This window comes from [Micrococcus luteus] ATCC 49442, from assembly GCF_010367585.1.
Taxonomy (GTDB): domain Bacteria; phylum Actinomycetota; class Actinomycetes; order Actinomycetales; family Micrococcaceae; genus Arthrobacter; species Arthrobacter luteus_A.
Map to the genome: position 1 here is coordinate 1773928 of NZ_JAAAXP010000001.1, position 57671 is coordinate 1831598.

General features: G+C 66.2%; 37 protein-coding genes (2 of these 37 only partly in view). 10 read left to right on the top strand and 27 right to left on the bottom strand.

Translation table 11 applies throughout. The features are described 5' to 3' along the window. From gatB to GUV69_RS08040, 4 genes are all read right to left on the bottom strand, one after another. Positions 1-109 carry the 5' portion of an Asp-tRNA(Asn)/Glu-tRNA(Gln) amidotransferase subunit GatB gene (gatB, locus tag GUV69_RS08025; RefSeq protein WP_164201297.1) on the bottom strand. The gene continues 1400 nt to the left of window position 1, outside the view, so the window shows 109 of its 1509 coding nt (coding positions 1-109); the start codon lies at positions 107-109; its stop codon lies off the left edge, out of view. Further along, the gene (gene gatA, locus GUV69_RS08030) at positions 109-1671 is read right to left on the bottom strand and encodes an Asp-tRNA(Asn)/Glu-tRNA(Gln) amidotransferase subunit GatA (RefSeq protein ID WP_164201299.1); all 1563 of its coding nucleotides are present in this window, start codon (positions 1669-1671) and stop codon (positions 109-111) included. Before gatA ends, gatB begins: the two co-directional genes overlap by 1 nt. Positions 1672-1673: 2 nt before the next feature. Then, positions 1674-1970 carry an Asp-tRNA(Asn)/Glu-tRNA(Gln) amidotransferase subunit GatC gene (gatC, locus tag GUV69_RS08035; protein WP_056348187.1) on the bottom strand — a complete coding sequence of 99 codons (297 nt, stop codon included), beginning with the start codon at positions 1968-1970 and terminating at the stop codon, positions 1674-1676. A gap of 145 nt (positions 1971-2115) precedes the next feature. Next, the gene (locus tag GUV69_RS08040; RefSeq protein ID WP_164201301.1) at positions 2116-3615 is read right to left on the bottom strand and encodes a CitMHS family transporter; all 1500 of its coding nucleotides are present in this window, start codon (positions 3613-3615) and stop codon (positions 2116-2118) included. A 209-nt stretch (positions 3616-3824) separates the two neighbouring features. Between GUV69_RS08040 and GUV69_RS08045 the strand changes: the two genes are divergently transcribed. Both GUV69_RS08045 and GUV69_RS08050 read left to right on the top strand, forming a co-directional pair. Then, the gene (locus GUV69_RS08045; RefSeq protein WP_208786611.1) at positions 3825-5618 is read left to right on the top strand and encodes a sensor histidine kinase; all 1794 of its coding nucleotides are present in this window, start codon (positions 3825-3827) and stop codon (positions 5616-5618) included. Then, positions 5611-6273, top strand: coding sequence for a response regulator (locus GUV69_RS08050; protein WP_164201303.1), 663 nt, complete (start codon positions 5611-5613; stop codon positions 6271-6273). Before GUV69_RS08045 ends, GUV69_RS08050 begins: the two co-directional genes overlap by 8 nt. Positions 6274-6277: 4 nt before the next feature. On the opposite strand, the gene GUV69_RS08055 is transcribed toward GUV69_RS08050, so the two are convergent. From GUV69_RS08055 to GUV69_RS08160, 22 genes are all read right to left on the bottom strand, one after another. Continuing rightward, positions 6278-7522 carry an HNH endonuclease signature motif containing protein gene (locus GUV69_RS08055; protein WP_431197104.1) on the bottom strand — a complete coding sequence of 415 codons (1245 nt, stop codon included), beginning with the start codon at positions 7520-7522 and terminating at the stop codon, positions 6278-6280. Positions 7523-7932: 410 nt separating this feature from the next. Beyond that, a complete protein-coding gene (locus GUV69_RS08060; RefSeq protein ID WP_164201305.1) occupies positions 7933-8316 on the bottom strand; it encodes a RidA family protein in 384 nt (127 codons plus the stop codon). A 47-nt stretch (positions 8317-8363) separates the two neighbouring features. Then, positions 8364-8867: a GNAT family N-acetyltransferase gene (locus GUV69_RS08065; protein ID WP_164201307.1), complete on the bottom strand. Its 504-nt coding sequence runs from the start codon at positions 8865-8867 to the stop codon at positions 8364-8366. A gap of 26 nt (positions 8868-8893) precedes the next feature. Continuing rightward, entirely contained in the window at positions 8894-9712 is an 819-nt protein-coding gene (locus GUV69_RS08070) for an inositol monophosphatase family protein (RefSeq protein WP_164201309.1), read from the bottom strand. Then, a complete protein-coding gene (ligA, locus tag GUV69_RS08075) occupies positions 9709-12012 on the bottom strand; it encodes an NAD-dependent DNA ligase LigA (RefSeq protein WP_164201311.1) in 2304 nt (767 codons plus the stop codon). The genes GUV69_RS08070 and ligA overlap by 4 nt, the downstream gene beginning before the upstream one ends. A 141-nt stretch (positions 12013-12153) precedes the next feature. Continuing rightward, positions 12154-12417, bottom strand: a complete 264-nt coding sequence (locus GUV69_RS08080) for a WXG100 family type VII secretion target (RefSeq protein WP_164201313.1) — start codon at positions 12415-12417, stop codon at positions 12154-12156. Between the two features lie 165 nt (positions 12418-12582). Then, positions 12583-13176 (bottom strand): hypothetical protein, encoded by a 594-nt coding sequence (locus GUV69_RS22990; protein WP_208786612.1) that lies wholly within the window; start codon positions 13174-13176, stop codon positions 12583-12585. Positions 13177-13299: 123 nt separating this feature from the next. Next, on the bottom strand, positions 13300-17745 hold the full coding sequence (locus GUV69_RS08090) for a type VII secretion EssC family protein (protein ID WP_164201315.1): 4446 nt from the start codon (positions 17743-17745) through the stop codon (positions 13300-13302). Then, positions 17742-18446, bottom strand: a complete 705-nt coding sequence (locus GUV69_RS08095) for a hypothetical protein (protein WP_164201316.1) — start codon at positions 18444-18446, stop codon at positions 17742-17744. The genes GUV69_RS08090 and GUV69_RS08095 overlap by 4 nt, the downstream gene beginning before the upstream one ends. Before the next feature lie 60 nt (positions 18447-18506). Then, entirely contained in the window at positions 18507-20315 is a 1809-nt protein-coding gene (locus GUV69_RS08100) for a serine/threonine-protein kinase (RefSeq protein ID WP_164201318.1), read from the bottom strand. Then, positions 20312-22123 (bottom strand): FHA domain-containing protein, encoded by a 1812-nt coding sequence (locus GUV69_RS08105; RefSeq protein WP_164201320.1) that lies wholly within the window; start codon positions 22121-22123, stop codon positions 20312-20314. Before GUV69_RS08105 ends, GUV69_RS08100 begins: the two co-directional genes overlap by 4 nt. A gap of 1 nt (position 22124) precedes the next feature. Next, on the bottom strand, positions 22125-23027 hold the full coding sequence (locus GUV69_RS08110; RefSeq protein WP_164201322.1) for a PP2C family protein-serine/threonine phosphatase: 903 nt from the start codon (positions 23025-23027) through the stop codon (positions 22125-22127). Next, positions 23024-24319, bottom strand: coding sequence for an RDD family protein (locus GUV69_RS08115; RefSeq protein WP_164201324.1), 1296 nt, complete (start codon positions 24317-24319; stop codon positions 23024-23026). Before GUV69_RS08115 ends, GUV69_RS08110 begins: the two co-directional genes overlap by 4 nt. A 218-nt stretch (positions 24320-24537) precedes the next feature. After that, complete coding sequence (locus GUV69_RS08120) at positions 24538-27147, bottom strand: transglutaminase TgpA family protein (RefSeq protein ID WP_164201326.1); 2610 nt, start codon at positions 27145-27147, stop codon at positions 24538-24540. Next, positions 27144-28475: a DUF58 domain-containing protein gene (locus GUV69_RS08125; protein ID WP_164201328.1), complete on the bottom strand. Its 1332-nt coding sequence runs from the start codon at positions 28473-28475 to the stop codon at positions 27144-27146. The genes GUV69_RS08120 and GUV69_RS08125 overlap by 4 nt, the downstream gene beginning before the upstream one ends. Positions 28476-28528: 53 nt before the next feature. After that, complete coding sequence (locus GUV69_RS08130; protein ID WP_164201330.1) at positions 28529-29500, bottom strand: AAA family ATPase; 972 nt, start codon at positions 29498-29500, stop codon at positions 28529-28531. 44 nt (positions 29501-29544) lie between these two features. Next, on the bottom strand, positions 29545-35652 hold the full coding sequence (locus GUV69_RS08135) for an Ig-like domain-containing protein (protein ID WP_164201332.1): 6108 nt from the start codon (positions 35650-35652) through the stop codon (positions 29545-29547). Positions 35653-35815: 163 nt separating this feature from the next. Beyond that, on the bottom strand, positions 35816-41956 hold the full coding sequence (locus GUV69_RS08140; RefSeq protein ID WP_164201334.1) for an Ig-like domain-containing protein: 6141 nt from the start codon (positions 41954-41956) through the stop codon (positions 35816-35818). A gap of 278 nt (positions 41957-42234) precedes the next feature. Next, positions 42235-43356: an adenylate/guanylate cyclase domain-containing protein gene (locus tag GUV69_RS08145; protein WP_164201336.1), complete on the bottom strand. Its 1122-nt coding sequence runs from the start codon at positions 43354-43356 to the stop codon at positions 42235-42237. After that, positions 43346-43945: a PH domain-containing protein gene (locus GUV69_RS08150; protein ID WP_164201338.1), complete on the bottom strand. Its 600-nt coding sequence runs from the start codon at positions 43943-43945 to the stop codon at positions 43346-43348. Before GUV69_RS08150 ends, GUV69_RS08145 begins: the two co-directional genes overlap by 11 nt. Next, positions 43938-44846 carry a biotin--[acetyl-CoA-carboxylase] ligase gene (locus GUV69_RS08155; RefSeq protein ID WP_164201341.1) on the bottom strand — a complete coding sequence of 303 codons (909 nt, stop codon included), beginning with the start codon at positions 44844-44846 and terminating at the stop codon, positions 43938-43940. The genes GUV69_RS08150 and GUV69_RS08155 overlap by 8 nt, the downstream gene beginning before the upstream one ends. Before the next feature lie 65 nt (positions 44847-44911). Beyond that, a complete protein-coding gene (locus GUV69_RS08160; protein ID WP_164201343.1) occupies positions 44912-45841 on the bottom strand; it encodes an SDR family oxidoreductase in 930 nt (309 codons plus the stop codon). Between the two features lie 237 nt (positions 45842-46078). On the opposite strand from GUV69_RS08160, the gene GUV69_RS08165 reads away from it, so the two are divergent. From GUV69_RS08165 to GUV69_RS08180, 4 genes are all read left to right on the top strand, one after another. Next, complete coding sequence (locus GUV69_RS08165) at positions 46079-47662, top strand: acyl-CoA carboxylase subunit beta (protein ID WP_164201345.1); 1584 nt, start codon at positions 46079-46081, stop codon at positions 47660-47662. Continuing rightward, entirely contained in the window at positions 47659-47913 is a 255-nt protein-coding gene (locus tag GUV69_RS08170) for an acyl-CoA carboxylase subunit epsilon (protein ID WP_164201347.1), read from the top strand. Before GUV69_RS08165 ends, GUV69_RS08170 begins: the two co-directional genes overlap by 4 nt. Positions 47914-47922: 9 nt before the next feature. Continuing rightward, positions 47923-49608, top strand: a complete 1686-nt coding sequence (locus tag GUV69_RS08175) for a DUF885 domain-containing protein (RefSeq protein WP_164201349.1) — start codon at positions 47923-47925, stop codon at positions 49606-49608. A 154-nt stretch (positions 49609-49762) separates the two neighbouring features. Then, positions 49763-51211: a dicarboxylate/amino acid:cation symporter gene (locus GUV69_RS08180; RefSeq protein WP_164201350.1), complete on the top strand. Its 1449-nt coding sequence runs from the start codon at positions 49763-49765 to the stop codon at positions 51209-51211. Between the two features lie 91 nt (positions 51212-51302). Here the strand turns inward: GUV69_RS08180 and GUV69_RS08185 are convergent, their stop codons facing one another. Next, complete coding sequence (locus GUV69_RS08185) at positions 51303-51875, bottom strand: hypothetical protein (RefSeq protein ID WP_164201351.1); 573 nt, start codon at positions 51873-51875, stop codon at positions 51303-51305. A gap of 159 nt (positions 51876-52034) precedes the next feature. Here GUV69_RS08185 and GUV69_RS08190 point away from each other — a divergent pair, with 159 nt between their 5' ends. From GUV69_RS08190 to GUV69_RS08205, 4 genes are all read left to right on the top strand, one after another. Beyond that, positions 52035-52706: a TetR/AcrR family transcriptional regulator gene (locus tag GUV69_RS08190; RefSeq protein ID WP_164201352.1), complete on the top strand. Its 672-nt coding sequence runs from the start codon at positions 52035-52037 to the stop codon at positions 52704-52706. A gap of 1 nt (position 52707) precedes the next feature. After that, positions 52708-55233: an MMPL family transporter gene (locus tag GUV69_RS08195; protein WP_164201353.1), complete on the top strand. Its 2526-nt coding sequence runs from the start codon at positions 52708-52710 to the stop codon at positions 55231-55233. 9 nt (positions 55234-55242) lie between these two features. Further along, positions 55243-55914, top strand: coding sequence for a Maf family protein (locus GUV69_RS08200; protein WP_164201354.1), 672 nt, complete (start codon positions 55243-55245; stop codon positions 55912-55914). Positions 55915-56043: 129 nt separating this feature from the next. Then, on the top strand, positions 56044-57671 hold the 5' portion of the coding sequence (locus GUV69_RS08205) for an acetyl/propionyl/methylcrotonyl-CoA carboxylase subunit alpha (RefSeq protein ID WP_244292654.1). 190 nt of this gene lie beyond the right edge of the window; 1628 of the gene's 1818 nt are visible here — the first part of the coding sequence; it begins with the start codon at positions 56044-56046; its stop codon lies beyond the right edge, outside the window.

Consider the following 57671-nt stretch of genomic DNA (forward strand, 5'->3'; position numbering starts at 1 on the left):
AGGAGAACATCTTGGTCTTGGTGTTGAGTTCCACGTGGACTTCGAAGCCCAGGACGGGATCGTAGTTCTCCATGGCCTCTTCGAAGCTCAGGATTGTGTCGGTGCTCATTATTTTGCCTCCTGGGTTTCGATAACCGGTGAGCCAGCCAGTTCCGGGGCCTGGGCCAGCAGCGGGCCGCCCCATTTGGCCTCCAGCAGTGATTCCAAAACAGCACCCACCCGGTAGAGGCGGGCGTCCTCGCGGGCCGGTGCCAGGAGCTGGATGCCGACGGGCAGGCCGTCCTCGTCCGCCAGGCCGCCCGGAAGGGTCAGGCCCGGGACACCGGCGAGGTTGGCGGGGATGGTGGCGATGTCGTTCAGGTACATGGCCAGCGGGTCGTTGAGCTTCTCCCCCAGCTTGAAGGCCGTGGTGGGGGCGGTGGGCGAGATCAGGACGTCGGCCACCGTAAACGCGGCGTCGAAGTCGCGCTGCACCAGCGTACGGACCTTCTGGGCCGAGCCGTAGTAGGCGTCGTAGTAGCCCGCGCTCAGGGCGTAGGTGCCCAGGATGATGCGGCGCTTGACTTCGTCGCCGAAACCGGCGGCACGCGTGGCTCCCATCACGCGTTCGATGGTCATGGGCCCGTCCTCGGGAAGGACGCGCAGGCCGTAGCGGACGCCGTCGAACTTAGCCAGGTTGGAGGAGGCCTCCGACGGCATGATCAGGTAGTAGGCGCCGAGGGCGTACTGGAAGTTGGGGCAGGACACCTCAACGATTTCCGCGCCTGCCTCACGGAGCAGGTCCAGCGAGTCGTTGAAACGGTTCTCGACGCCGGCCTGGAAACCCTCGCCGTGCAGTTCCTTGATGATGCCGATCCGCAGCCCCTCGACGTTGCCCACACGGGCAGCCGCCACCAGGTCCTCCAAGGGATCCGGCAGGGAGGTGGAATCGAACGGATCGTGCCCGCCGATGACCTGGTGCAGGAGCGCCGAGTCCAGTACGGTGCGGGAGACCGGACCGATCTGGTCCAGGGAAGAGGCCATGGCGATGGCGCCGTAGCGCGAGACGCTGCCGTAGGTGGGCTTGACGCCAACGGTACCTGTGACGGCGCCGGGCTGGCGGATGGACCCCCCGGTGTCCGTGCCGAGGGCCAGCGGAGCTTCGAAAGCGGCGACGGCGGCGGCCGAACCGCCGCCGGAACCGCCGGGGATCCGGTCCAGGTCCCAGGGGTTGCGGGTGGGGCCGTACGCGGAGTGTTCCGTGGAGGACCCCATGGCGAACTCGTCCAGGTTGGTTTTGCCCAGGATGGGCATCTTGGCGGCACGGAGGCGCTTGACCACCGTGGCGTCGTACGGGCTGTGCCAGCCCTCGAGGATCTTGGAGCCGGCCGTGGTGGGCTGGCCGATGGTGACGATGAGGTCCTTGACCGCGATCGGCACGCCGGCGAGTTCGTGCAGCTCCCCGGCTGCGGCGCCGCCTGCGGCGCGGATGGCGTCCACTTCGGCGGCGACCGCGAGGGCCTCTTCCGAGTTGATGTGCAGGAAGGCGTTCACGCCGCGTTCGCCGCCGTCGACCGCTGCGATCCGGTCAAGGAAAGCCTGCGTGACCTCGACAGAGGTGACCTCCCCGGCACGGAGCTTCGCGGCCAGCTCGGCAGCCGAGAGGCGGATGAGTTCGTTGTTGTCTGTCATGGTTATGCCTCATCCAGGATTGCCGGGACCTTGAAACGGTTTTCATCGGAATCCGGAGCTCCCGAGAGTGCCTGCTCCGCGGTGAAAGTGTGGCCCACAACGTCCTCGCGGAACACGTTGGTCAGCGGGATCGGGTGGGAGGTTGCCGGGACGTCATCACCGGCGGCTTCACTCACGGACTTTACTGAATCCACGATGACGGCGAGTTCGCCGGCCATCCTGTCCAGCTCTTCAGCACTCATCTCGATGTGAGCGAGCTGCGCGAGGTGCGCAACATCGTCACGGTTGATCGCAGCCATGGATCTCCCCTGCAAGTTCGGATTGTTTTCCGAACCAGTCTAGTGGGGAAACGTCAGTGCCCGTCTGACGACCCCCAGCGGGCGTCAGACGGGCACCTCGGTGCCGCGGGCCCGGTCACGGGGACCGGGCACAGGCAGCATAAGACTAACCGATACCGATGGCTCCGGTCAGCATTCCCACTGCCAACATGACGAGGGAAACCACGGCGGCGCGCCACAGGACCTTTTTGTGGTGGTCGCCGAGGTCGACCTTGGCCAGCGACACCAGGAGCAGGATGGCCGGAACCAGGGGGCTCTGCATGTGGAACGGCTGTCCTGTGATGGAGGCACGGGCCATTTCGGCACTGCTGATGCCGTAGTGCGCTGCCGTCTCGCTCAGGACCGGAAGCACACCGAAGTAGAACGCATCGTTGCTCATAAAGAACGTCATGGGGATGCTGAGCACACCGGTGATGACGGCCATAAGCGGGCCCATGCTGGACGGGATGATCTGCACCAGCCACGCGGACATGGCCTCAACCATGCCGGTGCCGGTCAGGACGCCGGTAAGGACTGCGGCGGCCATGACCATGCTGACCACTGCGACGATGGACGGCGCGTGGGCAACAATCTGGGCAGCCTGGTCCTTGACGTGCGGGAAATTCACCAGCAGGGCGATCGCGGAGCCCACCATAAAGACGTACGGCAGGGGCACGAGGTCAGCGATGAGCATGCCCATGACAGCCACAGTCAGGCCCAGGTTGAACCACTGCAGCTTCGGGCGGAGGGTTTTGCGGTTGGGGTCCAGGGCAGTGCCGGCCATCGCGGCGCTGTCATCCACGTGCTCGTCGGGGCGTTCCAGCAGCGCGACGCCAGCCACAGGAGCTGCGCCTCCGACGGCGGGGCCTCCCGTTGCCGGAACAGGTGCGGAACCGCTGCGGCCTGAACCACCGCGGGAGGTGCCGCTGCCGCCTGCGGTGGTGCCGCCGTCGAACGCGTCAGAGGTGAAGGGTTCTGCGGAGGACGGCACGCCCCAGATTTCCGGTTTGGTGGCGCGGAGGCGGTTACGCTCCTGCAGGCCGAGGACCCAGGCGAAGACCAGGACAATGGCGAGGCCGGCGATGAGTGAGGGGATCATGGGGACGAAGACGTCGTTGACGTCGATCTTCAGGGCGCTGGCGGCGCGGGCCGTGGGGCCGCCCCAGGGCACGATGTTCATGGTGCCGTTGGCCAGGCCGGCCACACAGGTGAGGACAACGGGGCTCATCTTCAGCCGAAGGTAGATCGGCAGCATGGCGGCGGTGGTGAGGATGAAGGTGGTGGAACCGTCACCATCGAGGGAGACGGCGGCCGCCAGAAGGGCAGTGCCCAGGACTACCTTGGCGGGGTCATTGCCGAGCTTGCGCAGGATGAACCGGACCAGCGGATCGAACAGCCCGACGTCGATCATCAGGCCGAAGTAGATAATGGCGAACATCAGCAGGGCGGCGGTTGAGGTCATGGACTTCATCGAGTCCATCACCATGTCGCCAATGCCCAGCCCGGCGCCCGCGAAAAGTCCAAAAACTGTGGGGACGATGATCAGCGCCAGCACTGGCGTCAACTTCTTCGTCATGATCAGCACCATGAATACCGCGATCATTGCGAATCCAAGTAATACCAGCACGGCCGGCTCCTTCTTTGTGAACAGCGGCACAGCGGTGTGACGCGTGCTACAGACTGTAGAGTGGCCGCCGTCACGGCCGTGCCTTTGGCTCAATTGATTGGCATACTGCTTATTCGGAGCATTTTGCGCATTGTGCTCACACCGTCGGGTTTGTGAGCCGTGCCGTTCTGAACCACCTGATGAAACCGGACCACCAAGGGAGGAGGACCATGCACCGTCCCGCTCGCACGCTGCCGCTGCGGTTCTCCACCCAGACGCTCTTGCTGCAGCTTGGAGTGGTCCTTCTGGTGGTGCTGCTGAGCACTGCTGTCCACGCCTGGCTGACATACGACAGGGTGGGCCGTGAGGCCGAAAACCAGGCACTGACCCTCGCCCGTGCTGTCGCTGCCGACGCCTCCATCCAGGCCGACGTCCTGGCCATCAGTGAACGGGAAGGCACTCCCCCGCCGTCCGAGCTCCGCACCGGACCCCTCATGGCTGCCGCCGAAGCAACGCGGCTCCGGACGGGGGCTCTTTTTGTGGTGATCACCGACGAAACCGGCCTTCGCCTGGCCCACCCCGATCCTGCGCGGCTTGGGGAAAAAGTCAGCACCGACCCGTCTGAGGCGCTCGCGGGGCAGGAAATCACCACACGGAACACCGGCACGCTTGGTCCGTCGGCCGGCGCCAAGGTGCCGGTTTACGGGCCCGGTACTGACACCGTGGTGGGTGAAGTCAGTGTGGGCTATTCAATGGAAACCGTCGGCCAGAGCCTGGAGCGTGACATCGGGCCGGTCGCCCTGACCGCTGCCGGGGCCCTGCTCGCGGGCGTCCTGGCCTCATTCCTGCTGCGGCGGCGGCTGCAGCGCCTCACGTTGGGCCTGGAGCCGGAGGAAATCAGCACCCTGGTGCACGACCAGGTGGCCGTCCTCCAGGGTGTGGACGACGGCGTCATCGGCGTCAGTGCCGACGGCAGGATCAGCGTGTTCAACGCAGCCGCGCGCCGGCTTTTGGACCTGCCGGACCTCGCCGGGACCTCCTGGGCCTCTGCTCCGGTCCCCGGCCAGCTGAAGGCCCTCACCAGGGCGGACGCCGCGGAGGCCGACGCGATTGAGCTCGTGGCGGGCGGGCGCGTTGTGGTGGCCAGCGCCCGCAAGGCACTGCACCGCCGGGAGGACCTGGGCTGGGTGGTGATGCTCCGGGACCGCACCGAGCTGCAGCAGCTGACCAGGCAGCTCGACGCTGTGGGCACCATGTCCACGGCTCTTCGGGCCCAGCGCCACGAGTTTGCCAACCAGCTGCACACGATCGCCGGCCTGATGAGCATCGGGCAGCACCAGCAGGCCCGCGACTACCTGGCCGGCCTGGCTGCCACGGGCCCGTTGAAATTTCCGGTGGACCAGGCAGAGCTCCTCCAGGATCCCTACCTTCAGGCGTTTGTGGGGGCCAAAGGGGTGGAGGCCGATGAACGCGGTGTCACGCTGCGGATCGGGCCGGAAACATTGATCCGAGGGCAGGTCACGGAGCCGCAGGATGTGACCACCGTGCTGGGCAACCTGATCGACAACGCCGTGAATGCCGCCGTTGCCGGCTCCTCCGCGGACCGGTGGGTGGAGCTGGAGGTGCTGGACGAACCGCACGACGACGGCGGGACACTTCATATCGTCGTCGCAGACTCAGGCGACGGGCTGGCTCCCGGGACGGATGCGGAGGCTGTCTTCGCCGAGGGGTATACGACGGCGGCGCAGCCGGACGGGTTGGATCGAGCTGGTCTGGGCAGTGCTGGTTTGAACGGTGCTGGTTTGGACGGTGCTGCCCTGGACAGGGGTACCCGGCGGAGTGGCGGCCAAGGCCTGGGCCTGGCGCTGGCCCGCCAACTGGCCAGGCGCCGTGGCGGGGAGATCAAAGTTCTGGAAACGGGCACGCAAGGTGGACCCGGTGCCGTGTTTATGGCTTCCCTGCCTCGCACCACGGCCGCAACTGGTGCCCGAGACACCACCGCTGAAAAGGAGAACATTGCCTGAGGATTTCAGGGTGCTGATCGTGGATGACGACTTCCACGTGGCCAAGCTGCACGCCGCCTATGTGGATTCGGTAGCGGGATTCCTGGCGCTGGCGCCGGTGGGTACGGCGTCGCTGGCCCTGCAGACGATCCACAGCCTGCGCCCCGACCTGGTGCTGTTGGACGTCTACCTTCCGGACGCGTCGGGGCTGGACCTGCTGCAGCAGCTGGACGTGGACACCATCATCCTCAGTGCAGCGTCCGACGCAGAGTCGCTGCGCAAAGCCTTCCGTCGCGGGGCCTTGGGGTACCTGCTGAAGCCGTTCACGTCCGAGTCACTTTCGCAGCAGCTGCGTTCCTATGCCCGCTACCGGAGGCTGCTGGCCCAGCCCGGTGTCTTGGACCAAGGCGCAGTGGAGCGGGCCAAGCGGGCGCTGATTCCCGGGGACGTGACGTCGTCGGCCAAGCCCAGGTCCGCCACAGAGGCTGCGGTGTTGGAATCCCTGGTCGCGGGCGAGCAGTACTCGGCGGCCGAGGTGGCCACAAGGGTGGGGGTCTCCCGGGCCACGGCACAGCGGTACCTGTCCTCGCTGGCTGACGACGGCGCCGTCGACATCCAACTCCGGTACGGAACCACCGGGCGCCCCGAACACCGTTACGGTCTGCCCACCCAGTAGTCAGTCAGGTGGGCACCAACGTGTCATCCTTCACGCTGCCCCCGGCGGTCATGATATCTGGCCAGTGGGGTGGTTCCGGGTCGGGTTGTTCGCTTTGGTAGTGGCGGCCGGTGGGTGAGATCCAGCCGGGCGGCTCGTCCTTGGTGGCTTCGGTGGGTTGCCAGGGTCTGGCGTGTTTGAGCCGGTGATGTTTGGGGCAGAGCTGGGCCAGGTTTGAAATCCCGGTGCTCCCGCCGTTGGCCCAGTCCTTCAGGTGGTCCGCTTCGTTGTCCAGGGACTGGTTGGAGCAGCCGGGGAACTGGCATTTGCCGTCCCGGAGCCGGAGCCATTGACGCAGTGCCTTGGGGATCCGGTAGCTTTCCCGGCCGATCTCCAACCGGGCCCCGTCCCGGGGATCGGTCAGGACCCGGCGGAACGACTCGGCACCGTCGGCGACAAGAGCGCGGGCCATGGACGGCGGGATCGGTCCGTACCCATCGAGGACGGCGGGTTCATCGGTCAGACCCATCAGCGCGAACACCGGAACCGTGACGAGGACCTGGGCTGCCGGTGACGGGATTCTCCCGGCAGCCCCGTCCAGAGTGCCGCCCTGAGTGGCGTGCTGGGTGCTGTGCAGGGTGCCGCCGAGGAGCCACGCCGCGACGTTGTCGGCACGGAGCTGGGTGAGGGTCCTGCCCTCGGTTGGGCCTTGCAGGGCCCGGGCTGCTGTGGTGGCCCGGTTCCAGATCCCGGCTGCCTGGTCGGCGGGCAGGTAGGCCGAGAGCCAGGCCATCCCGTCCCGGTCCGGGGAGTACTCAACCCGACGGTCCAAGGCACTCCGGGTGTGGCGTTGTTCGATGCTGACCGGGTGGTGGCGTTCGCGCCAGGTCCTGGCTTTGGCCCGGAACCGGCCCGGGACCATCCCGCCGGCCGCGCCGCGGGCCGGGTTCGGCGCCTCCGGGTCCAGGAAGTGCGCCTCCAGGGCATGGGCGGCGGCTGGCTCGAGGTTGGTGGTTTCGTCGACCATGATCCGGGCGTGCTGCCACGAAATCGCCCCTGCCTCCAGAGCAGCCAGCGTGAGCGGCAGGGAACTACGTAAGCGGTGGGCCTCACCGAGCAGCCCGCCGGCCGTACGTTCACTGACAGTCAGGGCGCAGGCGACCTCAGCCACGATACTCATTTCCTGGGCGGTCTGCTCCTGCGGGGACATGATGGGCCCCGCGATCACTTGGGCGGCTTCGTCGTACCCGCCGGCCGCATGGATCTTCACCGCAGCAACCATCGCCTCCAACCCCGCCGCCCCGGACAACACCGTCAGACACGCCTCAGCCTGCCAACGCAACGAGTCCCAAGCCGGATCTACGGCCGAGGTACCGGCTGCTGACGAGCCAGTGGCTGACGGAACCGTGACTGACGGAGACGTGGCTAACGGAACCGTGGCTAACGGAAACGTAGTTGAGGACGAGCGGCCCGCCGGGCCCGATGGGATGTCATGAGCCATGCCATCGGCCAGACGGGCACCCGGCTCTGCCGTCGTCCCGCGAAGGACACCGGCCAGCTGCAAAGCAGAAGCCACGATGGCCTCCAGTATCTCCGCAGCCGCTGTGCTATCCATACCTCCAGCATCACAGAGCGGTACGGCAACAGCGCGGAGGCATTACCCCTATGTGGATAACCGCTTTAGGCGGCGCTCTTCTGGGCTACAAGCTCGATCTCCACAAGCATCTTCGGGTCCAGGAACGGCAGGACGTGCACCAAGGAGAGTGTGGGGCGGATCCCGCCGAAGACCTCGCCGTGGGCACGGCCGGCCTCTTCCCATTTGCTGATGTCCGTCAGGTACAGCTTGGACTGCACCACGTCCTCGAAGCTGAACCCGGCGTCGGCCAGGACGGTTCCCAGCTTCTGGAGGATGAACCGCGTCTGGGTGTAGAAGTCCTCGCCCACAATGCCGTCTTCACCGCTCGCCGCCGTGGCCGAAATGTAGAGGGTGTTGTCCACCTGGACGGCCCGGGAGTAGCCGAGGGTCTGTTCCCAGACGGAGCCAGTGCCGAATGTTTTGCGCATGGAGGGCCTTTCAGTGCGGAAAATGAGTCGGCACCACTTTAGGGTGGCTAGACGTCGAGCCGATAAACCAGCAGTTTTATGTCTGTGCCCGGGATCAGCCAGTCCCGCTCCGGGGCGCGCCGGAAGCCCGTTTTCCGGTACAGGCCATGGGCGCTCTCCCACGTCCGGCCGGTGGTCAGTGCGACTCCCCTGATCCCGTCGAGGGACCTGGCGTGCTCGATGATGGCCTCCACCATCGCCTGGCCTGCCCCGCTGCGCTGCGCTGCGGGGTCCACCACGAGCATCCGGAACTCCAGCTCATCGTCAAGTGCGATGTCGGCGTAAGGTTCCCCGGCCAGCGCCAGCGTCACGGAGCCCACCACGTGCCCCGCTCGTTCGGCCACCCAAATCGTGGCCTTGGCCGCCCGCGCGGCCACCTCCTGGATCTGCTGCATGTAGGGATGGTCTGCGTTGTCGAAGTGACCCGCTGCGAGGTAGGAATCGACAGTTATCCTGGCGATGGCGGAAAAGTCTGCCTCAACGGCCGGTCGGATGGTTATTTGCGATTGCACTTGTCAATGTTAGTGCCGCATCAGGGTCAGAGCGGAAACTTGCCCGCGAGCTCCAGTGTCCCGGCGCAGGTCCATGCCGCCAACCGGTCCGCATCGGTGGGACCGCCGTCGAGGGGGCTGTCCAGCCGCGGACGACGAACCCAGCAGCCCGCTTCCTCCGCGATGAGTGCCCCGGCCGAGTAGTCGTGTTCGTTGAGGCCTCGTTCGCCAAAAGCGTCGTGGGTTCCGTCAGCCACCAGGCACAGGTCCAGCGCTGCTGAGCCCAGCCGCCTGACGTCCGCAAACCCGTCCATGAGCTCCCCCAGCAGCGCGGCCTGTTCGATGCGCACCGCGGGATCGTAGCTGAAGCCCGTGGCCAGGATCTGGCCGGTGCGTCCCGCCACCGGACCCTGGAGCCGCGTCAGCCGGCCGCCCTCTTCCAGCCACGCGCCCTGGCCGCGGGCGGCGTAGTAGACGCGGCCCAGCGCGGGTGCGTTCACGACGCCGGCCAGCCAGGCGCCGTCGGAATCCGCCACTGCCACGGAGGTGGCGTAGTAGACGATGTTCCGGATGAAGTTGGTGGTCCCATCCAGCGGGTCGATTGACCAGCGGTAGCCACTGGGATCGTCGGGCCGCGTGGTCCCGTGTTCCTCGCCGGTAATGGTGTCCTGCGGCCGGGCGGCGGTGATGGCTTCCCGCACCGCATTTTCGGCGGCGACGTCAAAGGCTGTAACCCAGTCACCGGCGTCGCCCTTGTTGCTGACGTCCAGGGCCTCACCATTGCGTTCTGCCAGTACTGCTGCGCCGGCAGCTGCCGCCTGGCGGGCCACCGCAAGCAACTCCGCTATAAGGTTCGGCTGGTTCATTCTGTTACCTCTTCTGATTCGGCAGCTGCCTGGGATTCAAGGGCGTTTTCGGATTTATCATCGGATGCGCCGGCAGCCTCCGACGCCGCCGCCGGGCCGTTTGCCAGCAGCTCGCGGAAGCCGTCTTCGTCCAGCACAGGAATGCCCAGCTGCTCGGCTTTGTCGAGTTTGGTGCCTGCATTGTCGCCGGCCACCACATAGCTGGTGTTTTTGGAGACTGAGCCCGCCGCCTTGCCTCCCCGGATGAGGATGGCTTCCTTCGCCTCGTCGCGGCTGAAGTCAGGAAGGGAACCGGTAACCACGATGGTCAGCCCTTCCAAAGTCCGTGGCGTGGACTCATCACGTTCATCCTTCATCCGGACGCCGGCCGCAGCCCAGCGGTCGATGATTTCCAGGTGCCAGTCCTCGGCGAACCACTCCTTGAGCGCCGCAGCGATGGTGGGTCCGACGCCATCCACATGGGCGAGGTCTTCCTCTGAAGCGTTCCGGATGCCCTCCATGCTGCCAAAAGCCGTGGCCAGGGCCCGCGACGCCCGGGGACCCACGTGCCGGATCGACAAGGCCACGAGGACCCGCCACAGTGGCTGGGTTTTGGCTTTTTCAAGCTCCTTGAACAGTTTCTCCGTGGTGGCGGTGGGTTTCGACGGGGACTTGGCCGTGCCCTTGCTGTAGAAGTACGGGACCAACTCAAACTCGCCCGTGGCAACGCCCTTGGAGCGCTTCTCGCGCCGGATCCGGACATCGGCCAGGTCTTCAGGCTTAAGGTCAAACAACGCCGCCTCGGACACGAGCGGCGGAACCTCAGGCTCGGCAGGCTGGGTCAGCGCGATGGCCGCTTCCCAGCCGAGCGCCTCGATGTCGAACCCGCCGCGGCCGGCCAGGTGGAAGACCCGTTCCCGTAGCTGGGCCGGGCAGGACCGGGCGTTGGGGCAGCGGATATCCACGTCGCCTTCCTTGCCGGGGGCAAGCGGCGTTCCGCACGAGGGGCATTCGGTGGGCATCACGAAGTCCCTGACCGGCGGTTGCTGCTGGTCGCGGAGGGCCAGCACGGGGCCGACAATCTCCGGGATCACATCGCCGGCCTTGCGCAGCACAACAATGTCGCCGATCTTCACGCCCTTGGCCTTCACAACGTCCTGGTTGTGCAGCGTGGCCATCGCCACCGTGGATCCGGCGACTTTTACGGGCTCCATCACCCCGAACGGGGTCACGCGTCCGGTGCGGCCCACGTTGACGTCGATGTCCAGCAGTTTGGTGTGGACTTCTTCGGGCGGGTACTTGTACGCCACAGCCCACCGGGGCACACGTGTGGTGTATCCGAGGGCGCGCTGGGTGGCGAGGTCATCGACCTTCACCACAATCCCATCGATCTCGTGCATCAGGCTGTGCCGTTTGTCGCCGTAGCGTTTGATGAAGGCCAGCACCTCGTCCAGGCTCCCGAGGACCTCGAAGTACGGGCTGACGGGCAGTCCCCACTTCTCCAGTAAGGCATACGTCTCGGACTGGCTGACCGTCTCCAGGCCGTCACGCGCGCCGATGCCGTGGACAAACATCCGCAGGGGTCGCTTGGCCGTCTCTGCGGGGTCTTTTTGCCGGAGGGAACCGGCTGCTGCGTTCCTCGGGTTGGCCAGTGGTGCCTTGCCGGCCTCGATCAGCGCTTCGTTGAACTCTGCAAAGGCCTTGGACGGGATGAAGACCTCGCCCCGGACTTCCATCTCGGGCGGGAAGCCGCTGCCGGTGAGTTCCTGCGGGATTTCCTTGATGGTCAGCACGTTGTGCGTGATGTCTTCGCCGGTGGTTCCGTCACCGCGGGTTGCCGCCCGGACGAGTTTCCCGTCGCGGTAGAGCAGGTTGACGGCGAGGCCGTCGATCTTGAGTTCAGTCAGCCAGGCGGGCCTGCCGTTGTCCCCGAGTTTGGCGATGCCGGCCTCGGCTTTGGTAATCCAGGCTTCCAGCTCCTCCAGGGAGAAGACATCCTCGAGGCTGTACATCCGCTGCAGATGTTCGACGGCGGCGAACGCCGCTGAGACTTCGCCGCCCACTTCCTGCGTGGGCGAGTCATTCGCAACGAGTTCCGGGTGCAGCGCTTCAATCTCCTCCAGGCGCCGGAACAGTGCGTCAAACTCGGCGTCGGATACCAGGGGTTCGTCCTCCTGGTAGTACGCGAAACGGTATTTCCTGACGAGGTCCACGAGGTTCTCGTACTCTTCGCGGACAGACCCGGAAGGGACGGCGTCCGGTTCTGTCAGGGTCTCAGTACTGGCGGCTGTTGCCTCTGCGGGGCCCGGTGCTGTGCTCACAGACCTATCTTGCCTTACGGCCCGGACATTGGGCGTAAACGCTGTCCCGCCGGTCCGTCCCGGCCGGCCGTCCATAATTGCAGCGGGCACACGAAGGGCCCGGACACTTTGCTGTGCCCGGGCCCTCGGTTCATGCGGTGGTTAGCGTGAAGCCTGGTCCTGCTCGTTGGCGTTCTTGGTTGCCTTGGTGCCGGCATCCTTCAGCGCCTGGATGACCTGGTTCAGTGCACTGGTGTGCGTGCCGGACCATTCGCTGCGGAAGTGCTTCGCGTCCGGGCCTTCCCAGGTGGTGCTGTCCAGCAGGCGGGACAGGTTGGTCCGCTGCTGCTCGATCTCCGAAGCACCGGCCTGCAGCTTCGTGCCAAGAGTCCTGAGCTGCTCTACATCTGCGCCCCAAATAGCCATCAGTTTCTCCTCATGTGTTCGTTGGAGCCGATCCGGATCGGCATCCCCAGCGGCCCCCGGCTCATCCGGAAGATCCATTACCTAGAACCTATCCCGGCCCCAAAGCACTGTCGATGGGCACCGCTGCCCATGCACCACTGCCCATAAGCGGGCACCCCCAGGCACTCAGTGGGAGGAGAAGCGGTTCCTGCCCCACCAGGCAAACGCCAGGCCGGCTGTACCCACCAGCAGCACGCCCGCCATGATGGCCAGCAGCTTCGGACCGCCGAACAGCCCGGAACCGTCGTTCCGGGACACGGCGGCGGCTTGGGTTGGCCTTGCCGACTTCGTGACGGGTTTGTCCCAGTTGGATTCAGCGGACGGGCCCGCGGAAGTCGCCGCAGGTGACACCGGGCTGGCGGTGGCCTCCGGCGTCGGCGTCTCCTCGTCGGCAGCAACCGCAGGGTCCGTGGTGACGACGGGAGCGGGGGCAGGTGCTACCGGAACGGCAGGAACTGTCGGAGCGGGCGCCGGCACGGCAGGTGGCGGGGCGGGAGTTTCCGACGGCGGCTCGGTGGGCTTCCCCGTGCCGGGTGTGTCCGGCGGTGGCTTCTGGTCCCCGGGCAGGAGCTCGCAGACGATTCCGATTCCGCAGGACGGTCCAGGATCGCCGTCGTCCGCACTCGCGGGAACGGCCGCCGACAGTCCCACGGTGAGCGCCAGGAAAGCGAGGACCGCCGCGGCGGAGGCGTCGCGGACCACGGAAGAGGATCGGATCATGGTTACCTTTGGGAAAGGCGCGCGGCACCCTTCCGCGGCGAACGAGTGTTTCCCGTAGTCTCCTACAACGCACTGCGGGCCCGCAAATCACTGGATTTGCGGGCCCGCAGCAACCACCCGGCGTCAGTCCCTGTTTTCCGGCGGCAAAGCGATCTGCAGTTTGCGGGCCTTGCCGCGTCCCACAATGTACCCGCGGCCCGGGATGAACTCCGGGCTGACCCGGCCCAGCGGCGTGCTGAGCAGGCTGTCTCCTTCGATGTCCCCCGGGTTCATCAGGAGCCCGCGGCGGCCCGATTTGAAGGGCTGGGAGAGTGACCAGGCGGAGGACCACGTGGATGTTTCGGACTCGCCAACAACCCACTGATCAGCCTTGATGGAGGCGGTGACAAGCTGTGACACGCCGGATTCCGCCACGGTATCCGTAAACTCGGTCAGGCCCTCGATGAAGATGGCCACCTTGCCCGGGTTGCCGCTGGAGTGCTCCACCAGGTCTTCCACCACCTCGGAGAGGTCGTCCGGGCCTACTACCGAGCGGTTCCAGAGCGGCAGGGACGCCACCGCGGACCGGCGCGAGCCGATGTAGATGAGTTCCGTGTCCGGATTGGAACGGCGCAGCGCGTAGGCGAGGCTGACCAGCGCCACGGTGCGCCCGGCACCCGGAGGCCCTGCCAGCAGGAGCGGGCCCTGGGCCATGATCTCGGCAGGCTGCAGGGTTTCGTCGTCCACGCCGATGACCGGGAGGTCCGGGCCGCCGGCGGGCAGCAGGTCCAGGTCCACCTGTTCCGGGAGCCGCTGGATCTTGGGCGCCTGGTCCAGTCCCTGCCGCAGCATGGCCTGGCTCAGCTTGTGCACCTCACGGGCCTGCAGGGCCAGGTTGGAGTTCCCGCCCAGGACGGCCAGCTGCACTTCGAGGCCGTCCAGCAGGCCGCGTCCGGGCGGTGAAGTGGCACTGAGGACATCCTTGGGGACGTCCATGGACATGTAGTCGTCTTCGGAGGACAGGCGCAGCACCAGGCGGCGCTGGATGGAGGCAAGCAGGGAGGCCGGTACCGAGTTGGGTCGGTCGCCGGTGATGACCAGGTGGATGCCCAGGGGCCGGCCGTCCGTGGCCAGCTGCAGGAAGATATCCCAGAGCGCGGACAAGCGGCTGTATTCATACGTCTCGCGGAAGGCAGACATGCCGTCGAGCAGGACAAAGATGCGCTTCTCATCGGGGCGGTTCGCCAGGGTGCGGTACTCAACGATGGTTGAGGCCCGGACGTCGGCGAAGCGGGCGGACCGTTCGTCGGCTATGTCGCGGAGCAGGCGCAGGAGCCGGCCAACACGTTCCACGTCGTCGCCGTCGATGATCTCGCCGACGTGCGGAAGCTCGTCGAGCATCTTCAGCCCGGAGGATCCGCAGTCAATCCCGTAGATGTGCACCGGACCCCCGCGCGGCGTGACAGCGGCAGCAATCGCGATCCCGCGCAGGGCCGCGGACTTGCCGGAGCCGCCGGTGCCGAAGATGGCCATGTTGCCGTCTTTGTCCGGTTCATAGAACACGGTGGGCTGTTCCTGGCGGGTGGGATCGTCCGCGACCCCCAGCAGCAGCCGCTCGTCGGTCCGAGGGTTGGGCAGCTTGGAGAAGTCGTACGTAGTGGCGAGCTCGTCCAGCCAGGGCTTCCGCGGCGGACTGATGGCCAGTGATTCGGCTGCCCGGACGATGTTGGTGGTCATTCTGGCAATGTCGTTGGGACCGGCAGGTGCTTCCCTGACCGGCTTTTCGGGAGCGGGTGCTTCCCAGCTTGGCCCGGATCCGAACGCCATTTCCACGATGTCGATCTGCGGGCGCTGGGGCTTTTCCGTGGTCCAGCCGCCGGCGTAGCCGGTCTGGAAACCCTGGATGCGGCCAGGGCCGGTCTTGGCCGCACCGCGGCCCGGAATGGACGGATCGAAATACGCGGCGTCCGGGACGCCAAGGATGTCGGTGGCGTCGTCTTCATCGGCCATGCGGAGCGCCACCCGGAGGTTGGTGTTGGCGCGCAGGCTGTCCTTGATGACGCCTGCCGGACGCTGGGTGGCCAGGATCAGGTGCAGGCCAAGGGACCGGCCGCGGGCGGCGACGTCCACCACCCCGTCCACGAATTCGGGCACTTCGGTGGCCAGCGCAGCGAACTCGTCAACAATGATGATCAGGTACGGCGGGGCTTCGGGGTCGGCTTCGCGCTGGAGTGCCAGGAGGTCCTTGGCCTTCTTCCGGTTCAGCAGGTGCTCCCGGTAGTGCAGTTCCGCCCGGAGGGACGTCAGCGCGCGGCGGACCAGGTGCTGGGAAAGGTCGGTGACCAGGCCAACGGTGTGGGGAAGGTTGAGGCAGTCAGCGAACGCGGCGCCGCCCTTGTAGTCCACAAACAGGAAGCTGACCCTGTCCGGGCTGTAGGCCGCGGCCATTCCCATGACCCAGGACTGCAGGAACTCGGATTTGCCGGCGCCGGTGGTACCGCCCACCAGCGCGTGCGGACCCTCGTTCTTCAGGTCAAGGTACAGGGGCTCGATTCCCTTCGAACCCACCAGCGCCCGGAGGGTTCCGTTGTCCTTGCGGTTCGGCACTGCGGAGGCATGGACGGAATTGTTCTCTTCCCAGCGCTCCGCGACGGCCTTCGGATTGTCCAGGAAGTCCTTGCCAATCAGGGTGGCGTAGGAAACCGCGCGCGGCAGGTCCGAATCATCCGTGACCGGCTTGCCCACGTCCACCACCGGGGTGAGCATCCTGGCCAGCTGGGCGGCCAGGTCGGCGTCGAGGCTTTCGCAGCTGACGGGATAGGTGTGCCGGCCCAAACGGACCTGACCCGTGGTGGTGCCGTTTTCGCCGTCCACCACCATAAAGTCGCGGCAGGCGGCCGGGAGGGCCTGGATGTCGGTGGCAACCCACATGACATGGACCCCGGAGTCCGGCCCGCGTTCGGCGAGCCGGGTCAGCCTGCCGCGGTCCACCGGGGCGTCGTCCTCCACAATGACCAGGACGGCCGGCAGCACCGGAGCGGGCACATCGTGCTTGGCCGGGTCGATGGAGCCCCTGTGCTGCGGCGCGGCACGCTTGGCCGCAGCCTCCCGGGCATCGAGCAGGTCTTCAAGCCGGGCCAGGAGGGTGGAGCCACTGGCAGAACCCGCGGCGAGGTGGTCGCCCGCGAGGGGGCTGTGGCCCGAGCCGACGTGGGGCAGCCACTGCAGCCACTCCCAGCGTTGCCTGGACTGCGCCGAGGTGATGGCTGTGACCACCGCTTCCGCCGGCGAGTGGAGCCCGACGAACTGCAGCACCATGCCGCGGGCAACGTCATCCACGAGGCCACGTGCTCCGGCCACACCGAAAGCGCCCGACGTCCGCAGCTGCGAAACCACAGGCACACCCTCGATGTCCCGGAACTGCTTGAGGCAGTCCTGGATCTCGCGCATGTATTCAGCTTCGGTCTCGTTGTTGTTGGGTTCCTCGAACATGATGCGGGACGGACTGGTGCCGAGCCCGAACCGCAGGCCCAGGAAGCCGAGGTGCTCGGGGCGGTGGGTCCACAGCAGCGGGCCGAGCTTATAGATGGAATCCACGGTGTCGCTGACGGACGGCGCTTCCTGCAGGCGGACTGCACGTTCCACATGCTGCAGTTCGGTGATGTCCTCCCGGAAGGCGGCCATGGACTCCCGGAACCGTTTAAGCTGTTCCTTCTGCTGGCGCCGGGACTGCATTTTGTGGTCCACATAGTGGCCCACGATGAACAGCGGCATCATCATCATAAAGATGACGGAGAGCATGTTCCGGGTGACCGCGAACATGATGGCGCCCATCAGGAGCGGCGCCATCAGCATGATGTACGGGAATGCCTGGTGGTCCGGCCGCTTGGGCCCGGCAGGGGGCACGCGCTTGGGCGCATCAAAGCGGGGAACAACCCGCGGGGAGCGGTTGAAATCGACAAGGGGCGACGTCGGTGCTGCCGCATGGTTATGTCCCAGCGGCACCACCGTCACGGTGGTCTCCCCCAGGGTAACGGTGTCCGAGGAGTTCAGGGTGGCCCGGGTGACGGGCAGGCCGTCCATCAGGAGGCCGTTGGCCGAGTTGGTGTCGACGATCTCCACACTCTCGCCCACCGTGATGCGGGCGTGGCGTTTGGAGGTCAGGGGGTCCGACAGCCGGATGTCCACGTCCCGGTCCCGGCCGATGTAGCTGGTGCCGGAGGGCAGCGAAAATTCCTGTCCGACGTCGGGCCCTGACAGAATGCGCAGGGTGGCGGCAGCGGGACCGCGGTTGGCGCCGGGGGCATTGAAGTGTTCGCTGACCTCGGCCAGCGAAACCACGGACCCCGGACGCAGCCCGGACTCCAGCAGGTTGTCCGTGCGGGTCAGGACATTGCCGCGGATTCCGCCGCCCACAAATGCCTCATCGATGCGCAAGGAAAGGTTCTCCGGAGCCGGCGAGCCCTTCCTGTCAGGATCGGCCACCCACAGCTGGGTGGCGATGTCCGCCACGGTGGCAAGGCCGTCAACCGTTACGGCCAGGTCCTTGGTTTCCGCCGGATCCCGGCGGAGTGTCAGCCGGATCCTCATCCTTCGTCCACGCCCCTCATCTTTTCCAAAAGGTACAAATCCTCGGCGGTAACCAGGTGGGTGGTTACGGCGTGTTCGACGAGCCGGGCACGGCGGTTGGTGGCCAGTTTTCCGCCGCCGCCGCGCAGCCCCACCACGCCGACGCGGTCGAGTTTGTCGCAGACGTTGTCCAGCTTCCGGTTGAAACGGGTCAGGGCCCAGCCCAGGGTCTTGGCGGCGGCGGCCGACGACGGGATGGCGCTGAAGCCGGTCCCCTCGCGCCGCAGCATGGGCTCGGCGAGGGCCACGATGAGCGCCTTCTGTGAGTCGGTGAAAACGACGGGGCCGATGGTGGTGTCGCCGTTGCTGTCGTCCTCGCGTGACTGCTGGCGGAAGGACGGCGTTTTGAGGTGCACGGCGAATTCGTAGGTGGTGGGCCCGGCGGTGAAGATGATGTTGGTGTGGCTGAACACGAGCGGAATGCGGGCCCCGGGTGAGAGCCAGGCCTGCATGCCGCCGGAGCCGTCGGCAACGGTGGCCGAGAGCATCCTGCCCACGTTGCTGAGCCACCAGATGCCGTCGTAGCGGGCCACCTGCAGGAACTGACGGTGCAGGTACGGGTTGTCGTCAACCTCGAGATCGCCTTCGCGGCCGATGTTGAAGATCTCCTCATCGGACGGTTCGTACCATTCACCACAGAAATCTATTGCTAGATCCCCCATTTTCCGTGCCTCCTCGACGGGCGTCGCCCGCGTTCACTGTCGTTTCGGTGTGCCGTGCCGTTACTGGCCGACGCAGGCGATCGATTCATCCTCCAGCGGCGAGGACGTGCCGTCGCTCCTGACGATCATCACCTGGATACAGGTGGGTTCTCCCGGGTTCAACGCCATCTGGGCGGTTGGCTCGGCAGCGGACTGGTACTCGCCCTGGCTGCCCAGGGCGTACACCCGCCACTTGTACGCGTCGCCGGTCTTAGGCTGCGGGTTGGTCCAGGTGAAGGTGGCCCTGCCGCCGTCAGCCGTTCCGGCCAGGTCCTCGACGTCGGGAACGATCCCGTTGTCCAGGGCATCTGCCGGGGGCTTACTGACCTGGTCGGTCTCGATCACTTTTGGCTCCGATGCCGTAGATGCCAGCACTATCCCCACAATGATGGCCAGGACCAGCGCCGTCCCGCCGGCCAGGGCAAGCCAGAGGTTGCGTTTGCCGTGGTCAGGGGCGGTTTCCGGTGCCGCGTCCGGTACAGTGGCCGGACGGCTGACCGTTGCGTCGATTTCGGGTTCCGGCCGGCCCGGCAGCCGTCCGGCCTGGTGTGCTGCCTGCTGCCCGGCCTGCTGCCCTGCCTGGGCCGGGAGAAGTCCCGGCCGCTGAACAGTGGAGTCCGGCGCGGAGCCGTAGTCGGCGTCGGCAGGCGCGCTCCCGCGGAGCATGGTGGCGTGGGCCCATTCCCCTGCGGGGTTGCCTGCAGCCTGATTTGCTTCCGGCTGACCGGCAAACAGACTGCCCGGAACCTGCGGGCGGAGCGCCGCCGCGGGTGCACCTGTTGCGGCAGATCCACCAGCGGGAGAGTCCGACGGCGGCGAACCGGCACCGGGGCCCTGCGGCCGGGTGCGTGCCGGGAAAGTGGGGGCGCTGCCGGTCCGTTCCGGATCGATGGCGGCAATGCTCCGGACCCTGGTCTCCTCGAAGCCGTCATCGGGGTGGCTGTCATCGTGGTTGGGCTCTTCGAGCACTTCGAAGGGCGTGACCGACAAATTCAGTTCCGCCTGGATCCGCTGCAGGGCCAGGGCGAAGGCATGGGCGGATGAGTACCTGGACGCAGCCGGTTTGGCCATGGCCGTGGAGAGTGCACGTTCCAGTGATTCCGGCACGTCGGCGCGGCCCAGGCGCGGCAGCGGCGCGCTGGTGATGCGGGAAATCAGTTCGCGCTGTGAGTTGTCGGTGCCGGGCATAACGAACGGCGACCGGCCGGCGAGCAGGGTGTACAGCGTGGCGCCGAGCGCCCAGACATCCACCATCACGCCGTCGACGGGGCCGTCTGTGAACTGTTCCGGCGGCGACCACGGGATGGACATTCCGGCGTCTTCGTCGGTGTCCCCGCCGAGCGTTCCCGAGATTCCGAAGTCCGTCAGGGCAGGCCGGTTGTAATCGGTCACCAGGATGTTGGCGGGCTTGATGTCCCGGTGGGCGATGCCGGCGCGGTGGGCGGTCTCGACGGCTGACGCCACCTGGATGCCGACGGCCAGGACCTCGTCCACGCTGAAACGCTGGCGGCGGTAGCGGACGTCGAGGCTGGGCCGGGAGCAATACTCCATGGCCAGGTAGGAGTGCCCGGCCTCGGTGACCTCGGCCTCGAAGATGGTCACGATGTACGGGTGGGACGAGAGTTGGGCCATCAGGTTGGCCTCGGACTCGAACCTGCGCCGGGCGCCTTCGGTCTTCAGGTCGGATAGGAGGACCTTGACGGCCACCTTGCGCCGCGGGCGGTCCTGTTCATAAAGGTAGACGTCGGAGAACCCGCCGGAGCCGAGCAGGCTGATGTACGTAAACCCCGGGATAGGGGGCGGCGGCGCAACCGGCCGTTTGGAACTCAAAGAATCTCCTCAAAACGCAATGAGACGTCGTCACCCAGTTCCGCGATATCGCCGTCGAGCAGGATGGCCATCTCGTTCTGGGCCAGCCGGCGCGGCTGCTGGCCCTCGCGGACCAGGACGGTCCCGTTGGTGGCTTTCAGATCGCACAGCATGACGTGCCAGCCCTCAAGCCGGACTTCGACGTGCGAACGGGAAATGTGCCCGCTCGGGCTGGACACCTGAACGAGCCGTGGCATCACGCCGCCCTGCACCCGCGACACAGAAGGCTGGCGCCCGATCACCAGGGACTGGTCAAGGTCAACCAGTTCACCAGTGGAGACGCGCATCCTGCCCAGCCGTGGCCGCGCCACCTGCACGGCATCCGACGGGAGCGGCAGGCTGCAGGCAGAGCACTGGGCATGGGTGGGCGGGTTGGCATGGCCTCGGTCGCAGACCCGTGCCAGCACCAGGGGTCCGGTGCCCGCGTCAGTCTCTGCTGCCGGTGCCGGGCTTGCTGCCATGCCGGCGAGATCACTCTTCATGATGGTGTGGCCGTCGTGGTCACCGTCAAAGCCGGCGGCATCTGCTGAACCGGCTCCAGCGTCCGGCACCGGTGGCTGTATCGGGGCGTGCGCCGGGGGTTGTACCGGGGCGTGCGCAGGGGGTTGTACCGGGGCGTGCGCAGGGACCTGAACTGACGGCTCGAACGACGGCGGGACCTGGGCTGCCGGTAGGCTGCCCCCACTGGTCCGCCACGGGACCGGGTCGATGAGGCCGCCACCCGGGCCGGTGGCCGGGATTGCGCCTGGCAGGGGCACGGGTGCGTGCTGTGCGGGTGCTGGCGGAACAAGGTTGATGGCTTCCGGTGCATCAGGTTCGGCTGCAGGCGCAGGCGTATCTTCCTGCCGTGGTGCGCCGGCGTCCGCTTCGTCGGGCTCGTCGCGAACAGCAGCATCCTCGATGCGGCGGACCACGGTCTTCTCCCAGAGGTGGTCGTAGGTGCCGGTCAACTCGTGGGCGGGCACCTGGTCCGCATGGGACGGCTCAATAGTGTGGGACGGCTCAATATCCTGTGAGGGCCCGGCATCCTTTGAAAGCCCGCCGTCCTGCGGAACCTCCGCAAGCTCCCCGGCCGCCACGGCCTGCTGCTCCGGCTCAGGCGTTTCAGCGTCATAATGTGCGTCATCATCCAGCGCCATCACTGTCTCGGCGGAGGCCTCGGGGCCTGATTCCGGGACAGCCGGCAAGTCCGCAACGGGCGGGGCCGGAGCAACGTCAGCCGCGGGCACAACGGCAGGGTCGGATGGAACGGCGGCGTCAGGTCCGGCTGCCTCCAGACCTGCGGCGGCAAGCACAACGGGTGCCGCGGCCGGAGCGTCAGCCGGCGCATCAGTCAGTGCCACAGTCAACGACTGCAACAGGACAACGCCCTCAGTGAGCGGAAGGGCCGGTCCGGCCGGGGCTTCCCCGGCGACAGTAAGGCGGTACCACTGAGGAAGGTCGAGGCGACGCTCCGCCCAGGTGGTGACGTCCCGCCCGTTCAGTTCCACCGGTCCGCCGGGCAGCTGCACTGTCAGGTCCAGGTCACCGCGCAGGAAGACCCGGAGCTCGTCACGGTAGTCCACAATGCCGAAGGACGGGATCTGCGCCAGCGAGACCCCGAAGCTGCTGGTGACGGCGTGCAGTACCTCGTGCACTTCCGGAGCATCCTCGAGCAGGTCCCAGAGGGACCGGACGAGGGCCGGCGGGGTCTCGGGCCCCAGGAAAACGGCAGTGCGGGAGCGGAGCAGACCCAGCCAGGCGCCTGTGGTGTATTCGACGGTGGCCATCTCAGCGCTCCCCGGGTTGGTCATCTTCGGCAGCCCGCCGGCTGGCATCAACAATCTGCGACCTGGGCAGCGTGTCCTCTTCTTCGCCGCCGGCTGAGCGCCTGGGCGCTGTGGTGGCCATGCCGGCGTCGTTCATCAGGTTTTTGGCGTCAACCACAATGACGGTGACATTGTCCCGTCCGCCGTTGCGCAGGGCTGCCTGGATCAGGGCGTCCACGGCGTCCTGGGGATGGCCGACGGTGCTCAGGATCCGGTGGATGTGTTCGTCCGTCAGTTCGGCATTGAGGCCGTCCGAGCAGATCAGGATCCGGTCACCCTCCTCCACGGGCAGTAGCCAGTAGTCCGCTTCAGTTTCGTCGCCGGTGCCAAGGGCCCGGGTCACCACGTGGCGGCGCGGGTGGACCGTGGCCTGCTCCGGGGTGATCTCGCCGGCGTCCACCAGTTCCTGGACCTCCGAGTGGTCCACGCTGACCTGGGCAAAATTTCCCTGGCTCAGCCGGTATGTCCGGGAATCACCAATGTTCATGACCAGCCAGTACGGCATGCCCATCTGCTCCACCACCACGGCGCCCGTCAGCGTCGTCCCGGCACGGGCACCGGTCACCTCCCGGATGGAGCTGTCGGCTCGGAGCAGGTACTGCTGCAGCACGGCTGCCGTGACGCTGCGCTCGCCGCTGGCAAGCTGCGGCATCGCGGCCAGCGCGCGGACGCACATGCCGCTGGCGATCTCCCCGGCTTCATGCCCGCCCATGCCGTCTGCCACGGCGAAGACAGGGTCCGAGGCGATGAAGGAGTCTTCATTGAGTTCCCGGCGGAGTCCGCGGTCCGTACCGTAGCCGTAACTCAGGCTGAGGCCGGACCGGGTTTCTGCGTCGGAAGAGTCACTTTCGGGCTGTGAGTTCATGCCTGTCCTAGGTGGAAGGAGCGGTCACCAAAGTGGACAGTGGATCCCGGGCTGATAAAGGCGGGTACGCCCGGCTGAAGGGGCGTGCGCCGGCCGTCCGGCGTGGTGACGGCGCTGCCGTTGGTGGAGTTTCGGTCCGTAACCCAGATGCCCGCGCCGTCGGTCAGCAGGTGCAGGTGCGTTTTGGAAATCGAGCGGCCCGGATCGTTGACCGCCAGGAGCTGCGCCTGCTGCTCGCCCGCCTGGCCCACGGGGTTCCGTCCCACCAGGACGTTTTGATCGAGCTGGAAGTCCCGGCCGTCGTCGAGCTTTATCCGCAGCACCGCGACCGGAGGCGCATACGGCGCACCGCCGCGCATCTGCGTGCGGTCCAGGTCGTCGTCCGGATGTGCGGTGGCGGCGGCGGGTACGGGAAGAGTGGCCGCAGGAGTTTCGGGTATGTGGGACGCGGGGGCGGCAGGTGGGGAGAACGACGCCGGCGCATAGGGCTGCGGCGCTGCGTAAGGCTGCGAGGGTGCAGGCTGTGCGGCGGGTGGCTGCGCGGCGGGTGGCTGCGGCGCTGCGTACGCCTGCGCGGGTGCGGGCTGTGCGGTGGCCGGGGCAGGGGGTGCAGCATATGGCTGGACGGGAGCGGCCTGCCGGGCCACGGGCGAAGCGACCTGCTGGACGGGCGGCAGGTCCAGCGGCGCGAAACTGTACGGGCCCTGGATCCCGCCCGAGGTGATGGGGTTGCGGCCTGCGCTGACGTCGAAGACCAGGGTTTTAGCCGCGGCATCATGCCAGCCGCGCAGTTTCCCGTTGGCGTCCCAGGTGTTGGAAACCACCACCAGGACAGCCCAGACGGTACCGAGAAGGAGCAGCGGCCCGAGGATGAACAGGGCAATGTCGAACCATTTGAAGATGACGATGAGCACGGCCGCCACAAACGCCAGAACAATACCGGCGCCTGTGATGAGGCCCCGCAGGAACACCGCGCCGGTGCCGGGGGCGTAGCCGTCCGCGTCAGCGCTGCGGATGCCCATGACCCGGTTGCCGATGGTGGCGCCGGAACGGCCTTCCATGCCCAGCAGGACCACCAGGTAGACGATCGTCAGGCCCAGGCCGATGCTGCCGAACAGGACGACGGAGGCTGTGTCATAGATGATGAACCCGCCGCTGAGGGTGCGGGTGATGCCCGCGAAGCCGATGGCGAACGTCACCACCAGGACTGCGACGGGGGCCAGCCAGTCCAGCACTGCGGCGCCGAGCCGTTTGCCGGCCGTGGCCGGAACCAGCTCAAGATTGGCTGCCATTCCCGTTCCTCCCCCTGGAGCCGTTTGTACTACCGGGATAGTACCGGGATTCTGTCCCCCGTGCGCCGCAGCGCTTTCCATCACGGCCCGCTGTGCATGGTCCACGTTGCGGCCGCTGCGCGCAGACCTGTTGGGCAGCGGAGCGCCGCAGGCCGTACAGAACGTGGCACCGCCGCGGATCAGTTGCTGGCACCGCTGGCAGCGCTCAGGCTCGTTCATCATGACTCAGTGTGGTTCTTCCTGCCAGGGTTCCGCAGAACGGTGGTCTCATCAGCTTCGGACGCGGGCGCCGCCATACCGGCTCCGCCGCCCTGCACAGCAGGACCAGGCCCTGCTGTAACGTCCGGGCCGGTCTCCACCCTACCGGTGCGGGACGGCCGTGCCGCCGAACCCGGGCCGGCGGAACGGGACGGCAGCAGACGCCCTAGCCGCGCACTGCGCGATTTCAGGGCGGCACGGCCGTCGGCCAGCAGTGACCGGGGCGAGAACCTGGCCCGCTGCCGGCGCCAGAATCCTACAGTCCCGGTGATCTCCTTCAGCGAGCCGTCCACGATGGACCAGTACTCCCGGACTTCATCCTCCGTGGGCTGCCCGGCTCCGAAGATGGACGCATCCGCCCGGTGCGCCAGCATGGTTGTGGTCTGTCCCGTGCCGGGGAAGGCCGCCGCCACCACGGCCGCGCTTTCGCGGCGGGTCGAGCGCGCATCGATGCCGGCACCCATGTCTGTCGCAAGGCTGAGGACCTCGTTCCAGCCTCCGCCGACCCGCTGCGCAGGGTGCCCGTCGCTGAAACGCGCCTTCCGGCGTCGTGATTTGAGGAGCGCGATCAGCAGCAGCGGCAGCGCGAGGATCGCCAACGGGATCAGCGCAACACCCAGGGCCCCGAGCAGGGCACCCCAGAACAGCCAGGGGTTGTCCTTCTTCTCATCCGCGTCCAGGGCATCCGGCGAAGAATCCGTGGGCAGGTCCACTGGCTCCTGCGGCGGGGGCGGCGGCTGCAGCACCTGGGGCTTGGGCTTGGACTTGTTTTCGGGGTCCGGCGGGATGGGGATGTTGTCCTTCGGGGGCGTGGGGTCAAAGCTGACCCAGCCCACCCTGTCGAACGCCACTTCCACCCACGCATGGACGTCCTTACCCGTGATCCTGACTTCACCGGCTCCGTTTTCCGGGCTGGTGGGATCGGGGTAGAAACCCATCACCACGCGTGAGGGGATGCCCAGGTGCCGGAGCATCAGGGACATGGAGACGGCGTATTGCTCGTCGTCGCCGAGCATCTGCTTGGCCGTCAGCAGGTTCCTGATGCGGGACGAGCTGTGGCCGGACACGCTGGGCAACTGGCCCTCGGTGACCAGCCCGTTGCTGAAGGCACCGGTCTTCTGGAAGTGCGCCTCGATCTGCCGCACCCGGTCAATCGGGGTGGGCGCATCAGCCGAGAGGTCGTTGGCCTGGGAGCCAATCACCGGCGGGACCTCGAGAGCCTCGGGGAGGGTGATTTTGGCGAAGTCGTACTGGGTCAGCTGGCCATGCTCGAGCTTGACCGGATCCGATACCTGGACGCTGTAGGAATCCCCCTGGGACAGGCCCTGGGTGGTCACTGCGGTGTCCGTGCCTGCGTTGAAGTACAGGCCCGAGGCTGCGGCGGACGCACTCTGGTCAAAGCTCAGGCCGGTGGTCTTCCGGCCGCCCGGAACGAAGTACCCCTGATAGTCCTCAATGGTGATGTCCATCGAGTAGTCATTGGTGGGCACAACACTGGACGTGTCAGCCAGCGTGTTGATGGACTTCGTGTCGCCAACCTTGCTGAAACTGCCCGAGCCGTTGGGGTCCATGTTGTAGTTGGTGCCGTTGAAGGCATCCAGGGCACCCAAGCGGACCCTGCCGTCCCGGGGCAGTCCCTTGACCACGAACAATGTGTCGTCTTTCTGGTCTTTGACGAAGGTCCGGAAACTGGCCAGGGGGGTGATGTAGTCCTTGGGATCGAAGGGCGGGACCACCACGTTGCGCAGCACCTTGCGGTCGCTGCCCGCGGTTACCAGGGGCGCGGCCACTGCGGTGATGGCCACGCTGGCTGCGATGACAGCCGCGGCCATCCCGATCCGGCGGAGCTTGGCCCGCTGGGCTGTGGCAGTGTCCGCCTGCGGGCGGTTGACCGAGACTTTCCGGGTGTCGCTGCGGCGCAGCGCGTCCCGGCGGAAGGTTGCCCAGGCAATGGCGACGACCGTCAGGCCAATACCGCGCTCAACAGTGAGGAACGCAGCGTTGGTGCTGAAGGCAATGCCGGTGACAAACAGGACCAGCACCGGGAGTAGCGGCCAGTAGGGGCTCTTCAGCCGCCAAATGAGCAGGCCGGCAACCAGGGCGGTGAGCAGTGAACTCAGGAAGGGCACAATCAGGACCCCGCCGGCGGTGCCTACGGGGACACCCACGGTGAGCATGTCCTTCCACGCGAACACCACACCCAGGAGGAGGGTACGCAGGGAGTCGAGGCTGGGGACGAACCCGGCAATCGCGGCATCCGGCACGGCAAGGAGCGTCCCGAATACCAGGTAGGCGCCAAGGGTGAGGGCGGCAGTGATCAGCAGGCCGAGGCGCAGGTGCGCGTTGGCCGCCGCGATGCCGAGGCCCAGGATGATGCCGCCGAACCCGGAGACAAGGTAGTAGGGGTCGCCGCCGAAGCTGAGGCTGAAACCCAGGAGGCCGAGCCCGAGCAGCACGGTGAGGGCGCCGGCGTCGAGCATAAAATGCCAGGCGGGCTGGCCGTCGGCGAAAGCTGACTCGTTCTGCCGCCGTGACGGTGTCCGGGGCCGGAGGTCGGATGCGGAGCTCATGCGGCCGCCTTTCTGAGGACGATCGCGAGGTCGGCGAGGTCGCCGAGGGTCAGGACGGTCAGGTCTGCGATGTTGGCGCGGCCGGGGGCCGCCCCGATCTGGAGGCGGACGGCCAGGCTGCGCACGCCCGGCGGCACGGATGCCGCCGCAGAGCGGAGCTGCGTGGGCGTTACATTGCTGCCCACAACAAAAAAGACCACCGACGCGTTGGGCACCGTGTCTGCCAGTGTCCGGGCGAGGTCGACGGCGGTGCGGCGCATGGGTGCCCCGGCGATCCGGGTCATGTCATCCAGCAGGTTCCGGCCCGTTTCGCAGCGGAGCGGCCCTTTTTGGGTGAGGACATCGAGCTCGCGCTGTTCGCGGATGGCCTGCCGGCCGATCGAGGCGGCCGCAGAGATGGCCATTTCGAATTCCTGCTCCGACGCATATTCGTCAGTGTTGATGGACAGCGAGATGGCCAGGTGGGCGCGCCGGGTCTCCTCGAACTGGCGCACCATCAGCTTGTTGGTCCGTGCTGTCGTCTTCCAGTGGATATGCCGCCGGTCATCGCCCGGGACGTAATCGCGCAGGGCGTGGAAGGAGACGTCCGCGCTGGAAAGGTCGGTGGTGGGCATGCCTTCAAGGTCGCGGATGAAGCCGGCCGCGGAACCGGCCAGGGCCACCGTCTTGGGGTGGACAAAGAGGTCCTCCGGCTCCGTCCACATCACTTGGCGGCGGAGCAGGTGCAGCGGGTCGGCCCGGACAGAGCGGACCGGTCCCACGACAATCACGGCGCGCCGGGCCGTGGGGATGGTGAAGAGGTCCTCGTGAACCTGCTGCGGCTTCATCCGGGGCAGGTGAAAGACGGCGGTGGCGTTGCCCACCGGCAGTTCCAGCGCTGCCGGCAACAGGGGGCGCGTAGAGGTGTTGGAAACTGCGATGCTTCCCACCGCGCTGTCCCCCACCGCCACGCGGGTCCGGGCAAGGTCCAGGATCACGCCGTACGAAGACCGGCCCAGGATGAACCCGATGGCGATCAGGAACAAAACAAAGGCAGCGATGGCCGCGGCTTTGGCCTCCTGCCAGCCGAAGGCCTGGCCCGCAGTCCACAGCAGGATGGAGGCGGCCAGGACGGACCAGCCCAGGATGCTGACCACCGAAAGCACGGGCCATGCATACTGCAGCCACAGGCCGCGCACCTTCTCCCACGCCGGGGTGAGGGCGAGGGCGGCCGTGCCGGTGGCCTCAGACCAGACAGACGACGGATGCAGCCTGGTGGGTTTGCCGTTCCGGTGGAAGGGTTCCCGGAGGCGTTCAGCAAGCCGGATCAACGGAGTGCTGCTGGACATAGAGGTACCTTTGTTCGCGCTGGAGGATGGTTGGTCTGAGGCTCCGGGGAGCGTTAGACGGCGGCGCGCTGCTGCGGTGCCGCAACGTCGGACAGCACCCGTGCCAGGACCGCCTCGGCCGTGGCTCCGGCGAACTCCGCTTCAGGGTCCATCACAAAGCGGTGGGTCCAGACCACGGCGGCCAGGTCCTTGACGTCGTCCGGGAGGACAAAGTTGCGGCCCTGCCCCGCCGCCCAGACCTTGGCTGCCCGCACCATGGCGATGGCGCCGCGGACGGAGACGCCCAGCCGGCTCTCCGGGGCGTTGCGGGTCTCCTCGCAAAGCCGGGAGATGTATTCCAGGACGGCCGTATCCACGTGAACGGTGGCCGCGAGGTCAGCCATGTCAGCCACGGCCTGCGTGGTGATGACCGCCGAGAGTTCCTTCGACCGGTCCTTGAGGTTGTTGCCGCCCAGCAGCCGCACTGTGGACGCGTGGTCCGGGTAACCGATGGACGTCTTGATCAGGAAGCGGTCCAGCTGGGCCTCGGGCAGGCGGTACGTACCGGCCTGCTCAATTGGGTTCTGGGTTGCCATCACCATAAACGGCCGGCCGGCTTCGTAGGTTACGCCGTCCACGGTGACACGGGACTCTTCCATGACTTCCAGCAGCGCCGACTGGGTCTTGGGCGAGGCACGGTTGATTTCATCGGCGAGGACGATGTTGTTGAAGATCGGGCCCTTGTGGAACTCGAACTTCTGCGTCTTCTGGTCGTAGATGGTTACACCCGTCACGTCCGACGGCAGGAGGTCGGGGGTGAACTGGATGCGGTTGTTGGACCCTTGGACGGTGGCGGCCATGGCCCTGGCCAGCATGGTCTTGCCGGTGCCCGGGGCGTCCTCGAACAGCACGTGTCCCTCAGCCAGCATGGCGGTAAAGGTCAGCCGGATGACGTGTTCCTTACCCAACACCGCCTGCCCCACGTTGGCAACGAGCTTTTCGAAAGTGCCTGCAAACCATTCGGCCTGCTCGGTGGTCATCGTCATGAAAATGTTCCTTTTCTAATGGTGCTGGATGTCATGGGGCCGGCTTACCGTTTGGGCATGTTGTTTGGCGGGTTGCAGCCAAGGGAAACAGTGTCGCAGCGGGCATAGTTTCCTGCCGCTCCGCCCGAAGTCAGGTGGTACCAAATGCCCGAGGGGTTGGACGTGGTCTTGTACCAGACCACGTAGGCATCGGTCTGGGCCACAACTCCGGAGTTGAACCAAATGCCCGGGCTGAGGCACTGATCCGGATTCGTGTTGCGGTAGCTGTCGGTGCCGTAACGCGGTTCAGTGCAGGTGCGCACGGGTGCAGTAACGCTCCACGATGTTGGGGGCGGAGGCGTCGGGTCCGTACCGGAGCGTGAGTTCGCGGAACCTGCCGGACCGGGGTCCACCGTCACTGCCCGGACCTTCAGGTTGCGCTGCTGGTCCCAACCGCCGGCAGCACGATCGTAGCGGTTAGCCTTGCCGACGTTGATCCAGCCGCCCCCTTCATAGCTCACTTCGTAGTGGCTCAGTGGCCGGCCATTGGTGGCGGCTTCATTCCAGGTCCAGTGCACATCGCCATCACCCTTGGCCGACGTTCTGCCGTCCACGTTGGGCGCGCCGGGCGGACCGTAGGGATTACCGGTACCGATGGGTTGGGCGTCGCCTGAAACGTTGTTCTTGGTGGACGTGGCAACGATGGTGACGGTAATGTCCCGGCCGTTGGTGAGGCCGCCGATGGTTCCGCCGCCGGCCTGGATACCGCCGGAACGGCCATCCGCGTTGTAGGAATACTGGATCTCGGTTTCGGTCGAACCGTTCCGCTGGGCCTGGGTCAGCGGCGTGAACGTTACGCGCAACTGACCGCTGGTGCCTGTTGCGGTTACCGTTCCGCCGCTCACCTGACCCGGTTTGCCGGCTGCACGGATGGCAGCGGAGGGAGCACTGGTCCCGGACGTTCCGGCCTTGTTGGTGGCGGAGACGGTGAAGGTGTAATTGGCCTCGGAGTTGTTCACGGTAACGTTCTGCGTGGTGCCCGACGTGACCGGCTGCGTGGCAACCACGGCCCCGCCCTGCAAGGTGTTGAGCGTGTAGGAGGAGATCGCGTCGCCGTTGTTGTTCGGCGCGGTCCAGCTGACCTTTAGCTGGCTCGTGGAACCAAGCTGTGCGGCCTGCGATGCCGTAGGAGCCGCAGGCGTAGCCGGCACACCGGCAGGCACCTCAGCGGCTGAGTACGCACTCCACTCGGAGGGTTCCTTGGCATCGTTCCGGGCCAGGACCCGCACCTTGTAGGACACGCCGTTCTGGAGTCCCTTCCAGACGTAGCTGACGGCGGTCAGGTTCTGGATCTGGGCATTCTGCCCGGCAGGCGGAGGCGAAATCTCAAGGTCGTAGGACTTCACCGGCGACCCCTTGCTGGCCGGTGCCACCCAGTTCACGGCAAGCTGCTTGTCACCGAACTTGAGGGTGGGAGCCAGGGGCGTGTCCGGTTTGACGTCGGGGCGGACCTCCGCGGAGGCGGGTGAGCGGTCAGACTCGCCGAACTCGTTGGTGGCCGTCACCTCGAACGTGTACTTGGTGTTGTTGACCAGCCCGGTGAGGGTACAGGTGTTGGCCGGGCAGTCCTGCCTGAAGCCGGCGCCGTACACCGTGTATTTGGTGATGGGCGCCCCGCGGTCGGCGGGCGCGCTCCAGGTCAGAAGGGCCGTCTGGTCCCCCACGCTCTGGGCCTGCGGAGTGCTCGGTGCCAGCGGCTTGTCCTTGACAGTGAGCCGGACCCGGGCGGTGGCCTGCCGTGAGGCTTCCTGGGTTTTATCGGCCACCGTGTAGGAAACCACCAGGGACCCGCTGAATCCGGGGGCGGGCGTCACGGTCAGCGAATCGCCGGATACTTCAACGTTGCCGCTGCCGGTTTCGGTGGCCGCAGCAATGATCTTCAGCGGCGTTTCCGGGAACGGGTTCGAGTCGTTGGCAAGCACATTGACGGTGAGCGGCTTGCCCGCCGCAGCGTTAGGTTCGAGGTCGTCGTTCGCCACCGGCTTGGGCCGGTTGGAGGCGATCACGGCCAGCTGGTATGTGGCGGTTGCCTCCATACCACGCGAATCCGTAGCTTTGACCTGCACCGCACCCGAGGTACCCGTGGCGGTTGCGCCGTCCACGGAGGTCTTGAGGACCTTTCCGTCGATGCGGGCGTTGAAGCTGGCCGGGCTGCCGCCCACCAGTTCGTACTTCATGGTGTCCACGTCGTCACGGTCCGGATCGGACGTCAGCCGGCTGAGGTCTGTGTCGGCGGACTCACCCTTCGGCACCTCAACGGTGGCGCCGAGCAGTTCGGGCGGGTTGTTGCGGTTTGGATCGGGCAGCACCTTGGTGCGGATGCTGAGGGTGGACTTCAACCCGGCCGGATCGTCAACGGCGGTACCGTCAGTGACTTCGAAGCTCAGCGAGCCAGGGCCTACGTAGTCCGTTCCCGCCGTGTACTTCAGGGCGGTGCCGTCGCCTGAGACGGGGTTGCTGCCGTCAGCTCCAATGAGCTTGATCCGGTCCGTCTGGGTCAGGCGGGGAGAGCGTCCTTCACGGACCTTCACCCACTCCTTGAGGTCCACGTCGACGGACTGGCCGGAGACGACCTCGATCACCTCGTCCTTGGCCAGGGTAGGAACCTGTTGTCCCAGCCCGGGCACCCAGATGATCGCGGTGGACTTCTGCCCGTCCACGTCTTCGACGTAGTACGGGATCAGTTGCGGCTGTTCGGTGAGCTCCACGATCATGTTGCCTTCAGTCCCGGGGCGCGCGGTCAGGGCCTCGGTGGTGATCTTGAGGTTCTCGCCCACGCCGTCCGGGTCTTCGTCGTTCTTGAGGACGGGCACGTCAACGGCGGTCTTGCCCATGGCCTGGGCCGACGTCACACGGTCGTCACGGGCGATGGGGGCTTTGAGGGGAACCTCGTTGTCCACCACCACGCGGATGGCGGCCTGGGCGGTGGCCCCCCGGTCGTCGGCGATCGTGTAGCGGACGTTGACTGTTCCTGCCGCGTTGGGGGCCAGCAGGATGATGCGTCCGCTGGTCTTGCTGACGGTGGCCTGCAGGGCTGCGTCAGCCTCGATCCCTTCCGTGAGGATGCGGATGCGGTCCCCGTCAGGGTCGGTGTCGTTGCCCGTGGCGTCGACGGCGATCTGCCGCCCCGGACGGACCTTCACCTCGTCATCGACGGGTGTGGGGTTCTGGTTGGTTTCGCCGCGGGGCGCGATCCCGACGGTCACCGTTCCGGTGTTGACTGCTCCCTGCCTGTCCACCACCTTGTAGCGGAAAGTGTCTGTTCCGGCGCCGTCGCCGGCGGCCGTGAAATCGATGAAGTTGCTTCCTACGGTTGCGGTACCCATCGCGGGGGTGCTGTCGATGCCGGTGAGCTGGACGGAGTCGCCGTCGGGATCAATCCCGTCAAGCGGGACAGGGATCCTGACGGTGCCGGCGGCCACCACGCGGGCCGTGAGGTTACGCGGCTGCGGACGGGAGTTCTCCGCGCCTTCCAGGGGAAGGATGTGGATGGTCACTGCGGCGGCGCTCTTCTGTCCCTGGGGGTCCACCGCGTTGTAGATGGCCCGCACCGTTTTCGGCTGGGCACCGGCGATGAACCGCACCGTATTTTCGGAGACGAAGCTCTTGCCGTCCAGTTCGTCCACGGCCTGCGGCAGGACCGGGTCAACGGTCAGTTCCTGGCCCTGGGGGTGGGTGTCGTTCTCCAGCACCGGGATGGTGACGACGTCGTTGACGCGGACGTTCACTTCGTCCGATTTGGGCTGGGGTGCTTCAACGACGGCGGGAGCCGGAACCGGGACCACGGAGACGCTGCCGGTGGCTGACTTCTTGCCGTTGGACATGGTGTATTCGAAGCGGAAAGGTTCCTTGGTGCCCAGGACATCGGTGATGCGCAGGACGCCGTGGTCGATCACGCTCACGGAAGCGGTGTTGTTCTCCGGGAGCTGCACGGACTGGAGCACCAGCACGCCGCCGGACGGGTCCGAGTCATTCGCCAGCGGGTCCAGGAGGACGCTGCCGCCGGTCGGCATCAGCGCAACATCATGCACCGCGACGGGGTCGCCGGAGTCGTTGCCGGACTCAACGTCAACGCGGATGAGTCCCTGGCTGCTTTGCGGTCCGTTGCTGGCGATGTACGTCAGGTAGACCGGACCGGGAGTGGTGCTGCGGAAAGTGAAGGTTCCGCCGTCGGTGACTGGACCCAGCTCGGCCGGTCCGTTCGCCTCCACCTGCGCCAGGCGGAGGGCACCGCCGTTGGGATCGACGTCGTTCTTCAGGGGTGCGATCACCAGGTCCTGGCCCACCACCGCCGTGACGTGGTCGGCGTTGACTACCGGCGCCAGGGCACCGGGCGGCTGGACGTTGATCACAACCTTTCCCGTGACCGAGGCGCGGCCATCCCAGATAGTGACTTCCACGTTCTTCTTCCCGGCCGTGGCACCCGAGTCCTGGAAGGTCAGCAGTCCGTCGCGGCGGACCTTGACCTGGTCCTGGTCGTTGTCGGCTTTGGCATCCATCAGGACGAGGTCGTCGCCGTCGGGATCGGTCCAGTCGGTGAGGATGTTCTGGCTGACGGTTTTGCCCTGTTCCACCAGCATGGTGGTGGGGTCACCGCCGCGTTTGAAGACGGGCGGCCGGTTTTCCTCGTCGCCCACGATGTTGAGCGTGACCTGGCCGCCGGCGGAAAGACCCCGGCCGTCAGCAGCGTTGTAGTTGAAGGTCTCGGTGCCGGGCCGGGCGTCTGCCGGGACGGCGATTTGGAATGCCGTGCCGCCGTAGATGCTCTGCAGGGTCCCGGTTTTGGGGCCGGACTCGCCGACGGCGGCGGTCAGGACGTCGCCGTCGGGATCGGAATCGTTGTCCAGGACACTGAGGATGGTGGTGCGTCCGGGACGGACGCCAACAACGTCCGGTTTTGTCTCCGGCGGCCGGTTGGGTTTGGTGCGGTCCGGCAGGACGTTGATGGTGTTGTTGTCCGCCGATTCCTGGTCCTGCTCATCGGACTCGTTTTTGGGCGGGACAACATCGTCCCAGTTGTTCACCAGCTGCATGTTCTGGTTCACCAGCCACACATTCCCCGAGTTCACATCGTTCAGGACCACCAGGTCCCGGTTCACCCGGAAAACATACGACGGCGACGCACTCGCCTTCGGCACGTCCACATTCTTATCATCAGCATCATTCACACAATCACGGACATACTTATTCGCCCCCGACCACGCGGCATGCACACACCCGCCCAACTGCACCGGCGCGGCAGGCACCCCTTCGCCGTCGAACGTCACCGTCTTCGCCGTGCCGCCATCCAGCGGCTGCTTCAACAACGCCTTCTGCGTCGCAATTGCCACAAAATCACCGGCCGGCCCGTTCTGCTGCAACTTCGCATCCCGCGCCTCAGCCAACTGCAGCCGCTTCCCGCCCGGCAGGAACAAATTCCCCGCCGCAGCATCCAACACCACCGGCTTATCCCCCACCACCGTGATCTGCAGGTCCCCCGCACCCTTCAGCTCACCCCAGGTACTCGAATCAGAGCTGACCACCTCGCCGTTGGCATCCACAGCGGTCACCGTGACCACACCGGACTTCGGGTCAGCCGAGTACACCCTGTCGTCGGCGCCCACCGCTGACACGAGGCCCTCAGAGCCCACCATCACCGGCTCAGAGGATTCCTGGTCAAACCCATTGACAGTCGACGGGGAGAGAGCCCAGACCTTCCCGGCCGCCGGATCAGTCACCGAGATCACCCCGGCGCCAAAGCTCACATCCGCCGAACCCGGAAGCTGCTTGTCCCCGCCCAGGCGCATGTTCGCAGGAGAAACCTGGTTCAGCGTCGAACCCGTCTCATCATCCACAAACACATCCCCGGCGCTCTGGAGAATGTCGAACGTCGTACTGGCCGGCGTCACCGCACCATCAAGAACACGCGACGGGTAATTCAACCGCCCCACAGCATTATTGGACTTACTGACAACCCACACACCGCCGTCGTTCAACTCCACCTCGGTGGTCTTGAACCCCGGATAGATGATCGCCCCGGCCACCAACACAGCACCAGCCGCGGCAAAAGCCGAACCGGTAACCAGTTTGTTGTGGCGTTTCTTGAGACCAAGCTTCCCCAGCAGAGTTGTCACAGTGTTTCTTTTCCCCTGAAATTTGTGGCGGCCCCCAGGCCAGCCCGTCCAAAGACCCGGTATAGGGCTCTCTGTTCCCGCGCTAGCCTACCGAAGCAGGATGGCGGCCGCGATGGGGAGCGCTCCCCCACCGCGGCACGTTTGGCGCTGCCCAGAATAGGCTTCAGCAATGCGGGATCCCCGGCCCGCCAGGCCATCCAAGCTTGGTGTGCCCCGAAATTACATAACGTCCCACGTTTCGGGAGGAACCGGACTCCACACGGTAATACGGCTGGTCGGGTCCGCCGGACCAGTTGTCGTTTTGCACCACGTAACACTTCACAACGATGGTGTCCTGCGTACTGACGTAGAACCACGGCGGGTTGTCGCCCGTGACGCGGTCGCAGTCGAAGTAGGGGTTGGGCCGGTAGTTTGACCCGCCCAGGGTGTAGCTGCAGGTCCGGACTAGTCCGGTGTCCTGAACCAGGGTTGTGGTCCACTGGCCGATTCGCCCGGATTTCGCGCTGGCGCCCGCGACAGGGCCGCCGGTCCCGACGGAATTGAAGGTCTGGACTTGGATGGTGACGGTCTCTTCGTAGCCATTGGTGTTGACGGTCCTGCTGCCCGATGCAGCCACGTCTTCCCATCCGCGGCCGCCGACATTGATCTTTGTCCGGGCGACGTCGAAGGAACTTGGAGACGGCGATGACCAGTTCAGCGTGACGGACTTCTGGTTCATGGCACCGTCCTGGCCAGACGCTGAAGGCGTTCCGGGTGATCCGAATGGAGTGGCGGAGGCAGGGGCGCTGGCGTTCGAGCTTGGCGCTACTGCCGAGTTGGCGATCACCGTGATGCTGACGGAGGCGCCGTTGGCGAACCCCGCAATGGTCTGTCCCGGAGCAATGGGTCCGCTGGTGCCGTTGCTGGCGTTGTAGCTGTAGCTGACCTCGTTTTCGGCGGAACCGTTGCGCTCGGCCGCAGTGAGCCGCCGGAAGTCAACGGTCACCGACCTTCCTGCGCCCCCGGTGTTGGCTGGAGTGGAGCTGACGCCCGAGACCTGGCCCAGTTTGCCAGTGGCACGGCGTGGTGCTGAGGCGGGGCTAACCCCGCCTTTACCTGCCTTGTTTTCTGCCTGCACGGTGAACGCGTAAGCGGCCTCGGAGTTGTTGGCCGAGAAGTTGGCCGTCCGTACCGTCCCGGCAACGGTCTGCGTCTGGGCTGGACCGTCGCCGCCACTCATGGTGACGTAGTAGTTGCTGATGGGATCACCGTTGGTGTTGGGTTCGGCCCAACTCACTTTGAGCTGGTTCTGTGTGCCCACGGATTCTGTCACTGCGGAGCTGGGTGCGGCGGGCGCGGCCGGAACACCGGCGGGGTTGTCTTCTGCTGAGTACGTTCCCCAGTCGGAGGGACCCAATTCGTTGACAGCCTGGGCCCGGACCTTATATTTCACGCCGTTGGTCAGCCCGGTCCAGGTGTAGTTCAGCCCTGCCACGTCGTTTTTCACGGCGATGCCGGTCGCCGGTGGCGGCGAGATCTCCAGGTTGTAGTGCTTGACGGCCGAGCCCTCGGATTTGGCGGCAAGCCAGTTGATCACCATGTTTTTGTCACCGGCCTTGACGCTCGGCGCTTCCGGCGGCGACGGCTTTTCGTCGGGCCGGATCTCGTTGGACTGTGCGGAGGCAGGGGAATCCCCCACCTCGTTGGTGGCGGTAACCGTAAAGACGTACTTCACGTCGTTGGTCAGTCCGTTCAAGGTGCAGGTAGTGGTGGCGCACTCTTGCTCGAAGCCGTTGTTGGAGCGGACCGTGTAGCCGGTGATGGAGGCTCCATTGTCCGACGGCGGCGCCCATTTGAGCACAGCGGTCCGGCTGCGGACCTCTGTGGCACTGGGGGCGGACGGGGCATCGGGGGCATCCCGCACGGTCAGCCGGAGCCTGCCGTCAACCTGGCGTGACAGGTCGCCGGTTTTGTCGGCCACGGTGTAGCGGACCACCATAACGCCCTTGAAGCCGACTGCCGGGGTCACGGCTATGGAGTCCCCCACTGCGGCGGGCTGGCCGGAAGCTGACCCGGTTTCAACAGTGGCCGCCACGATTTTGAGAGACGTGTCCGGGAAGGGGTTGAAGTCATTGGCCAGGACGTTGATGGTCTCCGGTTTGCCCGCAGTGGCTTTGTCCACCACGTCGTCGTTGGCCACCGGCATGGGCCGGTTGGAGGCAACGTGCCGGGCCAGCATGGACGCCGTGACTGCCGGAGAGCGGCCGTCAGTGACTTTCACCGGGATGTTCCCGGTGAACCCGATGCCCAGTGAGCTGTCCGCCCCTACGGTCAGCACAGCACCCTCGATCGTGGCGGTGAAGCCTGCAGGCAGGGTCCCGTCCAGCGCAAATGTGAGCTTGCCTTTGTCCTGTTCGTCCACGTCCCGGGCGAGCCCGGACAGGTCGACGGTGGCCTTCTCAGCCTTCGGAACGTCCACGGACGTGCCGCTGAAGGTGGGCGGATGATTGGCGTTGGGGTCCGGAATCACAGAGGTCATGATTACCAGGGTTGACTTCAGGCCGGCAGGATCGTCGGGTCCGGCACCGTCAGTGACTTCGAAGGTCACCGATCCGGGACCGACATAGTCCGCCCGCGCAGCGTACCGCAGCGCCGAACCGTCGGACTGGATGACGCCCTCGGACGATGCACCCTGGACACGGACCGCGTCCGCCACGGTAACCCGCGGCCGCCGGCCGTCGCGCACCCGGACGTATTCGGCAAGGTCAAGGGTGACCTCCTTGCCGGCCATCACTTCGACCGGTTCGATCTTGGCGAGCGTCGGGTATTGCTCCCCCTGGCCCGGGATCCACATAAGGGCCGTTGAGGAGAGTCCGTCGATGTCGGTGACGCTATAAGGAATCAGCTGGTCCTCGGGAGTCAGGGTGACCACCACGTTCCCGGAGCCGCCATCACGGGCATTTGGGTTGCCGTCCGGGAGGCTGATCTTGAGATCTGCCGCCACACCGTCGGCGTCCGAGTCATTTTTCAGGACCGGAACGTCAACAGCCGTTTTTCCAAGGGTCTCCGATACCGTGACGCGGTCGTCCTTGGCGACGGGACGCTTCAGTTCGGCGTCAGGGCTGACCCGGATCCGGATGACAGCGCCGGCGGACGCCTTTTTGTCGTCCTGGATCCGGTAGCTGATGCTCTCGTTGCCGGCGGCATCGGGCGCGGTGAAAAGAACCTTGGCGCCATCGGATACCTCCACCTGCAGTTCAGGTTTTGCCTCGAAACCGTTCATCACCAGGCTCAACGGATCACCGTCAGGGTCTGAATCATTGGAGAGGGCCTCAACGGCCACTTTTCTGCCCGGCCTGATGTCCACGGCGTCGTCCACGGCGATCGGCTTTTGGTTGTTGGGTTCGGGCGGGGCGATGCCCACGATCACTGTGCCTGTGTTTTCGGCGCCAATCCGGTCCCGGACCCGGTAGGTGAAAGAATCTGTTCCGGCTCCGTCGCCTGCGGCAGTGAACTCCAGATAGCCGTCCCTGACCACAGCAGTGCCCATGCCGGGTGCTTTGTCGACGCCCAGGAGCTGGACTGAATCGCCGTTGGCGTCGATGCCGTCCATCGGAACGGGAATCTTCACCATCATTCCCGCCACTACGCGGGCAGTAAGGTTCCTCGGCTCCGGACGGGAGTTTCGTTCATCGTCGCGGGCCTGGATGCGGATGGTGACCTGCTGGGAGTCCACCTGGCCGGACTCGTTCTGGACTTTGTAGATGGCGTAGACGGTTTTGGGCTCAGCGCCCGCAATGAACCGCAGATAATCGCCGGAGACAAACATTCGGCCGTCGGCGGCGTCCGGCTGCTGCGCCAGTTCGGGCAGGAGGGTGAGCTTTCGGCCGTTCGGGTCCGTGTCGTTGGCCAGCACGGGGATGCTGACAACATCGTTGGTCCGGACGGTGGCTTCGTCCGGTTTGGCCTGGGGCGCTTGGAGCTTGGTGGGTGCCGGGACCACCAGGACCGAAATCTCGCCGGTCGCGGAGGCGCGCCCATTGGAGATCGTGTACTTGATAGTCAGCTTGCCCTCGGCGCGGACATCCGTAATCCTGACCACCGAGTGGTCCAGAACCGCCACGCTGACCGGAAGGTCTGCGTCCGCGGTCACAGACTGCACCACCAAAACCCCGCCCGACGGGTCGGCATCGTTACCCAGCACATCCACCAGGACGTCGCCGCCAGTGGGCAGCAGTGCGATGTCACGGACCGCCACCGGAGCGCCCTCGGAATCGCCTGCCACAACGTCAACCCGAACCAGCTGCTGCGCGCTGGCGGGCCCGTTGGTTACCAAGTACGAGACGTAATGCGCGCCCACCGAGTTGGAATTGAACGTAAATGTCTGTTGGTCGGGATTCAGCGTTGCCGACGACTGCGCGTCTGCCGTCGCCTGCGCCAGCCTCAGCACGCCCCCTTGCGGGTCGGAGTCGTTCTTCAGTGGGGTGACCACCGTGTCCGCTCCCGCGACGGCGATCACGTGGTCGGCGTTGGCGATGGGCGGAAGGGCGCCCGGGGAGCGGACGTCCACAGTGATTTTGCCTTCGGAGGTCGCCTGCCCATCGGATACTGTCACCGAGAGGACCTTACGTCCCGGGGCAGAGCCTGAGTCCTGGAAGGTCAGCTGGCCATCGGGCCGGATCCTGACTTGGTCCAGCGGATCCGTGCTCGTGGCGGCAACGGCGAAGAGATCGTCGCCGTCGGGGTCGATCCAGTCGGTGAGGATATTCTGGGTGACACTCTTGCCAGCCTGCAAAACGAGCATGGCGTTCCGGTTCGGCTTCTGCCGCGGCGCAGTGTTCTCGCCCGGCGGCACGATGTTCAGGGCTACGTCCGCGGTGGCGGAGAGCCCGCGCCCGTCATCCACCGTGTACTTGAACGTTTCGCTGCCGGCCTGGTCGGCGGGTACGGCGATCTGGAAGCCGGTGGAACCGTAAATGGGCGACAGGGCGCCGGACTTCAGGTCTGCTGCTGCGCGGACGGTGAGAATGTCGCCGTCGGGATCGGTGTCGTTGTCGAGGACAGGGAGCACGGTCGTCTTGCCTGCCCGGACACCGAAGGCATCCGGGTTTGCCACAGGTGCACTGTTGGGTTTGGTGCGGTCCGGCAGGACGGTCTGCTGGACTTCATCGGCGGAATCCTTGTCCGCGTCATCGGAGGTTTCCTTCGGCGGAATGACGTCCTCCCAGTTGTTCACCAGCTGCATGTTCTGGTTCACCAGCCACACATTCCCCGAGTTCACATCGTTCAGGACCACCAGGTCCCGGTTCACCCGGAAAACATACGACGGCGACGCACTCGCCTTCGGCACGTCCACATTCTTATCATCAACATCATTCACACAATCACGGACATACTTATTCGCCCCCGACCACGCCGCATGCACACACCCGCCCAACTGCACCGGCGCAGCCGGAACACCCTCACCGTCAAACGACACCGTCTTCGCCGTCGAACCATCCAACGGCTGCTTCAACAACGCCTTCTGCGTCGCAATAGCCACAAAATCACCGGCCGGCCCGTTCTGCTGCAACTTCGCATCCCGCGCCTCAGCCAACTGCAAACGCTTCCCGCCCGGCAGGAACAGGTTCCCCGCCGCAGCATCCAACACCACCGGCTCATCCCCCACCACCGTGATCTGCAGATCCCCCGCACCCTTCAACTCACCCCAGGTGCTCGAATCGGAGCTGACCACCTCGCCGTTGGCATCCACAGCGGTCACCGTGACCACACCGGACTTCGGGTCAGCCGAGTACACCCTGTCGTCGGCACCCACGGCGGAGACGGTTCCCTGCGATGCGGCTAGCACCGGTTCCGTGGATTCCTCATTGAACCCGTTTACTGTGGACGGGGAGAGGGCCCAGACCTTGCCCCTGGCGGCGTCGGTGACGGAAATGACTTCGGTGCCAAAACTGACGTCGGCTGAACCCGGAAGCTGCTTGTCCCCGCCCAGGCGCATGTTCGCAGGAGAAACCTGGTTCAGCGTCGAACCCGTCTCATCATCCACAAACACATCCCCGGCGCTCTGGAGAATATCGAACGTCGTACTCGCCGGCGTCACCGCACCATCAAGAACCCGCGACGGGTAATTCAACCGCCCCACCGCGTTATTGGACTTACTGACAACCCACACACCGCCGTCGTTCAACTCCACCTCGGTGGTCTTAAACCCCGGATAGATGATCGCCCCGGCAACCAACACAGCACCAGCCGCGGCAAAAGCCGAACCGGTAACCAGTTTGTTGTGGCGTTTCTTGAGACCAAGCTTCCCCAGCAGACTTGTCACAGCTTTACTATTCCCCTGAAATCACCGCTGCCTGATGGCAGCTAAATTGCCCCTGGTAGCCACCACGGGCCGGTTCCGCCACTCCCCCATAGAGACGCCGGAATAATGCTGACATTGCCTGACGGTCTGCGGTGGGGCTCCCTACCCTCACCCCGCAGAAACCTGCCAGCCGCCACAGACGACTATAGCGCGATACACCAACAACTGGATAAACCCGCAGCTCAGCGGATCCCCCAGCCTCTGGCGTACGCCGCGCCGGCTTTTCCGGAGCAGCCAAACTAGTCGAGCACCAGGCCCCTGCCCGCGCCGCGCTTCAGCAGCACAGGGTGGATTTCGCCGAACCCGCGCACATTTTCGGCCGGCTGCGGAACCAGGATAAAGCGTTCGTCCTGGTCCAGCGCTGATGCCGTCATGGAGTCGATCAGGACCGTGCCCGGGTCGGCGAGGGTGGTGAGCCGGGCCGCGAGGTTCACGGTGGGACCATAGATGTCGCCCAGCCGGGACAGGATCCGTCCCCAGACCATGGCCACGCGCGCTTCGGGAAGGATCTCATCCTCGGTGAATGCCTGAGCCAGGGCGAGTGATATCTCGGCGCCGGCAGCCGGCGTTTCCGCAATGTACAGGACTTCGTCGCCGACGGTCTTGACCAGCCGGCCACCGCCCACCGAGATGATCTCGGCGCATTTGTTCTCGAAGCGCTGGACCAGCCGGGCGAGGGTCTTTTCGTTCATCCGGCGGGACAGGCTCGTGTATGAAACCAGGTCAGCGAAGCCCACCGCGCGTGCCAGCGGCAGCGGAGCGTCATCCTCGTCGCCCTCACGGCCTTCCTCGCTGGCCTGCAGACCGGCCTCGGCACGGACGGCCAGCCGCTGGACGCCGGCGTTGAGCTGGCGCCGCCACGAATAGACAAGCATCTGCTCGAGCGCGTCCAGCAGGGCCGGCAGTTCCTGGACCAGGCGCTTGCGGGCCACGGCATCGGTGACACCCTGCTCGTGGACCATGTCCTCCACCAGGGCCTCGATCTGCCAGACCACCATGCGATCGGTCATCTGTCCGATGGCCCGCGTCACCGAGATGGCAGCCTCTTCGGTGAGGACCCCGGAGCGGACCAGGTCCACCACCGTCGAGAGCGCTGCCTGGTCGCGTTCGGTGAAGGCCACGTCATCGTCGCCGAAGTTCGGGAAACCGAGGGCCCGCCACAGCTTCCGCGCAGACAGGAGCGACAAACCGGCGCCAGCCGCCACTTCGCGGCGCCGGAGCTTCCGCTCCCCGCCGAGGAGCCTCGCCTCGAGTGCCTTGGCCGCCAACCGTTCGACGGACAGCGTGCCGGTTGGCGGGTGGGCACTCTCGGCCGCGGGGGTTGGCAGGGCGGCCTGGCCCTCTTCGTCCTCATCGTTCATCGTGTCCACCTTCTCTCAATTCCCACGGCAGGATGTCGTCGGCATAATCCGACACGTCGTCAGTCTCCGGATCCCTGCCCACGGGCAGGTCAGCAACGGCATCCAGCACAAAGTCCCGGAACCGTGCGGCTTCCGGGACGTCCGGGATGGTCACCACACTTTGGTACCCGGTTTCCAAGGATATATTCCCGGAGCGCAATATCCGCTGCACCACCGACTGGTGGACCGTCACGTTGCGGACGGAGGCCAGATTAACCTGTTCGTCCCGGCGGCGCATCATGCCGTAACGCGCAATAACCCTCCGGCTCGTGAGGATGTATCGCGTTCCCTGCCACCGGAGCAGCCCGGGCAGGCAATACGCCAGCCAGACCCAGGCGACGGCCAGCAGGCAGGCAAGAACGATCCATGGCGTCCAGTCTGCGGAAACCGCCGGCACCAGGCGGGTGGCCTCGCCCCGCAGCGTCCAGGCACTGGCAAACGCAGCAGCGGCGGGTGCGCCAATGAACGCAGCGGCCGGACCGGCCAGTTTCCTCGGCTGCGGACGGGTGATCGTAATGACCTGCTCGCCCGGCGCGAGGTCTTTACGCATACCCGCCTTCGGTACCCTGGCCCGGCGGGGTCCAGGGACGCAGGTGCACCACATCGCCGGCGGTCACCACATGTTCCCGGGCGTCCTTATCCACCACGAGCAGCGAACCGTACTCATCCAGCCTGGTGGCATGCCCGATGATCTCGTGGTCGCCCGGCAGCTGCGCGCGGACCTGGCTGCCCAGCGTCACCATCACGGACTCCACGCGTTTGTGGAGGGACGGGCCGCCTGCCAGCCCGGCTGTGGGATCGCCATCGGCGTTGCAGAAGCTGCGGTAGAGCACTGCGAAGTGCGCCAGGTAGCTCTTGAGCAGCTGGGTCCGGTCAACCGTCAGCGGCTGCTCGAGTGCCACGGACGTTGCGGTGGGCACGGGCAGTTCCTCGGACGTCAGAGTCACGTTCAGCCCGGTCCCCAGGATGACCGCCGGCACTGAGCCGTCGCCCATGGGCCCCATTTGGGCCAGGATCCCGGCGATCTTGCGGCCGCGGACCAGGACATCATTGGGCCATTTGAGCTCAGCCGGAAGGCCGGCTGTCTCCAGGAGCGTTTGCCGCAGCGCCAGCGCGCCCAACAATGAAAGCCAGGAATAGGTATGTGTGGGCAAGGGCCTGCCCTCCGCGTTGACCGGCCGCAGCACGATGGAAACTGACACGGAACTCAGCGGCGGCGCTTCCCAGCTCCGGTCAAGCCGGCCGCGCGCTGCGGTCTGGTACTCAGCCGTCAGCACTGACAGGTCAGGCCACTCTTTAGGCTCAACAGTCACTGCCCGCAGGAGGTCTGCATTCGTGGATCCGGTGGAGTCCACCACAACCATTTTCGCGATGCCGGTGGCGGCCAGGAAATCCTGCTCCGCCAAGGCCCCACGGTTCAATGGACTTCCTGGGGTGTGTGTGTCAGCCATGGTTGAATCCTATCGACTCACGGACCACCGGCGGCTGTTCCGGCGGCCACATGGCCGGAACGGCCTCAGAGAAAAATGTCCGGAACCAGCTGGTCCTCGGCGGCCCCAAGACTGTAGGGACGGAAGTCCGTGACTCCCGCAGCCGCGAGCACTTGCTCGTCGGTGTAGAAGTTGCCACTGGCCGGCCCCTCTCCGGCAGCGGCGGCACCAGGCAGCGCAGCGCCGCCGTGATTGCCGCCGGTCAGGATGGCATGGGCCGCATCGGCCATGATCTGCGGCCCGCGGGCTGCCTGCACAATCGCCTCGCCGCCGGGCATATTACGGATGGCGGCGGTATCGATGAGGGTGCAGGGCCAGAGGGAGTTGACGGTGATGCCATCGTTCTTGAGCTCCTCGGCCAAACCGAGGGTGGTCAGGCTCATGCCGTATTTGGCCATGGTGTACGCCAGGTGCCTGCCGGCCCATTTGGGGTCGAGGTTCAGGGGCGGCGAGAGTGTCAGGATGTGGCCGTTGCCTGACTTGCGCAACGCAGGCAACGCCAGCTTTGACAGCAGGAAGGTCCCGCGGACGTTGATGTCCTGCATCAGGTCATAGCGCTTCATGTCGACGTTGTCCGTGGTGGACAGGTCGATGGCGGAGGCGTTGTTCAGGACGACGTCGATCCCGCCGAAGCGTTCCACGGCGGCCGCCACCGCGCCGGCCACGTCCCCGTCGTTTCGGACATCGCCCACGATGGCGAGCGCCTGGCCGCCGGCGGCTTCGATCTGTTCGGCGGCGCTGTGCACTGTGCCCGCTAGCGTGGCGTGCGGCTGGCCGGTCTTGGCCAGCAGGACAATGTTGGCGCCGTCCCGGGCGGCCCTGATGGCAATCGCCAGCCCGATCCCGCGGCTGCCGCCGGACATCAGGATGGTGCGGCCACGCAAGGAACCGGCAGCCCGGTACGGAGTTTCGACGGCGGCCCGGGACGGAGGTGCGGCATCGTTGCTGGAAGTCATGGGCTCCACTGTAGCCGAGTTATGTTACTGACCAGTAACATACGTCTTGGCCGCCGGAAGGGACGGAAAATTGTAGGTTTTCTACAGCCTTGCGGCGCAGATGCGTCATTAGACTAGCCAGCAGGGTTCGTTTTTTGTGTGGAAGCTACTTAAATCCCGCACCTGACCGGCCTGCCACCACCGCACGCAGCACCATATTTGTTACGCACCAATCTGCTACAGAGCCGGAGACACTTGATGAGCCACGATCTGACCACGACAGCGGGAAAAATCGCCGACTTCCGCGACCGCCAGGCCCGTGCAGAGCAGCCATCCGGTCCCGAAGCCGTCGAAAAGCAGCACGCCCGCGGCAAGAACACGGCCCGCGAGCGCGTCGAACTCCTCCTGGATGAAGGCTCCTTTGTGGAACTGGATGCGCTGGCGGTCCACCGCTCCACCGCTTTCGGCATGGACAAGAAAAAGCCGCTCGGTGACGGCCTGGTCTCCGGCTACGGCACCGTGGACGGCCGTCCGGTGGCGGTCTACAGCCAGGACTTCTCCGTGTACGGCGGATCCCTGAGCCAGGTCAACGGCGAGAAGATCGTCAAGGTCCAGGAATTCGCCCTGCGCAACGGCTGCCCCGTGGTGGGCATCCTCGACGGCGGCGGCGCCCGCATCCAGGAAGGCGTTGCCTCGCTGGCCATGTTTGCGGACATCTTCCGCAACAACGTCCATGCCTCCGGCGTGGTCCCGCAGATCTCCCTCATCATGGGTCCCTCCGCCGGCGGCGCGGCCTACTCCCCTGCACTCACCGACTACGTGGTGATGGTGGACAAGACCTCGCACATGTTCATCACCGGGCCTGACGTCATCAAGACCGTCACCGGCGAGGACGTGGACATGGAAACCCTGGGCGGCGCCCGGCAGCACAACGCCACCACGGGCACGTCCACCTACCTTGCCTCCGATGAGGCCGACGCCATCGGCTTCGTCCGCGAACTGCTGGACTTCCTGCCGTCGAACAACCTCGCCGAGGCGCCGGTGCTGGAGCACCAGCAGGATTTGGAGCCCGACGCCGACGACCTCGCCCTGGATGCCCTCGTGCCGGACTCGGCAAACCAGCCCTACGATATGCGCACCGTCATCGAGCAGATTGTGGATGACGGACACTTCCTGGAGATGCAGTCCCTGTACGCCCCCAACGTCATGATCGGCTACGGCCGCGTGGAGGGACACACGGTGGGGATCGTGGCCAACCAGCCGCTGCAGTTTGCCGGCACCCTGGACATCGCCGCCTCCGAGAAGGCCGCCCGGTTCGTCCGCCACTGCGACGCCTTCAACATCCCCATCATCACGCTCGTGGATGTTCCGGGCTTCCTGCCCGGCAAGGACCAGGAGTTCCAGGGGATCATCCGCCGCGGGGCCAAGCTGCTCTACGCCTATGCCGAGGCCACCGTCCCCAAGCTGACCGTCATCACCCGCAAAGCCTACGGCGGGGCTTACATCGTGATGGGTTCGAAGAAGCTCGGCGCTGACCTGAACCTGGCCTGGCCCACGGCCCAGATCGGCGTCATGGGCGCCCAGGGCGCGGTCAACATCCTGTACCGCCGCGACCTTGCGGCCGTTGCCGAGGCCGGCGGGGATGTTGAGGCCCGCCGTGCCGAGGTGATCAGGCAGTACGAAGAAGAGCTGCTGAACCCCTACCAGGCCGCCGAGCTGGGCTACGTGGACGCGGTCATCGCCCCCTCCGAGACCCGGGTCCAGATCATCCGGGGCCTGCGCGCCCTCCGCGACAAGCGGGCCAGCCTGCCCACCAAGAAGCACGGGAACATCCCGCTGTGAACGAGGACCGGAACCCGGTGTCCGAGGCCGCGATCGATGCGCCGGCCCCGGAAAGCAGCCCGCTGCTCTCTGTTGTCAAGGGCGACCCGTCGGCCGAGGAACTCGCGGCCCTGACCGCCGTCGTACTTTCCCTCGGCGGCATGGATGCTGCGGAGTCGGACAAGCCCACGGTCCGGCACTGGGTGCGCCGGCAGCAATTGCGGCTCGCGCCGACGCCGGGTCCCGGCGCCTGGAAGCGAAGCCGGGGTTAGGCTCGTGGGGTGACTACCGAAACCCCGTCCGCTGTCCGTCCGCACTCCGCCATCGATGCCGTGGCAGATGAGTACACCGACACGCTTATCCGGTTGAATCCGTCCTTCGCCACCGAGCTCGGGCTCCCCGGCCACGAGACCGAGTATCCCGATTACTCCCCTGCCGGCATCGCCGGATTCGCGGCGGAAGCCGCCAAGGCCCTGGCCGCCCTGGACGGACTGGAACCGCAGGATGACGTGGACGCCGTCACCCTGGACGCCATGCGCGAGCGCCTGGGCCTGCAGCTGGAAATCCACGCCTCCGGGTGGGACGAAGCGAACCTGAACAACATCGCCTCCCCCTCACAGGACATCCGGGCCATCTTCGACCTGATGCCCACAGAAACCGCCGAGCACTGGGAGCACATCGCCGGGCGCGCGCTGAATGTTCCCGGTGCCCTCGCCGGCTATACCGATTCCCTCCGCAAGGCACGGGACAACGGCAAGGTTGCCGCCGCCCGCCAGGTTTCCATCGTCATCGAGCAGACCACCAAACACGCCGCGGACGATGGCTTCTTCGCCAAGCTCGCCGCCGGGGCGCGGACCGCCGAGGGCCCCCTTCCGGCGACTGTGCAGGGAAAGCTCGACGCCGGTGCTGCCGCTGCGCGCTCCGCCTACCTCGACCTCGCGGACTTCCTCCGCACGGAACTGCTGCCTGCCGCGCCGGCGAAAGATGCTGTAGGCCGGGAACGCTATGAGCTGGCTTCGCGCTCTTTCCTCGGCGCCGCCGTCGACCTCGAAGAGACCTATGCCTGGGGAGTGCAGGAACTCGACAGGCTCATCGCCGAGCAGGAGCAGGTGGCCGCCGCCATCAAGCCGGGGGCCACCATTGCGGAAGCGAAGACCGTCCTTAACAACGACCCCGCACGGCAACTGAAGGGCACGGACGCCCTCAAGGCATGGATGCAGGAACTCTCCGATAAGGCTGTGGCCGACCTTGCCGGGGTGCACTTCGAGATCCCCGACGTTATGAAGAAGCTTGAGTGTCTGATCGCACCGACCGACGAGGGCGGCATCTACTACACCGGCCCCTCCGATGATTTCAGCCGGCCCGGCCGGATGTGGTGGTCCGTTCCCGCAGGCGAGGACACATTTACCACCTGGGCCGAAACCACCACGGTCTTCCATGAAGGCGTCCCCGGCCACCATCTCCAGGTAGCCACGGCCACGTACCGGCGGGAGCTTCTGAACAAGTGGCGGCGCAACGTCTGCTGGACGTCAGGCCACGGCGAAGGCTGGGCCCTGTACGCCGAAAAGCTGATGCAGGAACTCGGCTACCTCTCCGACCCGGGCGACCACATGGGCATGCTGGACATGCAGCGGATGCGCGCAGCCCGCGTGGTCTTCGATATCGGCGTCCATCTGGAACTTGAGATGCCCGAACGCTGGGGCTCCGGGACCTGGACGCCGGAGAAGGGCTACGGCTTCCTCCAGGAGAACCTGGCCATCAGCGAAGGCCAGCTCAACTTCGAATTCACGCGCTACCTCGGCTGGCCGGGCCAGGCACCGTCCTACAAGGTGGGCCAGCGCCTCTGGGAACAGATTCGCGCCGACCTCGAATCCCGGCCCGGCTTCGATCTCAAGGCCTTCCACACCAAGGCACTGAACATCGGCTCGGTGGGCTTGGACACCCTCCGCAGGGCACTGCTTTCCTAGAGATTTTTGCCACACGGCCGCCGGGAATAACTTCACAATTACCTTGAATGACGCCGGAAATCCGGGCGTTTAGCGCTTGACGCCGGATGGTTGCCCCGTAACATTTCTCAACATCCTTTCGGAGTGATAAGGGCTTCGGACCTAGCGTGTTCTGGTGAGCACTCAAACCCGCACCCCCGAATCCGCAGGAAAGACCGGCTTCCAGCTTCCCAAATGGGCTGGCTCGTTCGGCTTCCAGATCATCGCCGCCCTCATTGTGGGCCTGGGCCTCGGCCTGCTGGCCAAGTACACCGGCAGCACCAAGGCAGAGCCCAATGGCCTGGGCGCCACGCTGCAGACCGTCGGTTCCAGCTACATCTCGCTGCTGCAGACTGCCGTTGTGCCGTTGATCTTCACCGCGGTGGTCAGTTCCATCTCCAACCTCCGCCAGGTGTCCAACGCCGCCAAGCTGGCCTGGAACACCCTGCTCTGGTTTGCTATCACATCCCTGATCGCGGTCCTGATCGGCATCGGGCTTGGCGTGCTCCTGCAGCCCGGCGCGAACACCGGCATCACCGGCGAAGGCGAAGCACCCAGCAAGGTGGGCAACTGGTGGGCATTCCTCACCGGGCTGTTCCCCAAGAACTTCCTCGGCCTCGGTGCCAGCTCCACGGTGGCTGAATCCGGTGCCGTCACCACGGCTGTGAGCTTCAACGTGCTCCAGATCCTGGTCATCGCCATCGCCGTCGGCGTCGCCGCCCTCAAGGTGGGCAAGGCCGCTGAGCCGTTCCTCACCCTTAATGCCTCTGCCCTGGCCGTCATCCAGAAGGTCCTGTGGTGGATCATCCGGATCGCTCCCATCGGTACCGTTGGCCTGATCGGCAACGCCGTGGCCGTGTACGGCTGGGACACCATCGGGGCGCTGGGCAAGTTCACGTTCGCCATCTACGTTGGCCTGGCCCTGGTGATGTTCGTTGTCTACCCGGTCCTGGTCCGTACCCACGGCCTCTCCGTCAAACAGTACTTCTCCGGCGTCTGGCCGGCCGTGCAGCTGGCCTTTGTGTCCCGCTCGTCCATCGGAACGCTGCCGCTGACCCAGCGGGTCACCGAACGCAACCTCGGCGTTCCCCGTGCGTACGCCTCCTTCGCCGTGCCGCTGGGCGCCACCACCAAGATGGACGGCTGCGCCGCGATCTACCCGGCCATCTCCGCCATCTTCGTGGCCCAGTTCTTCGGCGTCCAGCTGGACCTCAGCCACTACCTGCTCATTGCACTGGTTTCCGTCCTCGGCTCCGCAGCGACCGCAGGCACCACCGGCGCCGTGGTGATGCTCACCCTGACGCTCTCCACGCTGGGACTGCCGCTCGCCGGCGTCGGCCTCCTGCTGGCGGTTGACCCCATCCTGGACATGGGCCGCACCGCCCTCAACGTGGCGGGCCAGGCGCTGGTCCCGGCCATCGTGTCCAAGCGCCAGGGCATCCTGGACGAGACGCTCTACAACGCGCCCCGTAACGGCAACCCGTTCGCGGACGACGACGACTCCACGGTTGCGGATCCCTCCGCCACCGTTCGGGGTACTGACCCGACCGAAGCCGGGCGTGAGCTCGCCGACGCGAAGGCCTGACGCCGGCCGGTAAGTGCACACCTAAAGGAAGTCCCCGGGAAACTGACTGTTCCCCGGGGGCTTCCTTTGTTTGCTATGCCCTGCCCGCCAGTCAGCGGCCGCCGATCACCCCGTTCTCCACTGCCCTGGTCACAGCATCCGCCTCGGCCTGGGTCAGCTTGCCGTCGGTAACGGCCTGGTCCAGACGCGTCTTCAGCGCCGCAGCACGGTCTGCCTGGTCAGCGGTCCGCAGTTCCGCCAGCGCCGCCGTCACTTTCGCCTCGTCCACGCCAAGTGCGGCCGCGAGGGACTTGGCAAGCCCGGCCTGCTGCACCGCGGGGTCGGGCCGTGTCCCCTCCGCCGGCTTGGCCTTCTCCGTACCGGCTGCAGGCTTGTTGGCTTCACGGAATGCCTTCAGCGCATCGGTCACCTTGGCTTCCTCCACCCCGAGCTTGGTGGCCAGGGCGGCAGCGTCGACGCCGCGGAACCCTCCATGTCCATGTCCGCCACGTCCGCCCTTGCCTTCGGAGGGGCCGGTGCTGCCATCCGACGGCGCTGTCGAACTGGCGCTGGGGGCGGGCGTCGGCGTAGTGGTGGCTGACGCCACCCCGGCGATTCCGATCCCTGCTCCGAGGGCCAGGGCGGTGGCCGTCAGGCCAACGGCAACTCTTTTTGTCCGTACCATTTCTGTCTCCTGGATCTGCCGTCCGGTGACGGCTGGTGGTGTGTCCCGACGGGGACTCTTCCAGTCTCAAACGGCAGCATCAGGCGGACCTGTCGGGAACCTTTCATCTTCCTGTGAATGAATTTGCGCGGCGTGCAAACTTGCACGTAGTGTAACTTCATGCCCGAACTCCTTTCGCGCCGTGAGCTGAATAAAGCGGCCACGCGCCAGGCCATCACTGACGCCGCCCTGGCACTCCTGCGCGGAAAAGGTCCGGGCAACTTCACCGTGGAAGACATCGCCGAGACGGCAGGGATTTCCCGGCGCACCTTCTTTAATTACTTCTCCAGCATCGAGGCGGCACTGGCCTCGGTGACGCACGGGTTCCTGGACAGCGCCCTGCAGCAGTTCCGGCAGCGTCCCGCCGATGAACCAATCCTTGAGTCCGCGCGCGCAGCCCTCATGCAGCTGGCAGATCCCATGACCGTGGCACCGCTTGCGGAACTGTTCACCCTCACCCAGGAGAACGCGCTCCTGTCACGCTCCGAACTTGAGGCATGGGACCACTGCACCGAACAGATCATCGCTGCCGCCCGCGACCGGTTCACCAAAACCCCGGGCACCGCCGTCGACGAACTCTATCTGCGTGCACTGGCCGGCTCGGTCATCTCCTGCGGCAAAGCCGCCATGGACGTCTGGTTCGCCCAACGCGGCGCCGACCTCTCGCCTGCCTCGCTCGCCGTCCTGCGCCAACTGCTGATTGATGCCATGGGCCACCTCGGCACAGGCTTCGGCGGTCCAGCCACCTCCGCTCCCATTACTGCACCCACCCTCCTCAAAGAACGGCTCTGACATGGCCCTGCTGCTCTACCGCCTCGGCAAGTTCTCCTACCGTCACCGCTGGCTGGTCATCTCGCTCTGGCTTGCCGTCCTGGTGGCCGTCGGCGGCTCGGCTGCCGCCTTCCACGGCACGCTCTCCAACAACTTCCAGATTCCCGGCACCGAAACACAGCGCATCGCGGACAAACTGAAGGAGGAACTCCCGGCGGCGTCGGGCGGTTCGGCCAGCATCGTCTTCGAAGCCCCCGCCGGCGGCTTTACCGACGAGAGCCGCGCAGCCGTCACGGCCGCGCTGACCGAGCTCGGGGAACTGCCGGACGTCAAGGCCACCACCGATCCGTTTGCCACGCAGGCGCAGCTGGACCAGGCCGGACAGGCGATTACCGACGGTGAGCAGCAGCTCGCCGCCGGCCAGTCCCAACTGGACGTCTCAAAGGCAGAGCTCGACGCCGGGGCAGCGCAACTCAGTGCCGCAGAGCAGCAGCTCACCGCCGCCGGCGCTCCCGCAGCGGTCATCGAGGCGCGGCTGGGACAGCAGAAGGCAGCTCTGGCCCAAGGCCAGGCACAGCTTGCTGCCGGCGCCCAGGAACTCGAGGCCGCGAAGGCCAAGCTGGATCTGGGCAAGCGGCAGGCTGAGGCCTCCGCCGGTATCCGGTTCGTCTCCCTGGACAACCAGGCCGCGGTGGCCCAGGTGCAGTTCACCACCTCCATCAATGCCCTGACGCCCGCCATCCGCCAGCAGGTCCAGGACATCGCGCATCAAACCTCGTCAGCCGGCGTCACCGCGCTGGCCAGCAAGGAAATCACCGAGGACATCTCGGAACTCTTCGGCACCGCCGAGATCATCGGCATCGCCGTGGCCGCCCTGGTCCTGGTCCTGATGCTCGGCACCCTGATCGCGGCCGGGCTGCCCCTGCTGATGGCTATCATCGGCGTCGGCGTGGGCGTGGGCATCACCTTCGCCCTGTCCGGAGCGTTCGACATGAGCTCCATCTCCCCCATGCTCGCCCTGATGCTTGGCCTGGCCGTGGGCATTGACTACTCCCTCTTCATCGTCAACCGGCACCGGACCCAGCTGCTCGCGGGTATGGACCCTGAGGAATCCGTGGCCCGTGCCACCGGAACGTCAGGCAACGCCGTGCTCTTTGCCGGCCTGACTGTCATCATCGCCCTGGCCGCGCTGGTGGTTCCGGGCCTGCCGTTCCTGAGCGTGATGGGCCTGGCGGCAGCAGGTACCGTGGCGGTAGCCGTCCTGGTGGCGCTCTCCCTGACCCCGGCCATGCTGTCCCTGATCGGCCGCCGCATCATTTCCCGGCGGGCCTGGGCCAAAGCCGAGGCCCACAACGCCGAAGCCGGCCACGAAGCAGCCGACCAGGTCAGGGACGAAGCCAAGAGCACTCGCGGCTGGGGCGGGCTGGTGACCAGGCATCCCATCGTGGCGCTCGTCGCCGGTGTGCTTCTGCTGGGCACCCTCGCCCTGCCTGCCGCGCAGCTGCAGCTCGCACTGCCCGACGGCGGATCCGAGCCGGTCGATTCCGAGGCCTACCAGGCCTACGACGTCACGGCCCGCAGCTTCGGCGAAGGCGTCACGGGTCCCATCGTGGTGGTAGGCGAGTTCCCGGCCGGCCTGGACGAAACCCGGGCCCAGGAGCTGCAGTACGACGTCGCTGACCTCATCCGGGGCGTGGACAACGTGGTGGCCGCCGTTCCGGTGGCACTGAGTGACGACCGGCGCACCGCCGTCTTCCAGGTCATCCCGGAGGAAGGCCCCGCCAAGGCAGGCACCGTCCAGGTGGTGAGCGAGCTCCGCGAACGCGGCGCTCAGATCCAGGCCGAAACCGGTGTCACCATCGGGCTGACCGGCCAGACGGCCGGCAACATCGATGTCTCCACCAAACTGGGCGATGCCCTGCCGCCCTACCTGGCGATCGTCGTCGGGCTCTCCCTGATCCTCCTGCTGCTGGTGTTCCGGTCCATCGTGGTCCCGCTGCTGGCCACCGGCGGCTTCCTGCTCTCGCTGGCTGCTGCCTTCGGCCTGGTAGTGGCCGTCTACCAGTGGGGCTGGCTCGGCGGCGTGTTCGACGTCGCGAACCCCGGAGCCGTGCTGAGCTTCCTGCCCATCATCCTGATCGGCGTGCTGTTCGGCCTGGCCATGGACTACCAGGTCTTCATTGCCTCCGGCATGCGTGAGTCCTACATGCACGGCGCCTCAGCCAAAAACGCCGTGCGGATCGGCTTCAGCCATGCCGGTGCCGTGGTGACGGCCGCCGCCATCATCATGGTCTCCGTGTTCGCCGGCTTCATCTTCAGCCACCTGACCATGGTCCGGCCCCTCGGCTTCGCCATGGCGTTCGGTGTGCTGCTGGACGCCTTTGTGGTCCGGATGACCATCGTGCCTGCCGTGATGTACCTGCTCGGCGAAAAGACCTGGTGGCTGCCGAAATGGCTGGACCGGATCCTGCCGGACGTGGACGTCGAGGGCGCCAAGCTCGAACGCCTGGACACAACGCCGCAGAAGCTGGACCAGCCGGTCCACTAGGCTGAATCCGTGACCCGACTGATCCTTGCATCCCAGTCCCCCGCCCGCACCAAACTCCTCACCGACGCCGGTATCCAGCACACCGTGCTGGTGTCCGACGTGGATGAGGACGCCATCCAGGCCCGCTACGGAGTCACGGATGCGCACGATACCGCGCTGCTGCTGGCCCGCGCCAAGGCCGAGGCCGTCGCCGCGCTGCCCGACGCGGAGGGCACGCTGGTGATCGGCTGCGACTCGGTGTTCGAGTTCGACGGCGAGTCGCACGGCAAACCGTATACCGCCGACGTCGCCCGCGAACGGATGCTCCGGATGAGCGGCAACAGCGGGGTGCTGCACACCGGGCACTGGCTGGTGGACTGCCGTGCGACGGCCGCGGACGAAACGCACGACGACGGCATCACGGCACCGGGATCCGGCGCCACGCTCGGGGCGGTCACCTCCGCCGAGGTCCATTTCACCGACATGGACCCGGAGGAAATCGACGCCTATATCGCCACCGGCGAGCCGCTGCACTGCGCGGGTTCGTTTACCATCGACGGCTTCGGCGGGGCCTTCATCCGGAAGGTGGACGGGGATCCGCACACCGTCGTCGGGCTTTCCATTTCGACGCTGCGCGCACTCCTGGGCCAGGCGAACGTGCGCATCACGGAGCTTTGGCCTGCGCGGTCACCTGCGCAATAATCGGGCCGATTCGGCATGGCTTTGTAGGTTCCCTACAAAGCCATGCCTGTTTACACGCGGAAACCGCAAGTAATATCGGCGGAACCCTCAAAATCGCGCTAGGCTCCCTGAAGGAAAGAAGGAGACGCCTTGTCAGCAATTTTGGAGCAGTCCGCAAGTCCCGTGCAGTCGAACCTCACCAAGGTGCTGATCGCCAACCGCGGCGAAATCGCAGTTCGGATCATCCGCGCGGCACGTGATGAAGGCATCGCCTCCGTGGCTGTCTACGCCGATCCCGACCGGGACGCCCTTCATGTCCGGCTTGCCGACGAGGCCTACTCGCTGGGCGGCAACACCGCTGCCGAGTCCTATCTGGTGATGGATAAGATCATCGATGCTGCCCGCCAGTCCGGTGCAGACGCCATCCACCCCGGCTACGGCTTCCTCGCCGAAAACGCCCAGTTCGCGGCCAAGGTCATCGAAGCCGGCATCACCTGGATCGGCCCGTCCCCCGAGGCCATCTCCGCCCTCGGCGACAAAGTGCAGGCGCGCCACATCGCCGAGAAAGTGGGCGCACCCCAGGTCCCCGGCACCGCCGACCCCGTGCAGTCGGCCGAGGAAATCCTCGAATTCGTGGACAAGTTCGGCCTGCCCGTGGCCATCAAGGCCGCCTTCGGCGGCGGCGGCCGCGGCATCAAGGTGGCCCGCACCCGCGAGGAAATCCCCGAACTGTTCGACTCCGCCGTCCGTGAAGCGACGGCCGCCTTCGGCCGCGGCGAGTGCTTCATCGAGCGCTTCCTGGACGCCCCGCGCCACGTCGAAACCCAGTGCCTCGCCGACGCCCACGGCAACGTGGTGGTGGTATCCACCCGCGACTGCTCCCTGCAGCGCCGGAACCAGAAGCTGGTCGAAGAGGCCCCGGCGCCCTTCCTCACTGAAGAGCAGAACCGCCGGCTCTACGAATCCTCCAAAGCCATCCTGAAGGAAGCCGGCTACCTCGGCGCCGGCACCTGCGAATTCCTGGTGGGCCAGGACGGCACCATCTCCTTCCTCGAGGTCAACACCCGCCTCCAGGTGGAGCACTGCGTCTCCGAAGAGGTCACCGGCATCGACCTGGTCCGCGAACAGTTCCGGCTGGCCCGCGGCGAGGCACTGGGCTACGGCGACCCCGAAGTCCGGGGCCACTCGATCGAATTCCGCATCACCGGCGAGGACCCGGGCCGCAACTTCATGCCTGCCCCGGGAACCATCACCACCCTGAAGAACCCCACGGGCCCGGGCATTCGGATCGACTCCGGCGTGGAGCAGGGCGACGTGATCAGCGGCAACTTCGACTCGATGCTGTCCAAGCTGATCGTTACGGGCGCCACCCGCGCCCAGGCCCTGCAGCGCTCCCGCCGTGCCCTGGAGGAAATGGTGGTGGAAGGCATCCCCACTGTTATCCCCTTCGACCTTGCCGTGGTCAGCGACCCCGACTTTGCCCCGGCCGAGGGACCTTTTAAGGTCCACACCCGCTGGATCGAAACCGAATTCGTCAACAACCTTCCCGCCTGGACGCCGGATGGAACCGGCGCGTCCGCCGACGACACTGAGGAACGCCAGCGCGTGGTGGTTGAAGTTGGCGGCAAGCGGCTCGAAGTGGTCCTGCCGGCCTCCCTGGGCGCCATCAGCACCGGTTCCGGCGGCGGGAACGCCAGGGCCGGCAAGTCCAAAAAACGGCTCCGCTCGGGCGGCGCTGCGGCGGCCGCCACCGGCAATTCCCTGACCTCGCCCATGCA

What these genes read in the sequence shown, in the direction of transcription:
- gatA (WP_164201299.1), bottom strand. Translation starts at nt 1,671, where the DNA reads ATGACAGACAACAACGAACTCATCCGCCTCTCGGCTGCCGAGCTGGCC.
- gatC (WP_056348187.1), bottom strand. Translation starts at nt 1,970, where the DNA reads ATGGCTGCGATCAACCGTGACGATGTTGCGCACCTCGCGCAGCTCGCT.
- GUV69_RS08045 (WP_208786611.1), top strand. Translation starts at nt 3,825, where the DNA reads ATGCACCGTCCCGCTCGCACGCTGCCGCTGCGGTTCTCCACCCAGACG.
- GUV69_RS08060 (WP_164201305.1), bottom strand. Translation starts at nt 8,316, where the DNA reads ATGCGCAAAACATTCGGCACTGGCTCCGTCTGGGAACAGACCCTCGGC.
- GUV69_RS08070 (WP_164201309.1), bottom strand. Translation starts at nt 9,712, where the DNA reads ATGAACCAGCCGAACCTTATAGCGGAGTTGCTTGCGGTGGCCCGCCAG.
- GUV69_RS08080 (WP_164201313.1), bottom strand. Translation starts at nt 12,417, where the DNA reads ATGGCTATTTGGGGCGCAGATGTAGAGCAGCTCAGGACTCTTGGCACG.
- GUV69_RS22990 (WP_208786612.1), bottom strand. Translation starts at nt 13,176, where the DNA reads ATGATCCGATCCTCTTCCGTGGTCCGCGACGCCTCCGCCGCGGCGGTC.
- GUV69_RS08090 (WP_164201315.1), bottom strand. Translation starts at nt 17,745, where the DNA reads ATGAGGATCCGGCTGACACTCCGCCGGGATCCGGCGGAAACCAAGGAC.
- GUV69_RS08095 (WP_164201316.1), bottom strand. Translation starts at nt 18,446, where the DNA reads ATGGGGGATCTAGCAATAGATTTCTGTGGTGAATGGTACGAACCGTCC.
- GUV69_RS08105 (WP_164201320.1), bottom strand. Translation starts at nt 22,123, where the DNA reads ATGGCCACCGTCGAATACACCACAGGCGCCTGGCTGGGTCTGCTCCGC.
- GUV69_RS08110 (WP_164201322.1), bottom strand. Translation starts at nt 23,027, where the DNA reads ATGAACTCACAGCCCGAAAGTGACTCTTCCGACGCAGAAACCCGGTCC.
- GUV69_RS08115 (WP_164201324.1), bottom strand. Translation starts at nt 24,319, where the DNA reads ATGGCAGCCAATCTTGAGCTGGTTCCGGCCACGGCCGGCAAACGGCTC.
- GUV69_RS08120 (WP_164201326.1), bottom strand. Translation starts at nt 27,147, where the DNA reads ATGAGCTCCGCATCCGACCTCCGGCCCCGGACACCGTCACGGCGGCAG.
- GUV69_RS08125 (WP_164201328.1), bottom strand. Translation starts at nt 28,475, where the DNA reads ATGTCCAGCAGCACTCCGTTGATCCGGCTTGCTGAACGCCTCCGGGAA.
- GUV69_RS08130 (WP_164201330.1), bottom strand. Translation starts at nt 29,500, where the DNA reads ATGACGATGACCACCGAGCAGGCCGAATGGTTTGCAGGCACTTTCGAA.
- GUV69_RS08145 (WP_164201336.1), bottom strand. Translation starts at nt 43,356, where the DNA reads ATGAACGATGAGGACGAAGAGGGCCAGGCCGCCCTGCCAACCCCCGCG.
- GUV69_RS08150 (WP_164201338.1), bottom strand. Translation starts at nt 43,945, where the DNA reads ATGCGTAAAGACCTCGCGCCGGGCGAGCAGGTCATTACGATCACCCGT.
- GUV69_RS08155 (WP_164201341.1), bottom strand. Translation starts at nt 44,846, where the DNA reads ATGGCTGACACACACACCCCAGGAAGTCCATTGAACCGTGGGGCCTTG.
- GUV69_RS08160 (WP_164201343.1), bottom strand. Translation starts at nt 45,841, where the DNA reads ATGACTTCCAGCAACGATGCCGCACCTCCGTCCCGGGCCGCCGTCGAA.
- GUV69_RS08165 (WP_164201345.1), top strand. Translation starts at nt 46,079, where the DNA reads ATGAGCCACGATCTGACCACGACAGCGGGAAAAATCGCCGACTTCCGC.
- GUV69_RS08185 (WP_164201351.1), bottom strand. Translation starts at nt 51,875, where the DNA reads ATGGTACGGACAAAAAGAGTTGCCGTTGGCCTGACGGCCACCGCCCTG.
- GUV69_RS08190 (WP_164201352.1), top strand. Translation starts at nt 52,035, where the DNA reads ATGCCCGAACTCCTTTCGCGCCGTGAGCTGAATAAAGCGGCCACGCGC.
- GUV69_RS08195 (WP_164201353.1), top strand. Translation starts at nt 52,708, where the DNA reads ATGGCCCTGCTGCTCTACCGCCTCGGCAAGTTCTCCTACCGTCACCGC.